This is a genomic window from Nitrospiraceae bacterium (assembly GCA_035623075.1).
Taxonomy (GTDB): Bacteria; Nitrospirota; Nitrospiria; order Nitrospirales; family Nitrospiraceae; genus DASPUC01.
Genome location: DASPUC010000034.1, coordinates 1 through 57671 on the forward strand (window position 1 = coordinate 1; position 57671 = coordinate 57671).

The following is a 57671-nucleotide window of genomic DNA, read 5'->3' on the forward strand; positions in this document are numbered from 1 at the left end:
CATCACCGAACAAACTACGGGATGAACTGTTGGATCGGGAACTGTTTGATACACTCTGGGAGGTGAAGGTGCTCGTGGAGCGCTGGCGGCAGACCTACAACCGGATTCGGCCCCACAGCGCCCTGGGCTATCGTCCGCCGGTACCGGAAGCCATCGCGCCACGGTGCGCGTGAGTCACATTGCAAGTGGTACAACTACAGGGGGCAGGTCAATCTACCCCAACATCTCCCTGTACTATTATTGGAACGATAAAGGCAGCGGGACGATGCGATGATGTTCGGTTGAGCGCTCTGTCAAATCCTTCTCTTGACCTCCTCCAGCGGTCGTTGCAGCAATAAGATGGGTCGATATATCACGGACTTGCGGGCCAGGACTAACGCCTGACGAGGCTCGCTTGTAACCTTCCCGAACCTCACCGCGACTAGCAAATAGAAGGAAAAGCAGCGGTCACAGTTTTGTCCTATATTAACCTGATGAAGGAGGACACCATGAGACGGAGTACGTTGTTGATTCTTGGCCTTGGGTTGGCGAGCGCACTCATTACTGCACCGATGGTGCGTGCCGATGATGGAGCCCGCTGTTCCGGCGGCAAAGCCCACATGATGTCGCATCATGGTGGACATAGACATGGCAGTATGACCACTCACCTGCTCCGGCACCTCTTGAAAAACAAGCAGGAACTTGGTCTTACCGATGAACAGGTCACGAAACTCCGTGCCGTCGCGCTCGATGCGGATCGAGCCCGTATCCGCGCAAAAGCCGAGGTGAAGGTCAGCGAACGGGAATTGCGCGCACTGTTGTGGGATGAAAAGACCCCCCTTCCCGCGATCGAAGCGAAGGTAAAGGAAAAGGAATCGTTCGACGCCACCGTCCGGATCATCGGCATCAGGGCCGGACGGGAGCTCATGGGCGTCCTGACACCGGAGCAAAAGGAGAAACAGAAGGCCTTGTGGCAGCAATACCGGCACCGGGATGGGGGTCATATGATGAAGGCTGAAACGGATGACTCCTCGAACGAAGCTAGTGAAATGGAAGCCGGCTTCAATGCTTCCGAGGTCGAGGTGAGCGAAGTGGAGGGTGGACCGTCGGCCGGGTAACCTTGCGATCCGACTCACGTTCGACAAGACATCGTACGATGGTATGATGAGCGACAGCTCTCTTGGGACGTGTATAGTAGGTGTGCCAGGAATGCACTTGCCGATGGCCGATGAGTCGTTAACGGATCTCTCACGGGCCTCAGAAGACAGCGCTCTCATCCGGCGGATCATCGGAGGGGAGACCGACCGATTTTCAGATGTTATCAGTCGATACCAACGTCACGTGATTCGCATCGTCAGTCGGCGGGTGCCCGCGGATCACGTCGAAGAGATCGTTCACGATGTGTTTGTCAAGGCGTATTTCGGGTTGGCGCAGTTTTCGGACTCGGTCTCCTTTGATCACTGGCTGGCCGGTATTGCCGTCCGAACGTGCTACGATTTCTGGAGGGCAAAAAAACGCGAAGAGCTGCCGGTCAGTACGCTCACCGAGGAGCACCATCGATGGATTGAGCACGCGCTGGCCGCTCGGTCAAATGATCAGTTTCGCGACCAAGCGCGAAAGCAAGAGGCGGCGGAGATCCTGGAATGGGCGCTCAGACAGTTGTCACCGGAGAATCGAGCTGTGCTGACCTTGGTCCATCTCGACGGTCATTCAGTGCGTGAGGCGGCACACCTGTTGGGATGGAGTGTGGTCAACGTGAAAGTACGAGCGCATCGTGCCCGGCGGGCACTTCGCAAAATCCTGAGCGCCACCTCACGAGGGAGCACATAAATGGGACATCGTGATGACGAGATCCAAAGGCTTGAGCGCACCCTGACCGAATCCTATCGGTCTCAGCCGGACCTCCCGATCGGCGCTGTCGATGTGACGCAGAACGTCATGCGAGCCATTCGCCAATCGACCAACAGCAACGCTCGGTGGATCCCGACCGTCTCGCTCGATCAGCTCGTCTGGCGGACAGCGACGATCACAGCCGCGGTAGTGCTGGTTGCGATGGTCCTCACCGTCCAGATGTTTGGGTCTCCTGCGGGAGAGAGCGCGGGGTTGTTGGCTGAGGAGTTCGACTCGAGCCCGTTATTCATGGATTACTGAAGCGGGAGGAGCTTACCATGTCACGACTCAGATTATGGGCGGGCCTGATCGTCCTGTTTGCCGCCGGTGTTTTGACCGGCATCCTCGGGACCCTTCTCTACGTTGACACCGAGCGGACGCAACGTGGAGATCGAGGCCCGGTCGCCCAACACGAACGGATCATGAAGCGGCTCACGCAGGAGCTGTCACTCACCGCGCAACAGCAAACGGAGATCGATCCGATCGTGACTTGGGCTCATCTGGCGATTCTCGAGTTGCGGTTTTCGCATCAGGTTGAAATAGAGGACATCCTGACCAAAGGAATGACGGACATGAAAGCGAAGCTGTCTTCGGCCCAGCAGTCGGACTTGGACAGGATGTATGCGGGGCTGCAACAACGCTGGCAGACTTCCCGCGACTATCTGGCGGCGAAGAAAAAGGAAATAGCGCCGTAGTAGGGTTGCCTGACCGGCGGCGAGCGTGCAGATAAGAAGGACCACATGCCAGAATCCCTTGGCTTTGCGACGACACTGAAACGATGGGTGATCGGGCTCTCTGCAGCCTGCCTCCTCGCCTTGGCCGGGTATGCCCTTCTGGCGAAGTCGGGCGAGGAACCGTCACGCGCCGGCCAGACCCCGAGCGGAGCACGTGCTCTGCCTGTGACGGTGGCTTCGGCTCGAACGGGTGACATCGGCATCTACCTCAACGGGCTCGGTTCGGTAGTGCCGCTGAACACCGTCAATGTGAAGAGCCGAGTCGATGGCCAACTCATGAATGTGCTGTTTCAAGAAGGGCAGATCGTCCGCAGCGGCGAGTTGTTGGCGCAGATCGACCCGCGACCGTTTGAAGTGCAATTGGAACAGGCCGAGGGACAGATGGCACGCGACCAGGCGCAGTTGAAGAACGCCCGGCTCGACCTGGAACGATACAAAGGGCTGTACAAACAGGACTTCATTCCCAAGCAACAACTGGACACCCAGGACGCGATGGTGCGCCAGCTGGAAGGCATCGTGAAGGCCGACCAAAGCCAGATCGACAATGCCAAATTGCAGCTGATCTACAGCCGCATCACGGCGCCGATCAGCGGACGGGTGGGATTGCGGCTCGTGGATCCCGGGAACATGGTTCGCGCCAACGACACGAATGGTCTCCTGGTCATCACACAACTCACGCCGATTACCGTCATCTTCACCATTCCGGAGGACAATTTGCCTGCGGTTCTTGAACGGCTCAAAGCGGGTCAACAGCCGACCGTCGACGCGTTCGACCGGGAGCAAAAGAAAAAACTGGCCTCCGGTACCCTGCTCACAGTCGATAATCAGATCGATCCCAACACCGGCACCGTTCGGCTCAAGGCAGTGTTTCCGAACGAGGACAGCGCCCTGTTCCCCAATCAATTCGTCAATGCGCGCCTGTTGTTGGAGGTAAAACATGGCGTCACCATCGTGCCCTCCGCTGCGATTCAACGGGGAACAAAGGGCACGTTCGTCTATGTGGTGAATGATGATCGGACGGTCGCTGTTCGAACCGTCGCTATTGGCACGACTCATGGCGAGGAGGCATCGATAAGTTCGGGGCTCGCCCCCAACGAATTGGTCGTCGTGGATGGCACCGAGAAACTGCGCGAAGGCAGCAAGGTCGATGTTCGGAACCAGAATGATCAGCCTGCGAAAGGATCCGACGTTCCGCCGGCTGACCTTGAAAGGCCGCCGCGAGGAAGACGATCGTGAATCCATCCCGCCTGTTCATCATGCGGCCGGTGGCGACCGCTTTATCGATGGTCGCCATTCTGCTGGCTGGTGTGTTGGCCTACCGTCAGTTGCCAGTCTCCGCCCTACCCCAGATCGATTATCCGACCATCCAAGTCCTGACGTTCTACCCCGGCGCCAGTCCCGACGTCATGGCCTCGTCCGTCACGGCGCCGCTCGAGCGACAGTTCGGGCAGATGCCCGGCCTGAATCAGATGACCTCGACCAGTTCCGGCGGCAGTTCGGTCATCACATTGCAATTCAGCCTCGACCTGAGCCTGGATGTCGCCGAACAACAGGTACAGGCCGCGATCAACGCATCTTCCACGTTCCTCCCGCGCGATCTTCCGAACCCGCCGGTCTATAACAAGGTTAATCCAGCCGATGCGCCGATCCTGACGCTGGCTCTGACGTCGAGCACGTTGCCCCTGCCACAAGTGGAAGATCTGGCGGAGACGCGATTTGCGCAAAAAATCTCCCAGCTTTCCGGCGTCGGGCTCGTCAGCATCAGCGGCGGCCAGCGACCGGCCGTCCGCATTCGGGCGAATCCCCGAGCATTATCGGCGTACGGGCTCACCTTGGAGGATGTGCGCGCGACCGTGGCTGCGGCCAACGTCAATCAAGCCAAAGGGGCCTTTGACGGGCCGCGAAGGGCCTCCATCATCAATGCAACCGACCAATTGCTGTCGAGCCGCGATTATCAGCCGTTGATCGTTGCCTATCGCAACGGCGCGCCCGTCCACTTGTCCGACGTCGCTGACGTTGTTGACGATGTGGAAAACTTCAGGCAGGCAGCCTGGATGAACGAGACACCGGCCGTTCTCATCAATATCCAACGGCAGCCGGGAGCGAACGTCATCGAAGTGGCAGACCGCATCAAAAACCTGCTGCCTCAACTCCAGAGCGCGCTGCCGTCCTCCGTGCAAGTCACGGTGCTGACCGACCGGACCACTTCCATTCGAGCCTCGGTGCGCGACGTGCAGTTTGAGCTGATGCTCGCCGTGGCACTCGTCATCATGGTCATTTTTCTCTTCCTGCGCACACTATCGGCGACCGTGATTCCCGCGGCGGCAGTGCCCTTGTCGATCGTGGGGACATTCGGCGCAATGTACCTGATGGGGTTCAGCCTCAACAACCTGACGTTGATGGCACTCACGATCTCGACGGGCTTTGTCGTGGACGACGCGATCGTCATGATCGAAAACATCTCGCGGTACATCGAGCGGGGCGACTCGCCGCTCCAGGCCGCACTCAAGGGATCACAACAAATTGCGTTCACCATTCTTTCGCTGTCGATCTCGCTCATCGCGGTGCTCATCCCGCTTCTCTTCATGGGTGACGTGGTGGGCCGGCTGTTCCGCGAGTTCGCGGTTACGCTGAGCTTTACGATCGTCATATCGGCGATCGTCTCACTCACATTGACGCCGATGATGTGCGCCAGACTGCTCCGCTACCGGCGTGAAGTGGACCAGGGAACGTTTTACCGTTGGTCTCAAGAGGTCTTCGATCGGGTGATCGCGGCCTACGGCAGGACACTGCGGTGGGTCTTACATCGTCAATCTGCGACCCTGGCGGTCGCGGTCGGGACGCTCCTGTTCACCATCCTGCTGTATATCGTCGTGCCCAAAGGCTTCTTTCCTGTGCAGGATACAGGCGTGATCCTGGGCATTTCCGAAGCGGCCCAATCGATCTCGTTTACCGCGATGGTTGAGCGTCAACAGGCGTTGTCCGCCGCCATCCTCACGGATCCAGCCGTCGCTAGCCTGTCGTCTTTTATCGGTGTGGACGGAACCAACATTACACTCAACAGCGGACGCATCCAGATCAATCTGAAGCCTTTGGCTGAACGCAGGATCAGCGCGCAGGAGGTGATCGGCCGCCTGCAGCCCCAGGTAGCCGGCGTTGACGGCATCACCTTGTTTCTCCAACCGATGCAGGATCTCACGGTCGAGGATCGGGTCAGCCGTACGCAGTACCAATATACGCTGGAAGACGCGGATCCGGAGGAGCTGAGTCGATGGGCTCCCACGCTCGTTGAAGCATTGCAGGCCCTGCCCGAATTGCGAGACGTGAGTAGCGATCAACAGGACCAGGGACTTGCCTCTTTGTTGGTCATCGATCGCAGCACAGCCTCTCGGCTCGGCATCACGCCCCAACTGATTGTCGATACGCTCTACGACGCGTTCGGACAGAGGCAGGTATCCACGATGTTCACGCAGTTGAACCAATATCGCGTCGTGCTCGAAGTGATGCCGGAGTTCCAGAGCGGGCCGCACGCGCTCCAGTTTCTCGATATCCGGTCGCTGACCGGCGGGCAGGTTCCGCTGAACGTGTTTACCCAGTTCTCCGAGACGACCACCCCCCTGGCCATCAGCCGGCAGGGACAGTTTCCCGCCGTCACGTTGTCGTTCAATCTCGCGCCGGGGAAATCCCTGGGTGACGCCGTGACGGCTATCGAACAGGCAGCACAAGCCATCGGCCTGCCGGCGAGCATCAGGGGGAGTTTTCAAGGGACCGCCCAGGCGTTTCAAAATTCCCTGGCGAACGAAACCTGGCTGATTCTCGCAGCCCTCGTCACCGTCTACATTGTGCTGGGCATCCTGTATGAGAGCTATATCCACCCGCTCACGATCTTGTCCACGCTCCCGTCTGCGGGCGTCGGTGCGCTGCTGGCCTTGATGCTGTTCCGCACCGACTTCAGTGTGATTGCGTTGATCGGCATCATTCTGTTGATCGGAATCGTAAAAAAGAACGCAATCATGATGATCGACTTCGCGCTCGACGCGGAACGCAAAGAAGGCAAACAGCCGGAAGAAGCGATCTACGAAGCCTGCCTCTTGCGCTTCCGGCCGATCATGATGACGACGATGGCCGCGCTGCTCGGGGCGCTGCCGCTGGCGATCGGCTCGGGGGTCGGCTCGGAACTGCGGCATCCGCTCGGGATCGCCATCATCGGCGGGCTGATTCTAAGCCAGGTGTTGACGCTGTACACCACGCCGGTCGTCTATTTGGCCTTCGATCGGCTCGCGCGTCGCGTCAGCTCCCGTCAGTCGTCGACTCTGGATACCGAGGCGTTGACCCCCGGTACGTTATGAACATTTCCGCGCCGTTCATCCACCGTCCGGTCGCCACGACCCTGCTGACCATTGGCGTTACGCTCGTCGGCATCGTGGCGTTTCGATTTCTCCCTGTCGCTGCGCTTCCTCAGGTGGAGTTTCCGACCATCAACGTGTCCGCCACGCTGCCGGGCGGAAGCCCGGAAACCATGGCCACCTCTGTGGCGGCCCCGCTCGAACACCAGTTCACGCGCATTGCCGGTGTGACGGAGATGACGTCCACCAGTATGCTCGGCTCTTCCAATATCACACTGCAATTCGAACTGAGTCGTGACATTGACGGCGCCGCTCGAGACGTCCAGGCCGCAATCGTGGCCGCGAGAGGCGATCTGCCGGCCAACCTGCCGAACAGACCCACGTATCGCAAGATCAACCCGGCCGATGCGCCGATTCTCATCCTGTCGCTGACCTCGGACATCGTCAGCCGGGGCCGGATGTACGATGTGGCATCGAGCATCCTCCAGCAGAAGCTGTCGCAGGTCGACGGCGTAGGCCAGGTGACCGTGGGAGGAGGCTCGCTGCCCGCCGTGCGTGTTGATCTGAATCCCACGGCACTGAACAAATACGGGATCGGACTGGGCGACGTCCGCCAGATGCTGAGCAACACGAATGTGAACCGTCCGAAGGGTCAACTTGCCAATGAAACACGCACGTGGGAGATCAGAACAAACGATCAGCTTCACGACGCAGAGGACTACCTGCCATTGATCGTGAGCTACCGGGAGGGACGGGCCGTACGGCTGTCGGATGTCGCGGCCGTAGAGCAGTCGGTCGAGGATCTCCGGACGACAGGGTTGTCGAACGGGATCCCGGCGGTCCTCATCATTATCAACCGGCAGCCGGGTGCGAATATCATCGAGACCGTTGACCGTGTGCGAGCATTGCTTCCGCAGCTGGAAGCATCCATCCCCGGCAGCATGACCCTCTCGGTCGTGGTCGACCGGACCCCAGTCATTCGCGCATCGCTCCACGACGTCGAACGGACGCTCGCGATCTCCGTGCTCCTCGTGATCCTGGTAGTCTTCCTGTTTCTTCGGGACGTTCGCGCCACGCTCATTCCCTGCGTAGCGGTACCGGTTTCTCTGATCAGCACGTTCGGGGTGATGTATCTCTTCGGGTATAGCTTGGACAATCTTTCCCTGATGGCGCTGACGATTGCGACTGGATTCGTGGTGGACGACGCGATCGTGGTTTTAGAAAACATCAGCCGCTACCGCGAAGAGGGCATGGCGCCGTTTCAGGCTGCGCTGCGCGGCGCGCGCGAGATCACGTTCACCGTTTTGTCGATGACCTTGTCGCTGGTCGCGGTGTTTGTTCCCATCCTCTTCATGGGCGGCATGATGGGCCGGTTGTTCAGGGAATTCGCGGTCACACTCTCCGTGGCGATTCTCGTCTCACTCGTCGTGTCACTGACCACGACCCCCATGATGTGCGCGCGGGTGCTGAAGTCCGAACAGGGCCGGACTCACGGACGGTGGTATCGGTTCAGCGAGCGGTTCTTCGAGGGCATGCGCGGTGGATATGCCCGGAGTCTCGCGTGGGTGCTACGCCATCCGCGGAGCATGTTGGCGCTCACGCTGGCGACCATGGCTGTGAGCGTCTATCTCTATACCGCTGTCCCCAAAGGATTTTTCCCCCAGCAGGACACCGGGCGCATGTTCGGGAATATTCAGGCCGCACAGGATATTTCGTTTCAAGCGATGCGCCAGAAGCTGACGGAAGTGGTGGACATTATCAAGAGCGATCCGGCGGTCGATACGGTCACAGGGTTCAGCGGCGGAGGCGTGAGCGGTCAAACAAATACCGGCCGGATGTTCATCGCGTTGAAACCGCTTCAAGAGCGACAGATGAGCGTGGACCAGGTGATGGCCCGGCTGCGCCCCAAGCTGGCCAAGGTGCCCGGCGCACCGACGGTGCTCCAGGCGATTCAGGACCTGCGTATCGGCGGCCGGGCAAGCAGCGCGCAGTACCAATACACGCTCCAAAGCGTGGACCTGGCCGAATTGAACACGTGGGCGCCCCGGGTGGAACGTCAATTGCGTACGCTGAGCGAAATTGTGGACGTGAACAGCGATCAACAAGACAAGGGGCTCCAGTCGCTGGTCGTCTTCGATCGCAGCACGGCCTCGCGACTCGGCCTCAGTCCGCAGCTCATCGATGACACCCTTTATGATGCCTTCGGTCAGCGCCAGGTCTCCATCCTCTATACGCCGTTCAATCAGTACCACGTCGTGATGGAAGTCGCCCCGCAATACTGGCAGAGCCCCTCCACACTCCAGGAAATCTATGTGCGGTCCCCCACAGGAGCGCAAGTGCCGCTGAGTGCGGTGGCGCGCTACGAACCCACGAACACGTTGCTGCTGGTCAACCATCAGGGGCAATTTCCCGGCGTGACGCTGTCGTTTAACATGGCGCCAGGCGTGTCGCTGGGCGATGCGGTGAAGGCCATTGAAAAATCCACGCGGGAGATCGGCTTACCAGCCGGCGTCCATGGCAGTTTTCAGGGCACGGCCAAAGCCTTTCAGGCGTCGGTGCAGAACCAGCCGTTGCTCATCCTTGCCGCGCTCATCACGGTCTATATTGTCTTGGGGATTCTCTACGAAAGTTACGTCCATCCGGTGACGATTCTGTCGACACTGCCGTCTGCCGGCGTGGGAGCGCTGCTCGCACTGCTCCTCTTTAAGACGGAGCTGAGCATGATCGCACTCATCGGGATCATCCTGCTGATCGGGATCGTGAAAAAGAACGCCATTATGATGATCGATTTCGCCCTGGACGCGGAACGAAAAGACGGCAAACGGCCGGAGCAAGCGATCTATGAAGCCTGCCTGTTACGCTTCAGACCAATCATGATGACGACGATGGCAGCGCTGTTCGGCGCCTTGCCGTTGGCGCTCGGAACGGGAGTGGGCTCGGAACTGCGTCGGCCGCTCGGCATCGCCATCGTCGGCGGGTTGCTCGTCAGTCAGTTGCTCACCCTCTATACGACGCCGGTCGTGTACCTTTATCTTGATCGAGTGCGCCTGCGTTTCTTACGAATGCATCCGAGGGCGGTGGAAGCCAGGCCGCTGCCCCAATAAGATCCAGCCCCAGACCGTGCGTAGCGGCGACGGAAGATATGATCCTGTGGTAGGCTTACTCAAGGTGGTGGTGAGGTATGATCGCAAGGACTAAGCGTATCGGGCTCGCTCTGAGCAGCCTTCTCATGATCGTCGGCTGCTCCACGACGCCGGCTCCCGGAACAAACCCTGATACCGTACGACAACATGCAGACAAAGCGTTTCAACAACTGAGAGTGGAAGAACACCCGCAGGAACAAGGCGCCTCTCCTTCCGCTCAGCCGATTTCAAAGGTCGAGGATACCACATCCCCACCGGCAGCGGTCGCCCCAAAAGACGTGCAGATTCCGCCCGCCGAGGTCGGCCCATCCGACGGCGAGTACGTCCGCGCGACAGGATACGGCAATCTCACAAAGGGGCTCTACCTCTGTCAGCATTCGGCCGACCTGGCTGCGCGTGTTGAGCTCTCAAAGCTCGTCCGTGTCCAGGTGAAGGAAAAATCGGTGGATCGAATCCGGGAAAAGACCGGAAAGGACGCCGAACAGGATATCGAAGTGGTCCGCGAAGGCCTGGTCGACCAAGTCCTCAGCGATGTACGGATCGTGGATCGCAAAGTGGACAAAGAAGCGGGCACCTGTTCAAGTACTGCGGTGATCCCCAGACGGAATCTTTTCCCGACGCCGCCGACTCCCGATGCCAAGATCGCTGCTCCCCAGTAAACGAGTACGCCCTTCCGGATCACGCAACTATCTAGAAACAGACTTTCACGCTGGATATCGCGCGCCCTCGTCAGTAAAATGAACGGCGCGAAGGGGACGGTGGTCCGAAGCGGGTCACAACTCAGCTGAAACGAGGGAGAGCATGCCTGGATTCGAGTTGATTGGCGAGGAAGAACGCCGCGAGGTTCAGCAAGTTCTCGAATCCGGCGTGTTGATGCGTTACGGATTCGATGCGGCGCGGAACGGGCAATGGAAGTCGCGCGACCTTGAACAGGCTCTGGCGACTCGTTTCGGCACGCGACACGCCCATGTCTGCTCCAGCGGGACGGCCGCCCTTAGCACAGCTTTGGCAGCGTGCGGTGTCGCGGCCGGTGACGAAGTCATCCTTCCTCCCTTCACCTTCGTCGCCGATCTTGAAACGGTGTTGCTCGCGGGCGCGGTGCCTGTCTTCGCCGAAATCGACCAGACTCTGTGCCTGGACCCGCATTCGGTCGCGGCCGCCATCACGCCGAAGACCAAGGCCGTGCTCGTAGTTCACATGTGTGGAGCTATGGCACGGATCGATGCGTTAGCTGAATTGTGCCGTACGCACCGCCTGATTCTTATCGAGGATGTCGCTCAGGCAGCCGGTGCAAGCTTTCGAGGCAAGTCGCTGGGCACCTTCGGGAAGATCGGGTGCTTCTCCTTTGACTATGTGAAAACCGTCACGTGCGGAGAGGGCGGCGCGATCATTACCGACGATGCTCAAGTCTATAACCTCGCGCAGGCCTTTACCGATCATGGCCATGATCATCTGGGTGCCGACCGAGGTGCTGACAATCACCCGCACATCGGCACGAACTACCGCCTCAGCGAACTCAATGCTGCGGTCGGCGTCGCTCAGCTGGCGAAACTTGACCGTATCCTAGAAACCCAGCGGGCCCATAAGGCCCAACTCAAGGAAGGCCTCGCGGGACTCCACCGCCTGCAGTTTCGTGAGCTTCCCGACGCTGCAGGAGACTCGGCCACCTTCTTGAGCTTCCTTTTACCGACTGAAGACGAGGCACGTCAGGCTGCCAAATCCCTGGGAGCTGCCGGCGTCGACGGCTGTTTCTACTGGTACGACAACAATTGGCACTACCACCGGAAATGGGACCATATTAAGACGTTCACATCTCCAGGCCGCTTGCCCATCGATCGCTTCGGATACGGCGCCGATCTGACGAAAATTTCCCTGCCCCAGTCCGATGCCATCATGGGCCGGACTATCTCAATGTTGATCAGACTGCGGTGGACGCAGGATCAGGTGCGTGATAGACTCGCGCGGATGAAATCGGTTTTAACCTAGCTCCTACACCGTCCTCTCAGGTTGGACATCCCCATGAACGTCGCGATCATTGTTCCGGCCCGCATCGGCTCGACGCGCTTTCCAAAAAAGTTGCTCCACCCGGTCAAGGGCAAACCCGTCATCGTCTGGACCGCCGACCGCATCAGGAACGAGGCGCCTGAGTTTCCCCTTTACTTTGCCGTGGATCACGAATCGCTGGCTGACGCGCTCCGCAAAGAGGGATACGAAGTCATCATGACCGATCCAGGCCACTCCTGTGGAACAGACCGGATTGCCGAAGCCAACCGCGGCCTCAAGGCCCGGTATGTAATCAACGTGCAGGCCGACGAGCCCTTGGTGACCGGAGAGCAAATTCGCCAACTTGTCGATCTCATTCAGCGCGACACGGAGATGGCCACATTAGGAACGCCGGTGCGGTACGACAAGGATTACCGGAATCCGAACCACGTCAAGCTGGTGTGCGATGAGAACGGCTATGCCGTGTATTTCTCCCGCGCGCCGATCCCCTATTTCCGAGACACACACGGGGCCTTCGAAGCGGAGGTGGCGGCCGGCGTTCCGGTGTTGATCCATCTCGGGCTGTATGCCTACACAGCCTCCTTCCTCGAGCTGTTCAGCAGGCTCCCTCCGGGCAAACTCGAGCAGGTCGAGAAGCTGGAGATGCTGCGCGCCATGGAACGAGGGCACCGAATTAAGGTGGGAATCACGAAAGATGCGTTGATCGAGATTGATACTCCTGATCAGGCCGTGGATTTTGAACAAGTCGTTACCGAGCGATTCTTGTCGCACTAAACATAGGAGGGTGAATAATCGTTTGGTCATTCGTCCGATGGAGATAGGCAGGCGGTGCAGAGGGGCTGAGAGTCTTCGTCAGGATGCTCAATTAGGTTGTCCTCGTCATATTGTATTCATCGTTCGTACTTCGTATCTCACAAGCGAATTACGCTTCCCGGGTCTACCGAGCGGCACGAGAACCACGCCTGGTGAAGGGCGTGTCTTGACACAGCGGAGCTGGGTCCGTGAGAACGGGGACCTTTTCAACATCCTGAAAGGACGTAACCATGTACCGAAACCTCCGCTTAGTCCCCCAGCTTATTTTCGGGCGAGGCAGCATCAATCAGCTCGGGGATATTCTGACTAAGCAACGCACCGAGAGTGGATGTCCCGTCGTGTTTCTCATCGACGCAGTCCACGAGAAACAACCGTTCGTCCAGCGATTGCCGCTCCGCGCGAATGATTTGATCATCTTCGTGGATGTCGGAACGGAACCCAAGACCCAGTATGTGGATGAGCTCACGGAGCGGGTGAAGGCCTTCTCGAACCGCCAGCCGGACGCGATCGTGGGGATTGGAGGCGGCAGCGCGATGGATCTCGCCAAATCCGTCTCGCTTATGTTGACCAACCCCGGATCAGCCTCCGATTACCAGGGGTGGGACCTGGTAAAATACCCGGCGATTTATCACGTCGGTGTACCGACGCTGGCGGGAAGCGGAGCAGAGGTCTCGCGCACCGCGGTCCTGACGGGACCGGTGAAGAAGCTGGGCATCAATTCCGATTTCACGCCCTTCGACCAGATCATCATGGACCCCGATCTGATCGCAACCGTCCCACCGAACCAGCGATTCTACACCGCAATGGATTGCTACATTCACTCCTGCGAATCACTGCAGGGCACGTTTATCAATGAGTTCAGCCGCGCCTTCGCGGAAAGCGCGCGCGACATCTGCCGCGACGTGTTTCTCAACGACTGCGACGCGAACGTGGCCGATGAACGGCTGATGGTGGCATCGTACTTCGGCGGCTTGAGCATCGCCTATTCCCAAGTCGGCGTCTGTCATGCCCTCTCGTACGGGCTCTCCTACGTGCTAGGGGTGCGTCACGGCGTGGGTAATTGCATCGTGTTCACTCAGCTCGACGAATATTACGGTAAGGACGTCCGTGAATTTCAGCGCATGATCGACAAGAACCATATCGACTTGCCCACGGGTGTCACCGGCGCGGTGGAGGAAGCAGGCATGAATAAGATGATCGACACCGCGCTGGGGCTCGAGCCCCTGTGGAAAAACGCGCTTGGTGAGAACTGGAAGCAGATCATCACCCGCGAGAAGATCCGCTCCTTGTATGCGAGAATGTGAAACCGCTGCGTCCTGCCGGCATGCATAGATGAGGTTATTGCCCCTTCACCCACTCCTCGAGGCTCCCTGATCCGACCCGTGAAAATCCTTATCGTGAAAACCAGCGCGATCGGGGATGTGATTCACACTCTCCCTGCGCTGTTGTCGCTTCGCCATCACTATCCGGACGCGCATATCGCCTGGCTGATCGAAGAAATGGCGGCCGATCTGATCACCGGCCATCCGGCGCTGAACCGCGTGCTCGTTTCCCGTCGCAAGGCGTGGCTGGCCGACCTGCAAGCCGGACGGGTGTTGCGGGCCCTGCGAGAGTTCGTCCGGTTCATCCGCACCCTGCGGGATACTCGGTACGATCTGATCATCGATTTTCAAGGGTTACTCAAGAGCGCCATCTGGGTTCTCCTGGCGAAAGGAGTCCGCAAAGTGGGATTCGGTCGGGGGATGCATCATGCCGAGCTCAGCTACGTGGTGTTGAACGAACCGGTGCCAGCTGTCGACATGAACCAACACGCCATCGAGCGGGAATTGCTTCTCCTCAAAGGAATCGGAGTGCCTACCACAGGTGTGCGTTACGAACTTCCTATTTCGCCCGAGCATGAGTCCGAGGCAGCTGCGCTGCTGCGCGCGTCGGGCATTGACGATCGGGATCGATTGGTTGTCATCAATCCCATGGCTCGCTGGCCGACCAAGTTGTGGGAGCCGGCCTCTTTCGCCGCAGTGGCGGATGGACTCGAAGGCCAGGGCATTCGTGTCATCTTCACTGGCGGGACGCAGGATCGATCGTCCATCGACGAGATTTGCCGATTGATGACGAGCAAGAGCCGCCGGGTCGATGGCCGAACCAGCCTTAAAACTCTTGCGGCGATTTACAGGCGCGCACAGGTGCTGCTCACCACGGATAGCGGCCCCATGCATCTGGCCGTGGCGATCGGGACGACGGTCGTCGCCTTGTTCGGGCCGACCGCTCCGTGGAGGACTGGTCCTTACGGCCCAGGCCATACGGTGTTGCGAGCAGGGATCAGCTGTAGCCCCTGTTTCAAGAAGGACTGTTGGACCACTGACTACGAGGAGCGGGCCTGTATGAAACGCTTGACCGTTGACGAAGTCGTTCGGGCCGTCATGGAGAAAATGGCGACGGCGCCGATCGCAGCCTCTTTGAACTGACGGGAGATCCCTTGCAGTTGCGATGGCATCAGCAGGTCGTCCTCGCCATCTTCCGCACGGGCTTCACTCTGGCCATCCTTCTGTTCGTGATCGTCTTGTTCCCGTTCTGGGTGCTCATCCCAAAACGACGGAAGACACTGTTCAAACGCCTCGGCTGGCAAGACTATCCCCGACGAGCACCGTCTTCCCCTGGACCGGTGTGGATCCATGCCCTGTCAGTGGGCGAGCTCTTATCAGCGGGAAGCCTCATCGAGAACCTGCGCCGTACGATCGGGGATCGGCCGCTATTCCTGTCGGTATCGACCTTATCGGCTTTTGTGATTGCCACAGAGCGATTCCGTCGATTCTGTGACGGCCTGTTCTATTTCCCCTACGACGTCACCTATTCCGTGAGGAACTGCCTCGACAAAGTTGACCCGGCGCTGTTCGTGCTGGTTGAAACCGACATCTGGCCCGGGTTCCTCGCGGAACTCCGCCGGAGGGGGATTCTCTGCCTTCTGGTCAACGGACGCCTGTCCCCGGAATCGTTTCGCGCCTATCACTTCCTGCGGATGCTGTTCGAACCGGCGTTCAATACATTTCGGTGGGTCTATCCTCAGTCCTCTGGCGAAGCCGAGCGGTTTCTCGCGTTGGGGCTCGAACCGGCTCGGCTGCGCAGTGCGGGCAATCTCAAATTCGATGTGGCTCTGTCACTACCCGCAGATGAAGCATGTACGGCGCTTCAACAGGAACTCAACATCCCGCCTGGATCTCGCGTCATGATTGCCGGAAGCACTCATCCGGGAGAAGAAGACGTGATTCGTTCGGTGTTCCTTCGACTAAGAAAGGAATTTCCGCCCCTTCAGCTGATCATCGTGCCTCGTCGGCCGGAGCGAGGCGACGAGGTTGCGAACGTGTTTCGGAACGATGGTGTGCAGGTGGCGCTGCTCTCTCAACCAAAGAGCTCACCACCCGTGGTTGTGGTTGTGGATCGGATGGGCTATCTCAGTCGCTTGTACGCTCTGGCCGACATCGCGGTGGTCGGTGGGAGCTTCGTTCCCAAGGGCGGGCAGAATCCGATAGAACCGGCTGCCTGCGGAAAACCCGTCCTCTTCGGACCTGACATGCATGATTTTCCTGACGTGTCCCGATGGTTGGTGGAGGCAGGAGGGGCTGTTCAAGTACGGAATGAGCAGGAACTATTCGCAGAGTGTCGGCGGTTGTTGGCAGACCCGCAACAGGCGAGGGTCATGGGAGACCGCGCCCGTGGCGTCGTGACGGCGAATCAAGGCACGACGGCAAGAATCGTCGCAGACATTACAGGTCTCGCGGCTGGCTCCTCCCCGCCATTGTCCTCATCTCTTTCAGGACTCTGAATATTCTGACGGGAAGGCGGTGATTGATTGGGTGGCCGCTCCCCCGGTTGCAGATTCGTATGGGGGAGCGGGTCGTGATGAGCGGGAGGAGACGATTAATGCGCCGGCATAACAATGCTGATGGCGCCGGCCAGATCTCCTTCATTCCAACCTTCTTTTCTCATCCCGGTGATGTCCCGTTCTCCCTTCGGGTTGCCGTGGCAGCTGAGACACGAGGCTCCGGCATATTCCGGCTTCATGACGCGAAGCGCCGGTTTCCCGTTCACCATGCTGGTGCGGCTGACGACCTGTCCCTTGGGACTCTTCGGGTCCGCAAACACTTGGAGCACCTCCTGCTCAAAATCATCCGGCTTGTTGCCGTCATACCGGTAGGCGACGCTGGTCAACTTCACCTGGATGCCCGTTTTCTTGTAGAAGGTTGCCCCGGTTCGGCGTGCGAAGACGGCGGGCAGGAACGCCTTGAAGCCGACCCCTTGCTTGTTGATCATCGGCTGGGCTCCGTCCATCACTTCTTTTTGCGATTCGAGCATGGTCTGTAGCAACTTGATCGAGGGATGAGCATTCGGGCCGAGCAGATCGACATTCGTTTGCTTCTTAAACCGATCGGCGATCTGACCGGTCACAAATTCGGCGGTGACACCCTTGTCGCCCTTTGCCGGATCGTTGATCAGGGTTTGCTGCTCCGAGATTACGCCACGGCCGATTTCGACCATCTTAATCAGCAGCTTGGCTGTCTCAAGATCCTGATCGGCCCGTGCCAGATTCGGGAGGACAAGAAACAGTCCGCTCAACAGACTTCCGAGTACAATGGTTGTGATTCGCATCGCCGCTGAATCCTCCTGTGTTCGCCCGGTGAGTGATAGGTGCGCCCTGACATTCACCGACGCAACCTCCTGAAAAAGTTTGATTGGATCGATCAAAAGCCCGCGCCCCTACGAGTATAGCAGGCGATAAAAAACTGTCTTGTCGGGGAGGCTGTGATCGAATGGGCAGGTCGATTGGGGCTAGAACAGCGAGGGGAGGAAACGTATTAACTTATTGTAAAATAATAGGTTCCGTCGCCTCACGAGCCGAGATGCTGGATCGCGACCGCTTCGACACAGACACGGAGGGGAATATTATCAGGGTTGCGCAGGACCTCAATTTGCGCGGTTATTTGCACACGATCGCCCTCTCGGAGCGGTTCAACCAGGCGATTGGCCCGACGGATGGCCACCTCGATAGAGCCCGTGTCATCGGCCAACACAAACGCGACGCTCCCACATTTCCCGCCCATCTGTTGCTGATGCCGCCGAGCAAGATGCACGACGCCTTGAAGTGTGACAACCTCCAGGTTCGACGACTCCACCGTCGAGCGCAGGCTCCCGATCGACATTTGACCGTGGGCCTCCGTCATCGCCAGCAAGAGCATCAATAGCACCCAGCGGATCGTCCACATGGAAGCATCCTCCTTCGATCCTAGTCTAGCAGACAGGCCGAGGAGTCTGAGAATGACATGTGTTCGTGGTGGCTTCCAATCTGTGCGTCGAAGGGCGACTTCCCTTTTGCTAAGGCACCTCCAGCTTACGGGTGAATCTCCTTGGTACGGTGTTGCCGGTCTCGCACCACGAGCGAGGGCTTCCCCTCTTCGTCCACACTCAAGACGAGCCGGGTTTTGCCATCCACATCGCGCACGGCGAGACCGGTCTCAGACGAGATGCCGATCCACACCCGGTCGGTGTCGAACTCATCCTTCAATTGAAAGTAGGGCTGCCCTTCATCTGTGACATCGAGTATGGCCCGAATGTGGCCCTTGGCATCGACGAGGCAGAATTCCTGAGCGCTGATTATTTGAGGAATGTCTGAGGGCGTGGGCTGGGCGATAACCGAATTCCCCACAAGAAGGAAGGTTCCGAAAACTCCTCCGACCAGACCGGACATCAGACTCAACACGACAAGCAACCGAGGATTCGCGTTCAGCATGAAAACTCCTTTCCGCGAGATATTCATTGGTGTGGCACGATGCCTCATCATTCTGATCTCCGCCACTCCTCTGGCAGCCATGACTTACTTCTTTTTTCGCTGTTCTCGCCCTAACCCATCGCGGCCCAGATTTTCTGCGCGTTCTCTCCGGTGTACGACACTTCGTCAACCGTGGTGCCCCGCTCGAAATAAAGACGCAGCACGCCTCCCCCGAAATGGGCCTGACGGACCAAATCGAGATTGATCGCCGCATCCCCCGGACGGTCTTCATCTTTCACTTTGACGAATCGCATCGGTGCTCGCCTCCTTGAATGAGTGTTGCGGATTGCATTGTTATGAAACCAGCCAACCTATTCCGAGAACAAGGTCTGATCAAACTATGCGGGGAGGAACCATGAGTCAAGAGGAGGGAAGGACTCTTTTTGAGGCGTGGATACCAGAGACACGCCACTCGTCCACCGAAGAGTCATCAACAGCGAAGGACTTTCGTTTCTCTGGTATCATCTCTCACGATGACGAGGAGACACTTTTCTGACGAACGACTCGAAGACTTCGGGTTAAACGAGACCGTCCACTCTCGATTCTGCGGATCGAAGATTACGCTGTTCAGGTCATATTCATCGAACGTCTTCCCTTTCTCCTTCTTCGCTGCATTCTTCGCCAGTCGCACGACCTCAGCCTGCAGCAAGATCGCCTGACCCACCCCGCTCGAAGACTGCGCTAGCAGCCGAGGGAGACGGTTGTGTCGCTCCATCTCACGTCCCGACAGCGCCATCAACGCCGTGCCTCCTTTTGTAAATTGTTGATTCCCGAAAGCACTCGCGTAAGCGCTGTATGGTAAGCCACAGCCAATTATGACGAACAGCACACAAATAATGATGGTGTGAGATACGCTCTTATCGGATTTCTTGTGATGTCCTGTCACGTTATCCCTATTATTTCTGAGAATGGAAGTGGGCGCAGCCCGATCTGTCCAATTTTCTGTATAATAGCCTTGTCCATAACTTAAGGAAACTCGCGTCATGATGCGTAATTAGGCCTGGTACGGGCGTTCGAACGAGAACAGATCCGTCACTCTCCAGTAGATCATCAGCGCAATCTCAAAATTGTGGAAGCCTTATTCGAAGAAGCGCATCTCCTAGGTGTATGGCCGCCATCAGACCCACTTGAAGGAATCGACGTGGATATTCGCCTCGCAAAGCCCTTGAATGCTCACAGAGCTCCTGATACGTGCGCATCGGCGAAGACGGATACCAATACACCGGCCGGCTGATTCGCTCATTGCTGGCTGAATGGCTCACGCCACCATCGAGCCATTCTGAGTTTGCCATCTCAAGCTGTGTTACACTGCGCTCAATGTCGAACCGGGCTGATTCTACCCCTACTCCTTCTCTAAAGTTGCTTCCTGCTTATCTTGGGACAAGCTCCATCGAGAACGCGCTGGCCACCGCCCGCGGCCGCCGGATTCTCTGGCTTGAAATTTTGGTTAATGATCAGCTTGATCCAACTCCGTGGCTCGAAAACCCGGCGTTTCGCCAGGCATATCAGATTGCATGCCGGTGGTATACCCAGTACCGAGGCTTGCTCACGTATTTATTCGACCGGGCTCCCCTCCCTCTAGACGCTGCTCCTATTGATTTTCGAGACTACCGGGCATTTGCAAAAGCCTTGTACTTTGTGGCTCATCGTGACCAGACAAGATGCTCTTAGTCGATGTTGGTTGTACCACCGACTCTGAATGCCGAAAGACTGAACGGCTAATTCACTCGTTATTGATTGACCGCTTACTCCATCATGACGCACCTCTCTCGACGTCGTTTCCTCACCGCCATCGGTGCTGCTACAACTTGGCTGGCTGTGCGACCATTTACCGCGGTTGGCGGCATTCTCGATAAATTGTTCGGGCACAGAGAAGTCAAGCCGACTCCGCCCATTACGCCTAACGAGGACTTCTATGTGACGTCGTACCGCAGCCCGCCCACGGTGCGGGTCGCCGAGTGGTCGATGCGTATCCTTGGTCTGGTCGAGCGACCGCTCACGTTGGACTACGCGCAGCTTCTCGCCAAGCCGACCGTTTCGCAGATCGTGACGCTCGAATGTGTCGGAAACACCGTGGCCGATGAATACATCAGCACAGCGGAATGGGAAGGCATCCCCTTGCGTGCGCTCTTGGATGAAGCAGGCGTGAGTCCCGATGCTTACGATGTGGTCTTTCGCGCCGCCGACGGGTATTCAGACAGCATCCGGTTGGACCGCGCCATGGCCGGCGACGTACTGCTTGCCCACAAGATGAACGGTGTGCCGTTGCCGCAGGGTCACGGCTTTCCCGCACGCATGATCGTGCCCGGTGTCTATGGGATGAAAAGCGTGCAGTGGCTCACGGAAATCGAGGTCGTCGATCAGGACTATCAAGGGTATTACCAGCAGAAGGGTTGGTCGGACGAGGCCACGATTAAAACGATGTCGCGCATCGATGTGCCGGGACATGGTGCGACTCTCCACGGTCTGACCCATCTGGTGCAAGGCCTCGCCTTCGCGGGGACGAGAGGGATTCGTCTCGTCGAACTGAGCATGGATGGGGGCGCGCAGTGGCACGCCGCCACACTCACTCCTCCGCTGTCTCCGTCGAGCTGGGTGTTGTGGAGTTTTGAATGGGCGGTACTGAATGCAGGACGTTATGAGTTGGTCGTGCGGGCGACGGATGGGTCAGGAAAACTTCAGACGTCGATTGAGCAGGACCCAGCCCCCGACGGCGCGACCGGCCTGCACAATATCACCGTGACGGTCGATCTCTAGGATTGCGTCATCGAACGACGAGGACTGAGCAGCTGCTATGCTGGACCAGCTTCGTCGAGACACTGCCTAACAGAAAGCGCGCGACCGCTCCCATCCCCTTAGCCCCGGTGACGATCAGATCGGCTTTCTTCTGAGTCGCGACTTTCAAGATTTCTTCGGCGGGCTTTCCGAGGCGGAAGGCTTCGTCCACCACAAATCCGCCTTTGATCAATTTGTTCGCCGTCTGTTCCACCAACTTCACTCCGGCCTGTTTAATCTCCGGATATTTGAGGAACGGCATGATGTGGACGACATCCACCTCGATCGCCGTCTGTCCGCCGTTCTGGCCCAGCACATTTGGCCGCAGCCTCTTCAGAAGAAAGTCGAGCGCCTTCTCCGAAGACTTTGAGCCATCGGTCGCGAACACGATGCGATTGAGCATGCGAGCGTCTTCCTTCACAACCAACACTGAACAAGGCGCATGGGTCGTCACATGGGTAGAGACGCTCCCGAGCATGAAGCGATCGAGTGCATCGAGGCCCCGGCTGCCGACGACGACCAGCCCGTCGCGCTTCGGCGCACGTTTGAGGATACTGACTGCCACGGCGCCCTGCTCTTTGACAACCTTGCCTTTTATGTTGAGTGAGGCCAGGACGGTTCGGGCCTCCGCGACGGTTTTCTTCGCTCGCTCCTCCAACCGCTGGATTTCCTCCCGGATGTAGCGCTCGTTACCAGCCATGACCGGCTGCACCATGAACGGAGCACGCAACGCTGCGACATCGACGACGTGCAGCGCGGTGATCTGAGGCGGAGCCGCAAACGGCATGTGCGCGATCCATTCAAGCCCCCAGCGCCCGAATTTTGATCCGTCAATAGCCACCAGGACTTTCATCGTCCCTATCCTTTCGTCAACTCACTCAGCCGCTCTTGTCCGACTCCCCGACCTATATAACAGAATTGAACCGCGTGCGAAATACCTCGGCCGATACCCCCACCACCGAGGCGCATCGTGTCATCGTCTCGCCATCGGCCAGGTCGTCCTGAGACAGGCGGATCATGTACCGGCGTGCGATCTGGTAGGACTCCGACTCGACATCCACCATTCGGACCTTCGCCCGGCCCGTTGACGGGTCCAACATCTCTTTGAAAGGGATCGGTGTGAATCGACCCTGTTGAATCGACACCATCGCCGCGGTGCCACCGTCGAGCAGATACTGTGCGGCACAGTACCCGAGATCGCGCGTGTATTCCATGTCGAACGGAATGGGATCGGCACAGCGCAATTCGTATCCGATGTTCTTGGACACGATGGTGGTCTTGAGATTGAAGCCCGCCAGCACTTTCGCGACTTCCCGTTTGAGAACCTCTCCGATATCGACTTCCGAGAGCCGAATGTGACCGTGCTGGTCCCGCTCTACGTGATCCAACCCGCCCAGACCCTGAGGATCGAGCACTTCGACCAGCCCTTCGGCCAAGATGGCAACTCCGTCGAGCCGCCCCTCGCTGGCCCGTTTGATCATGGCCGCCGCCAACGTATCGACCAATCGCGCCAGCTGCACGGGGCGCTGGCGAAATTCCTCGGGAATGAGCGTCAGTGTCGCACCGGCGGCTTTCCCGATCCCAAGTGCTAGGTGGCCGGCTTTCCGCCCCATGGTCACGACGAAGTACCAGCGGGAGGTCGTCTGGGCATCGACCATCAAATTTTTCACAATGCCCACGCCTATATGGCGGGCCGTCTGAAACCCGAACGTCGGAATACTGTAGGGAAGATCCAGATCGTTGTCGATCGTCTTCGGGACATGTACGACCTGGAGGCGGCCCGCCGCCTTTTCTTCCACTTTCAGCGCTGAAAATGCCGTATCGTCCCCGCCGATGGTGATCAGCCTGGTGACACCGAGGCCGGTCAAGGTCGACACAACCTTGTCGAGATGCTCGGGTTTCTTGGTTGGATTCGCGCGCGAGGTCCCGAGCAATGAGCCTCCACGGAAATGAAGGCGACTGACGTCCTCGATTGACAGAGGCCGCACGCGACTCGTGTTTCCTTGCATCAGCCACTCGAAACCGTCGAGGAAACCGAAGACCTCGCATCCGGCCAGAAGACTCCGAATGGTGGCAGCCCCGATGACGCTGTTGATGCCGGGGGCCGGCCCACCTCCCACGAGAATTCCAACGGTCGTTCGGGGCTGCTTCACGACTCCCTCCCTTGGTCGGCCCATGACACTCTCCATCTCTCAACTACGACCGCATAGACTAACGCACGAGGACCATTCCATTCAGAACTCTGCCTGGCGCCATCACAATGAAACTATTCACCAGATTGTCCACTAGAACCGCCGCGGCCGTCGTCACCTTCTTACGGTTCCTCCACGACGAGGGTCGGCTCCAAGAGATTTCTCCACGCTTGTCCTCAATAAGGAGGAGGCAGGTCAATTCGCTGACCTTCCCCGACGGCGCCGGCCTCCATATCTTACCCGGAACCCTTGCCTACACGCCATTCGGAAACTCGAGCACTCGTATCGGTCAGGGGCTGGCCCGATGCCGATCGCCGGCAGGGGCATGAGGTCGTACTTCGTAGGCAGAGGCCGGGGCGAAAGAGTAAGATACGGCGCAATGACGATTTCAGCACAATTTCCACAGGAACAGTCCAGCGAAGGTGAATTCATCCGACAGGAGGATGCCTTTCGTGAATGGGTCACGGCTGATGGGAGTTCCGATTTTCCTGCTGCCAAGGGGCGTTACCACCTCTATGTGTCATGGGCGTGCCCGTGGGCACACCGCACGATCATCGTGCGAACGTTGAAGGGACTTGAAGGTGTCATCGGCATGTCCGTCGTGGACCCGATCCGCGATGATCGAGGCTGGGCCTTCCGCGAAGGGTCCGGCCACACCCTCGACCCCATCAATGGATTTCGGTTTCTCAGCGAAGCGTACCGCGCCACCGATTCACAGTATCGGGGACGAGTGACCGTCCCGATCCTCTGGGATACGGTCCGCAAACGCATCGTGACGAACTCCGACGACGATCTCATGCGTATGTTCAACAGCGAATTCGAACGGTTCTCCGGGAGTACGATGGACCTCTATCCGGACCGGCTCAGGAAGGACATCGACGCACTCAACGCGTTCATTTACGAGAACGTGAACGACGGCGTCTATCGGGCCGGCTTCGCGACATCACAACGCGTGTATGAGAAGGCCGTGCGACGTCTCTTCGACGCGCTCGATCAGCTCGATGCTCGCCTCACAGACCGACGATACCTCTTCGGACCGCAATTCGTCGAAACCGATTGGCGATTATTCGTGACGCTCATCCGCTTCGACGCCGTGTACCACGGCCATTTCAAGTGCAACATCCGGCGGATTATCGATTACCCGAATCTTTTCGGCTACCTCAAGGATCTTTATCAAGTCGACGGTATCGCCGACACGGTCAATTTCGACCACATCAAGCGCCACTACTACATCACCCACGACGACATTAATCCCACCGGGATCGTGCCGGTCGGCCCTGAGCAAGATCTCTCGGCATCGCATGGCCGCGAGGGACTGCGATAACCTTCTACGATCGTTGTTAGGTAGGATTTGCGCTGGCCAGAGAATTAACTGCCTATTGCAGTGGCGAGAGTACCGTCTTTCTTGCGCTTCCCGCAGAGAAGTGGTCGTCAGCTACGAGACCAGCCCTGTCTGGTACCTAACGCTCAGACTCAGCTATTTCACTTTCGAAAAGTCGGTCTCGAACTCGCTCATCTTTCCGTCCGGGAAAAACACAATGACTTTCGTTTTGGCAGTCGGTTCAAAACTCTCATACGCAAACCGTGCGGTGAACCGCGAGCGGTAGGCAGGTCCGGCGCCCTCGTTCTTCCTGCCTCGTTCTGCCGGACTCACGTCCACCGGTTTGATGTTCTTGCTGCCTTGCTGGAAGGCCATTTGTACTCCCTCGGCGAAGTACTCGTCATCGCCGCAGAGTTGCACTTCGACCTCCATGTTCGGCATGTCGATCACTTTCTTGATAAATTCTTCTGGCATACGGACCTCGGACTTTTTCTTCTTGCTTTCAGCCGCTTCTTGACGGCCGAACGCCTCCAGCCGATACCGCTTGGTCCGCAAAATGGCGCTGGTTCCACAAGGATCTTTTTCGGGATCGGCCCCGACGCGCGTGACCATCGAGGCTTGCTGAAGCACCTTCTTCACATCCTCCGGCGAGTTGGCCTTCTCCATCGGTGCACGACCGGCTTCGAGCGCTTTCTGAGCATCCTCCATCGTGAGTTTCACGTCGATCGCGTAGACCGGTTGACTGAGGGCGAAGCCTACCACGATCGTTGCCGCACAGCTGATGATTCCAACCAATTGTATGCCCATGAGTCCCCCCGTAAGATCACGACGAATAAATGGCGGCATTTTACGAAAACCCCCACCCCAATGCAATCAGTCAAGCCGTCTGATCGACAACGGGAGCAAGGATAACTCGTAAAAGGCCTTCATGAAGGAGAGACGTTGGAGAAGCGGCCCCAGTTGGGGTAGGGCTTTGCCGTGTAGAGGGTTTCAATCTCGACCGGCGCCCTTAAGCCTGCTTGCGCGAGAAGCGTCGCCACGAGTCGAAGAGGTAATCCAACAACGGTGGGGAAATCTCCTTGAATAGCAGCAATGAGGTCGCCGCCTAGGCCTTGAATCGAATAGCCTCCGGCTTTCCCGAGACTTTCCCCGGTGGCGAGGTATCGTTCATGCGTCTGCTCCTCGTAGCCCTTCATCCACACGGTCGCGGTGGAAAGGGCCACCAATTCAAGCTTCCGCACCTTGCTTACGAGCCCAACCGCCGAATGCACGTGATGATGGCGACCGGCCAGGCGTCGCAACATCGCGCGGGCCTCAGCCACATCGCCCGGCTTCCCAAGCACATCGTGATCCACCTCGATGACAGTGTCGCTCCCTAGCACAATGGCCACCGGCTCTTGCTCTGCGACAGACCGGGCCTTGCCAATGGCAAAACTTTTGACCTGCTCGACGGCGGAGTGATCGGATTTCAATTGCTCATCGAACGACGGGCTCCTCACGTCGAAGGGGATATTCAGGAGAGCCAGCAACTCGCGGCGGCGGGGTGAAGTCGACGCCAGGATTAGTTGCATCGAGACAGAAGCGGTTCAGCAAAGACCACGTGATCGACAGGGCTTTCAGAAAACCCTTCGACCGTCGCAGATGCGGTGGCACGATGTTCGGTGAGTGCCTGTTCGACTTCCTCGACCGACGACGCCTGGAACATCCGCGCGCGGAGCGACGCCGCGTGAGGAAAGCCTTTGCAGTACCACCCGAGATGCTTGCGCATGCGTCGGAACTGATTCTGTCCGGCGAGCGCTTCGAATCGGCGCGCGTGATCAAGCAAAATCTCAAACCGGGACTCCAAGGTTGGTGCCCAGATCTGCGCACCATGACCATCCTCGGTTTGGTCAGCTCCATCTCTCATTGCTTTCTTCTGACGGAAGAACCACGGCGTGCCGAGCACAGCCCGTCCAACCAAGACACCATCGACCCCAGTCTCTCGAACCCGACGCATCCCGTCAGCCAGGCTTTGCACATCGCCGTTTCCGAGCAGCAGCGTGCCGCTGCCTTGTACGATGTCCGCCGCCCTCGCGATGGCACGCCAGTCCGCTTCGCCCCGATACATTTGCTGTAACGTTCGACCATGAAGAGAGATGATAGCCGGGTGCTCAGCTAATAAATGCTCGATCCATCGATCGACGATGACGGCATCATATCCGAGACGAGTTTTGACGGATAAGGGGATCGTCCGCTTGATGACCGGGCGAGCCTGCGATCGCCGTTGGTTCATCCGTTGAATAGCGGCGATGCGAGCAGGCTTAAGGCCGGCGCTTTCCAAGCTCTGGCCTTTGGCCCAATCGGTGATGCCCTGCCGGGCCGCTCGCATGATTTCGTGGGCGAGATCGGGGGTCCGAATGAGCCCGGCACCGGACCCGGATGATGCGACGTTCCGGGACGGGCAGCCCATGTTGATGTCGAGACCGTCAAACCCCAGCTCACAGACCGCGTGAGCAGCCTGGTAGAACAGCGCGGGATCCTTGCCATAAAGCTGCGCCACGACCGGCCGTTCGACTTCGCTGTAGAGCAAAGACTCCAGCAAAAACTCCGGTCCTCGACAGACGTCGTGCACATGGGTGAACTCACTATAGGTAACGTCCGGTTTCCCATGTACCGCCACCGTGTGGCGAAACGAGGCGTCCGTCACTCCGTCCATCGGCGCCAGGCCGATGATTGGCCTAGGGAGTGCTGTCCAAAAATTCATCTCGCTCTCCCTTGAGCCGGTATGGCCGGCTCGTTGACTTCAGCATAGGCCGCACGTAAGCCTGCCGCTTCCTGTTCCGCGCAAGTGGTTACCTCAGGCGCCCGCTCTCGCACAAATTCCACGAATCGTTCAATCTTGATGAGAAAAAAGTCGTAGCACTGCGTAATAGGCCTCGGCTCCCGAAACCAGAAGGCGACAAAGTCCCTGAGAGCAATTCCACGTTGGCGTAAGGCCTGGCAGCTCTCTGGAAACATGTCCGTGAGCGAGCCACCCCACTGGAGAATTTCATGAGGCAAATAGGACGTACGGTACAGCTCGAGTCCCTCGCATTCACATACAGCTCCGTTCCACTGATCCCCTGGTGGAGCGGTATGGTCTGACACGATCTTGGCGTATCGTTCATAGTCGTCGCACAACTGCTGTCGCTCGAACCGGCTGGTGATAGCGGGTTCATACGTGCCGTAGGGCGATTGCTCTGAGGCGAGGTTCGTCATTGTGCTTCCACCCATCACACCCTGAATGACCGGAGCGAACTGCCGTGACACCTGTTCAAATTCGTTGGCGATCAAGTCGATCACCTTGGTGTCGACTTCTAACGCCACCCCCCTCAGACTCGTCAGGTTTCTGTGGCCAAGCACTTGTCCCAGGATCTCGAACAGGACCGGTGGAATCGGAGCTGCGTGCGCATCGAGCCATTCGGGCGGCTCGGAGCTGATCTCACGCCTATGAAGTGCTTCATGTGTGGCCAAGCCCGCGATGTGGATTTCCACGACGCGGTCCATCGGGAATTCATCGAGGAATTCCTGGACGAATTGGACCAGGGACATTCGTCGCCACATTCCTGTGTAGCGATACACCGTCCAGAGATGACCGAGATCCAGCACGAGGCCGCAAGGAGCACGCTCGACGATCAATCGGAAAAATTGTGCGATCGGAATGGTACCGACGGCGAAGTAGGTCAGTGGCGGCATTTCCAACAAAAACACGGGAGTCGAACCATCAGGTCTGCGACATTGGCTATCGAGCGCAGCCTGCACAAGAACAATGTTCTGAGCAACGACTTCGGCGCTCGCTGGCGTAAAGAGCGGAGGCAAGTAGGTCCCGAACGAATAGCCTCCCATCTGTTTCGTCGCGCATTCATGGTTCAGCCACGGGCTCTGGAGGATATTGAGGTGTGTCGCGGCTTCGGCCACTGCCTCATCAAATGTCTGATGGCCTCGGCTTTCTGGTTGAGTCACCCACAATCCCTCTCCATGATACGAGAGGGCGACGCTCGGTAGATGCTGTCTTATGACCTCCAGCGCGCCCGTCGAGGCTTTAAAAATTTCGAGATAACCCGGAGAGAGCTTTCGACTTCCGAGGTGGTCTGTGAGTTCGATCAGGTCAGGAGAATAGACGTCTACTGAGACTCCGAGACCCTGAGGGGAAATCGCTTGGAGTCGATCCGTAAAGGCTCGCTTGACGTTTCCAGAGACGGTCAAGAATCCACCCTTGTGCTGTGCCAAAAATTGGCCTAGTCTAGTCGCCAAACCCGTTGTTTGACAAGGGAAGACCTCGATCCGGGTCAACAGTTCCTGTCTGCTATAATTGGCTTACGCCGACGGGGGCGAAACCCTCACGAACCTGGGAAAACCGCGACAGGAGCGGTTTCGAACCCATGTCAACAGCCGATGAGTATCCCCCTCGGACCACGAATCCAATACCGACTGTGGTTGCCCATATGATGACACCAGGGGTCGTACAGATTCCGGGCGATGTCTCCGTGAGTGAGGCGGCGCTCATGCTCGAACGCGAACAGACTCCCTGCCTGCTGGTGAAAGACACTGAGACGCTGTTCGGACTCATGACTCCAACCGACATCGTCAAGAAAGTGGTCGCGCAGGGACTGGAACCTCATAATATCGAGGCTCGCACGATCATGACTCAGCCAGTCCAGTTCATCGAATATGACCGTGCGTTGGAAGAGGCCACCGCCCTCATGACGTCGACGGGAGCCTCTCACTTGATCGTCACAAAAGACAACCAGCCGGTCGGTGTACTCAGCGCACGCGATCTCATGCTGACTCCACCGCCGCGACGCACGCGAATTCCCGCGATGCTCAGAATCTCACAGAGCGGAATCGCGGCTGGGACGACTCCTTACAGCGCCACCATTATCCAACTCGGTCACCTCGGGGCGCTGCTCGAGTTAAACACGGCTCTGGATGCGGGAACAAATATTCTTCTTGTCTTTTCGTTGCCCGGTCAGCACACACCGCTGACGCTTCAAGGAACGGTGCTTGTCTGTAAGGAAAACCGTTCGGGCAACGCCTCGAATGCCGTCGACATCCAATTTAAAAACGTAGCGACGACGGACCAGACACGTATCAAAGCCTGGGTATTGCAAACACTTCCGCTTCCCCAAGATCGCTCCTAACGGGTCTCTTCCATTGCTTTGACCAATCGTGAATCAGCTGATAGAATTTTGTCTCTAGCACGCATCCTACTGAGATGAATGATCCGGTGAAATCCACACCAGCTCGTCCTCGAAGCACACTGTCGAAGGAGGAAACCCTCGACCAGGTCCGTCTCCTGCTCGATCGTCCCGACGACGACCTTCCCGCCGCACTGTTGAAAGAACTGCTCGGGGGGGTCCTTCGCCTACACGAAGCCCATCTCGACGTTCTGGATCTGAAAATCCTGAATCGGGCGATGAAGGAACTGCGCCACGCATTTCGCGTGTTCCACAACTATCGGGGTCGCCGAAAAGTCAGTATCTTCGGGTCCGCACGTACCGCGTCGAACGATCCTAATTATCAATTGGCGTTCCTCTTCGCCGAACGTGTCGTGCAAGCCGGTTTCATGGTGATCACAGGTGGTGCGGACGGCATCATGCGGGCGGCACAGGAGGGAGCCGGCCGCGAGAACAGCTTCGGCGTCAATATCATGCTGCCCTTCGAACAGGGGCCCAATGCGACGATTGCTGACGATCCCAAGCTCGTCACGTTTAAATACTTCTTCACGCGCAAGCTCATGTTTCAAAAAGAGGCCAATGCCATCGCCTTATTCCCCGGTGGATTTGGTACCCACGACGAGGGATTTGAGATTTTGACATTGGCGCAAACGGGCAAGAGCGATCCCATGCCGATCGTATGCCTTGAGGCGCCGGGATGCGATTATTGGGACGAATGGGCAGGCTTCATCAATGCTCAGCTACTCGCTCGGAAACTGATCAACGAAGAGGATTTGAGCCTCTTTAAGATCGTCACATCCGCGGACGAGGCCGTCGCGGAAATCATGGCCTTCTATCGACGATTCCACTCGATTCGATACGTGGGACGGCAGCTGGCCATGCGCCTCACGCAAGCCCCCTCGTCCGAACAGGTGGCGAATATCCACGCACGGTTTGCGGACCTCCTGTCTGAAGGTACCTTCGATCTCCGCGGGCCGCTTCCTGAAGAGCTAGACGAGCCGGACCTCATCGACCTCCCTCGCTTAGTGTTCACTTCAAACCGACGCAGTGCTGGACGGCTACGCCAGCTGATTGACCACCTCAACACGCTGTAATCGAATTCACGAAGAGTCTTTAGTCCCGTTCGAGTGCCATGGTATGCTCGCAATATTATGGCCGGCTCGCATCAACCTCGTCGTTTCTCCAAACCTCCGACTGTCATTCTCTACCACGCCGAATGTGCGGATGGCTTTGGGGCAGCGTGGGCGATCTGGAAACAATTTCCCAGCGCGCGCTTTATCCCGGTGAAACATGGCAATCCGCCTCCTCCCGAGCTGACCACACAACGAGTCGTGATCGTGGACTTCAGTTATGACCGCCCAACCCTTGAACGCATGGCCTCCGAGACGCAGGCTCTGTTGGTTCTCGATCACCATATCACTGCAGAGAAAGCCCTGGCTGGTCGACCCTACGCCTACTTCGATTTGAAGAAGTCCGGCGCGGTGCTCGCGTGGGAATGGGCCCATGATCACCCTGTGCCCTGGTTGCTCGACTATATTCAGGATAAAGATTTATGGACGTGGGCGCTTCCCTTGAGTCGAGAAATCAACGCCGCCGTTGCGTCTCACCCGTTTGATTTTGAACTCTGGAACGGATTCCAACAGAAGGACCTGGAACAGGAGGGCCGCGCCATCCTGCGGTATGAGCATGAGCTGGTGAATAAACTCGCCGCCCAGGCTGTCTTGGTCGAGTTTCAGAAGGCCATTGTCCCTTCCGTGCAAAGTGCGGTCTTAACCAGTCAGATCGGCGAACGACTTTCCGCCGATTACCCGTTCTGCATCATCTGGCACGATCGCGACGGACGACGATACTACAGCATGCGTTCTCGTGAGGATGGAACTGATGTCGGCGCCATTGCGGCCTCGTTTGGCGGGGGCGGGCACACACACGCGGCCGGCTTTTCGATCTCTCTGGGCCAAGACGGATCCCTGCCGAACAATCCGACTCTTCCACGCTCGATCGTCAACCGTCGACGCCCTTCCTCCTCGTGAGGGCCCCATGATTCCGCTCCACGACGACAATCCGACGGAGCACACGCCCGTCGTCACGATCACGTTCATCGTTACCTGTGTCCTTGTGTTTCTGTATCAAGCGAGCTTGTCCGACAAGTTCGGAGAATTGTTCGTCTTTCAGTACGGCGCCATTCCCGCTGCTGTCTTTGGTCAAACCGATCTTCCCGAAGACACAAGCAGGATTCCGGCCTATTCCACACTCTTGACCAGCATGTTCCTGCACGGCAGTTGGATGCACCTGCTCGGCAACATGCTCTATCTCTGGGTATTTGGAAACAATATCGAAGATGTCATGGGTCACGCCAAGTTCGTCATCTTCTACGTCACATGCGGAATCCTCGCAGCGTTAAGCCATGCGATAACTGATCCCTCATCGACCATTCCGATGGTGGGGGCCAGTGGAGCGATCTCGGGCGTGCTGGGCGCATACCTGCTGTTGTTTCCCCGCGCCCACGTGCTCGTGCTGATGCCGGGGCTGGGGATGACGCAGGTTGCGGCCGGAATTGTGCTCGGGATGTGGTTCGTCCTGCAACTACTCAGCGGTGGAATGAGCTTGGGAAGTTCAGGTGGTGGAGTCGCCTTTTTCGCTCATATCGGAGGTTTTGTCGCCGGGATGGCCCTCATCGGATTCTTCAAGCGGCCGGATGTTCCGTTCTTTGCCCCGAGTCGAAGGAACCGATGGGATTTCTAGCATCGTCGGAGCACGGCACGATGCCATACCGGAGTTGATAACTCACCCAAGAAAATGCCGACCCGCGTCTGCGCAACGAGATAAGGCGTGCGCGAGACGGAAAACACCTCAGCTATAGTGATTGAAACGCGAGCGAGTGGCTATGGAGTAAAAATTGGGACCAGTCCGCATAGAGGTTTAAATCCGTCAGCTGTTCTGGTCGCTGGCTAACTTGCGACAGAGTTGTCGTGCGCGCTCCTCTGCGAGGCTCACCGAATCGACAACGAACGTCACATGGCCCATCTTTCGTCGAGATCGCATGATCCGCTTTCCGTACAGATGAAGAAATGTTCCGGGCGTGTTGAGCAGAGCTCCACAGCTCGGGTCATGTATCGTCGTTGCATCGGTTCCAAGGAGATTCACCATCGCGGCAGCTTTCAGGAGACGAGCTTCTCCAAGCGGGAGGCTGCAGAGCGCGCGTACTTGTTGCTCAAACTGAGACACGCTGCACGCATCGAGGGTATAATGCCCCGAGTTGTGGGGTCGAGGAGCAATTTCGTTGATCAGCAATTCTCCGGTGGATAGATAAAACAGTTCAAGACAGAAGACGCCGACACCCTGAAGCGCCTCCACAACCTCCCGCGCGAGCTTTGCAGCACGTGCGGCAATCTCCGCGGGGACGCGAGCGGGCACGAGCGTCGTCCGTAGAATACCGACCTCATGTTCGTTCTCGGCCAGGGGATAGATTCGGGTCTGTCCGTCCATCCCGCGGACGACGAGAATCGAGAGTTCTCGGTCAAACGTTACGAGCCGTTCAACAATCCACCTGATTCCGGGACGAACCGACTCGGACAAGACTCGTTCGAGTTGCTCAACGTCAGACTCACCGGTGATTCGCCACTGACCCTTTCCATCGTAGCCCGCCGTCGCCGTTTTCACGAGCGCAGGATGCCCGACCTTTCCCACGACAGCCGAAAGCTGGTCCGGCTTCAACAAGGGAAGAAACGGCACGACGGGAAATCCCCGGGCGGCTAAAAACCCTTTCTGTTCGAGACGATCTTGAATGGTGTGAAGAATGGCGCTCGACGGCCGAACCGGCTTGCTTACTTCCAGCGTCCTGCACAGACTGACCGGAACGTTTTCCCACTCATAGGTCACGGCGCTGACCAAGGCGAGGAACTCACCGAGCGTGGGTTGGTCGGAAAAGGGAACGGGGAAGGATCGCTGGGCAAGCCGGTGAGCTGGCGCATCTGGATCAGGATCCCAGACCGCCACCTGATAACCCATTCGCTGGGCAGCCGTCGTGAACATGGCGCCCAACTGTCCGCCGCCCAGGACGCCAAGCACGTTCCCGGGCTCAATAACCGCGAATGTCACGACCGGCGACTCGGATGACGGGACGTGGTGCCCCCGGCCACCATGCCTTTGGCTTCAGCAGAATGGAGAACCCCCTCGGTCTGCTTTTTTCGAAACGCTTTTACGCGTGTTTCAATTTCAGGATACCGACCGGCAAGAATCTGAGCCGCGAGCAGCCCTGCATTCTCTGCGCCCCCGATCGCCACCGTTGCCACTGGTATCCCGCGTGGCATCTGGACGATGGAAAGCAACGAATCGAGTCCACGGAGATTTTCTGTCGGAATCGGGATACCGATGACGGGAAGGTGTGTTTTTGCGGCGAGCATGCCGGGGAGATGGGCCGCACCGCCAGCTCCGGCGATTATCACTTCGATACCTCGTGCCGGGGCTTGTTCGGCATAGGCAAACAGGCGGTCCGGGGTCCGATGCGCCGAGACCACCATCAGTTCACTGGCAATCCCAAGTTCTGTGAGGACCGCAACTGCCTTTTCGAGGATTGGGAAATCGGACTTGCTTCCTCCAAGGATTCCGACCAGCGGGCGGGCTCCTTTTTGTCCTTGTTGCCGAGATCGGCTGCCACCACCGGCAAGGGCCATACGAGAAAATCCTCTGGTTCCTCCGAGATCTACAACTATCGCAGGGGCTTCACCATAACGATATTCCCATTGACGGTCAAGATCATGCTAGACCTCTCAAACAGCGCGTTCTTGCTCAAGAATTGACCCATTGAGCTGCTTTCCTCTATGATAAACGGGCGACTGACTCGCTCGTTCCTTCCTTCATCTGAAGAGGACGTGGTGGCACGCCTGACCGAAGGCCTCAGAAACAAAGTCCGGTCTCTCGTCAAACAGGACACCGGCCTCGACCAGATCGCCATCGACGACCTCGCGACTTCCAACAAACTCCAAGCCTGGGAAGCGGTTGATATCCCTGAACGCTTGCGCTTTTCCTCACGGCTCGCCATCAAGTTGGTCCTCCTTTTTATATTGATCATCGCCTTTGTTCCCTGGACCCAGACGATCACGGTGACAGGCCAACTGTCTGCTTACACCCCGTTCGAACGACCCCAGGACATCGAAGCGCAAATTACCGGACGGATAAAGAAGTGGCACATCTTCGAGGGCGTGCGGGTCAAGCAAGGCGATCTGATTCTGGAGATGGACGATTACGACCCCGACTTCATGTCCCCCGACTTGCTCTCGTTACTCGAGCAGCGGCGGAAGGCTCTGGCTGATACTCGGAAGGCCGCCTTAGGTCGCGCCGAGCAACTCGACAAACGCATCAGCGAGATGCAGAACCTCGTAAAGGCCGCAGTGCCTTCGGCACAGGCTCGCGTCGTCGAGGCAGAAAACAGGGTTCGCGAAGCCAACCAGAAGGTAGAAGCGGCGAAAATTGCGGTCACGACGGCAGAGTTGAACGTAGATCGCCACAAACAACTGGCTGAACAGGGGTTGGTTTCTCAGCGTGAACTCGAGTTGACGATCCAAGCGGCCATTGCGACTAAAGCAGACTTGACCGGAGCGCAGGCCAGTCTCAAAGCGGCGGAACAGAGCATGAAGGCGTTGAGTTTCGGTCGAGAGCAGGTCAGCGCCGAAGTGCTGCAACGTTTGCTCGATGCGGAAGCTGCCCGCGACGCGTCGGTGGCTGAGGCGGCCAAGGCCGCCGATCAGTTGGCGGATGTGTCGTTACGGCTCTCCAACGCAGAGCAACGCCGTCTGGCCAGCCGCGTCTTGGCTCCGATCGACGGCACCGTCGTCCGCATGGCGCAGGCAGGCGCTGGAGAAACAGTCCGACAAGGAGATAAGATCGTTCGTATTTCACCGGCCAGCACCGATAAGGCCATTGAAATGATGGCCGACGGGTTGGACGCGCCATTGCTCAACGTTGGCCGAAAAGTCCGCATTCTCTTCTACGGGATTCCCGCCATTCCCCTTCCTGCATGGCCTGAGATTATGGCCGGTACCTTCGGAGGCGTGATCAAAGTCATCGACCAAGTTGACGACGGGAAGGGCAACTTCCGATTCTGGGTGGTCCCTGATCCGGACGATCGCCCGTGGCCTCCACAGGAGCACATTCGCCAAGGCACGAAGGCCATGGGATGGGTCATTCTGAATCGTGTCCCTCTCTGGTATGAGCTGTGGCGACGGTTCAATCTCTTTCCGCCTGATTATCAAGAACGGCCGCCGAGCTTAATCGACACCCTCCTGCCGAAAGCAGGACGGGGTGCGAAGTAAGCACGACCCGGCATCCGTCCTTTCATTTCTCATTTCCATCGTCGCCCGACAGTCATCGTGCTTGTGCCGACCATAAGCTCGGACAGCATCGGCTTAGTCGCATCATGAAAGGAGCGCACACTATGAATCTCTTTCAATGGTTTTCAGTCGTCGTGCTTGCAGGGACTCTTGGCCTCTGCCCCGTGTTGACATCTGCCGGGGAGACTACGAAATCAAAAGATCTCCCACCGATCCCGCTTAGCCTGGATGAGGTCCAAGCCTGGATCGATCGGTCCCACCCTCTTCTGAAGGGAGCGGGGACCGAGAAGGTCATGGCGCGGGGGAAAATGCTCAAGGCGTTGGGCGCCTTTGAGCCAACCGTGGTCAACGACACGGAGGTCGAACGATTTATCTCGAGCTCGAACCCCAACGCAGGCACGCAGACGGTCGGCTTTAACGACACACTGGTCGAAGCCCGTCATCCGTGGGGATTTAAGTACAGTGCCGGCGTCCGCGAAGTGATCAATGGTCCGGCCAAGATTCCAGACTTGTCGTTCAACAATAGCAACAATCAGGTGCTGCTCGGTGGATCATTCCCCCTCTTGAAAGGCCTCTTGATGAACCCGGAGAACGCCGAACTACAGCGGTCCGAGTTGGCCGATCCACGCGCTGATGTGCGAGTCGCTCAGACCAGGCAGGATCTGTTTCTGGCGGCGGCGATACAATTCTGGGACTGGGTCGCGAGCGTAAAACTTGCGGAAGTCCAGCGTAAGGCGCTGGGCGTCGCGGAGGAGCGCTACAGGCAAGTCGAGGGCCGAGCCAAGGCCGGCGCCGTGGCTCCGCTCGACGTTGTGGAAGCCAACCAAGAAGTCCAGCGACGAAGAGAAATAGCGATCGCCGCCCAACGAGGTGTCGAACAAGAACAGCTCAAGCTGTCGATGTTTCTGTGGGAGCGCAATGCTCCAGTGACGCCCCCCATAGAGCGAGCCCCTGAATTTCCCTCGCAAATGTTGATTCCCTCTCCGGACACGATTCAGGCTCATAAACTCCAGGCAAAGGCCGATCGTCCAGAAATCAAAGAGATCGATATTGAAGCCAAGCTCAACAATATTGATTTGGCGCTGGCGAAAAACAACCTCCTTCCCAGCCTTGATGCCGAGGCGGCACCCGCACGCGCCCCCGAGAAATTTGTCCTAGGTCTTGGGTACCGGTTTGGAGTCGAACTCAGAATTCCCATTCTGCAACGAAAGAGCCGTGGCGAAGTATTAGAAGCGCAAGGGAAGGCCGACCGGTTCGTTCTGGTGCAAAAATTCCGTGAACAACAGGTCGTGATCGACGTCGACAACGCTCTATCGGCGATCGAACGGGCCAAAGAACGGGTGGCGGCTGCAACCGATTCATTACGATTGGCTAAGACACTGGAGGAAGGTGAGCGGTTCCGTTTCAGCCTGGGCGCCACCAGTGTCTTGTTCGTAAACCTGCGAGAACGCAATTCCGTTGACTCTGAAAATCAAGTCATCCGAGCGAAAGCCGACTATCAGAAAGCCCAAGCTCTGTATCAATGGGCCATTGGCGCGTGGGCGAGGAACCTGCCGTCGGCCATCCCGGTCAGCTACCGCGCGCGCGACTGAGATGGAAGAAGTGGCTTTTTCCGCTGTGTTTTGATAGCGTTAGAGCGATCCCGCTCCTGGGGAAGCGGTCCGGCTTCTCCGTTCTGAAGCCGAGGACAACCGCGCAGGCCCGCAGAAGGCCGGCGCAAACAAAAAGGCGAACTTCCGTGCAGCGTCACGCGGGCAACCAGCCGAATCTCTTTCAGTCGGTCCTCGGCTACCTCGGCGTCCTTCTGCGCTTGGAACGGCGAGTTCTCACCCTCGTGGTGTCTTATTCGCTTGCCATCGGTTTGTTCTCCCTCATCGTCCCGTTGACCGTCCAGGAACTTGTCAACACCTTCGCCTTTGCTATTCAGCCCATCACGATCGTGACCCTTGCCGGTGTCATGGTGGCCGCTCTTTTATTCGTCGGAGCCTTCCGTACGTTGCAGTACTACGCAGTCGAAGTGTTGGAGCGGCGATTCTTTGCCCGCGTCGCGATCGGCATGGCGAAACACTTACCGCACATGCAGTTTTTGGGGTTCAAGCCCCGCTATGCCAACTATTTCATGGAAACCGTGTTCATGCAGCGGGCTCTTTCGGTACTCCTGGTCGATCTCATCAACGTGATCGTCGGTGGCGCCGTCGGGATGACGATCTTGGTGTTCTATCATCCCTATTTCCTCCTCTATAACGCTCTACTCCTAGCCGGTTTCAACGTCGTTTTCTTGCTGTCGCGCGGAGGACTCAGAGCCACCATCGACATGTCGCACGCCAAGTACGACACGCTGCATTGGATGCAGGAAATCTCTTACAACCTGCTTCATTTTAAGGCGACCGACAGTCAAGCCCTGCTGATGCAAAAGACCGACGACTTGGTAAACAAGTACGTCGAAACCCGTCGCACGAGATTCGGAATCCTGGTTCGCCAATATTTGGGATCGGTCGGCTGGCAAGCGTTCGCCCATAGCGGACTCATTGCGACCGCCGGATGGCTCTTGTCGATCGGTCAATTGACCTTGGGACAATTGGTCGCGGCCGAGGTTGTTGTCAGCGGACTCCTGGCAAGCTTCGACGAGGTCGTCAAGCGGATGGGGCACATCTACTACTTTCTCACCGGATTAACCGAACTCGATTTTCTCTTGTCGCTCCCGAAGGATCAAGAGTCGGCTAGGCTCTCTGTGCCACTTCCGGACCCGACGATTCACGGTATTCGCGTGACTTGCAAAGATCTGACAGTGGAACATCCCGACATGCCGCCGATCTTCCAGAACTTCGATCTCGAAGTAACCCCAGGAGAAAAAATCGGGATCTATGCGAGCACCACGGCGGCGAAGACAGGGCTCGCACGGGTTCTGGCAGGCTTGGAAAACCCAACCAGTGGTGTCATCCGGTACAACGGCGTTGATCTCCGCCATCTTGATCTCAATTCGATCAATCGGTGCCGGGGGTTCATGATCGACTCCCAACTCTCCTTGTTCGAGGGCACGATTGAGGATAATATCGTGTTGGGACGCTCCTATGTCCCCTACAATGATGTGCGGTGGGCCTTACACATCACCGAGCTTGAGGAGGACGTCGACGCGCTTCCCCAGGGGTTGAAGACTCATATTCGGGCTCCTGGTAGGATCCTCGCTCCGACGCATATCATGCGCATCCTCTTGTCACGGGCCATCCTGGCGCGGCCACAGATTCTCATTTTCGACGGAATCCTGCACAACCTGCATCCTGCCATGCGCGAAACGATTCTGCGTCGGCTCTGTTCCAAGGACGAACCCTGGTCCGTTATCTTCGTGTCGAACGATCCGAATTTGACGCCTCACGTTGATCGCCGATTGATCCTCGAGTGAGCGGAGGTTGCACGTGGGCCTGTCTTCATACATTCGATCGTATCGGCCAAGCGGTGCACGGATCGTCATCAGCCTGCTAATCGCCGCTCTGGGCTGGCTCAGCGGTCAAGCCCTCAGTCAAGTCGATCAAGATATGCGGATCATGTATACGGAGTATACGCTGGGTGCGGCAGACTTGGCCCACATTTCGGCTGACGTGATCCGCTATCGCAACACCATCATCCGCGCCTTAGAGGCGGATAACAAGAAGGACTTCGAGCGGATTACGGAATCCCTGCCTGTCCAGCGTGCGAAAATTCAGCATGCCGTCGACCGCTATGCAGCAGCAGGATTGCGCGTGTCCCGAAGCGGACGAAGCGAGCCCGAAGATATTGAAGCGGTACGCAGGAGTTTGGATCAGTACTTCTCCGTTGCCAGCAGGACCATTGATCTTCTGACGCAAGTATGGAATGCCCCGTTGCAACCGGATCGCGAGGCACTGCGGCGTAAAGCCGAAGAACACGCCTCTGACAATGGCGGTCCAAAAATGATTCAAGTCAGCTTGGCATTGGACCGACTGCTTGATACCGTAGCCGATGTCGCCAAAGATATGCGGGACGAAGGGACCAAGACGATTCAAAAGACGAGCGTTCTGGTCATCGGAGGAAGCTTCTTCATCGCCATGTTGAATCTCTTCCTTGCTGTGCCGCGGAGGCGGGATCGTGATCGAGATGATACGGAGGTCCACCCCATGATCGAACCTCGGGATGTTCAGGTATCACTCCCTATTGGCAACGACCGGCCCAATCCCGTCTTGCGAACGGAATGAGTGATATCCCGACATATGACGGTTTGGCGTTACGTCGCGACTGCATCACGTCCGACCTCCTCTAAGAGCTTCGTTCGTTCCTCATCGGTCAGGTTTCTCCAGCTGTTGGGAGCCAATCCCGTAATTTTTATATGCATGATCCGGATACGGTGGAGTGTCAGCACGCGATAGCCGAGAGCGCGGCACATGCGTCGGATCTGTCGATTCCGACCCTCTGTGAGAATGATACGAAACCGAGCGGGACCCAGACGTTCAACCTGACAAGGCTTCGTTGGACGACCTAAGATCACGACGCCCCGGACCATCCGATCAAGGAATGCCTGATCGAATGGACGGTCCACTGACACCAGGTATTCGCGCTCATGACCAAACTCCGTTCGCAGTATCTTGTTGACGATATCGCCATCGTTCGTCAGGAGAATGAGCCCAGACGAGTCCTTGTCAAGACGGCCAATCGGAAAAATTCTCTCCTGATGGCCAATCACAGCGATGATGTTGCGGGGGACGTGAGATTCGCTCGTCGTCGTTACCCCGACCGGTTTGTGGTACTTGATGTAGATCGCCTTGTTCCCCCACGGAATGACCTGCCCATCGCGAGCAATGACATCGCCAACGGCAATTTGGTCGCCCAGTTTCGCAGGACGGCCATTAATAGTGACGCGTCCGCACTCGATGAGCCGGTCGGCTTCGCGACGAGAACAGATCCCGTGTTCAGTAAAGAATTTATTAATGCGGAGTGTTTCAGCCACAGGGAGGACAAGCCTGTTCAGTGGACTCGGCGGCCCGCTCGAATTCTCCCTAAGATCCGATAGATCAGCCTGGCGATAGAAAACTGCGGCGCAACGAACCCTTCAATCGGGGCGATTTCACTGACGTCCATGCCGAGAATACCAGGGCCATTTGCCAAGGCAGTCATGAAGTTCAGCGTATCGTACCAGCCTAGGCCACCAGGTTCCGGAGTTCCCAGCGCCGGCACGAGCGAGGCGTCAAGTCCATCGCAATCAAACGTGAGATATACCGGTCCCCGACAAGCTTTGACGACGTCAGGAATCCATTTGGTCGCTCGTCCTTCGTACGGTCCCGATGGATCGAGCAGGTTCGCGGCAAAGAATGTCGAGATGCGATCGGTGCTCCTGATGCGTTCGATTTCTTCCGGGCAGATCGAACGAATGCCGACCTGCACCAGTGGTAAACCTTCGTCGACGACACGAGCCATCACACTGGCATGACTATAGGGGTTGCCTTGATACGCCTTCCTCAAGTCTCCGTGGGCGTCGATTTGCACCACACAGAGGTTGGGATACCGACGAGCATGTGCGCGGATAGCACCGAGCGCGCCGGTATGTTCTCCGGTGAGAGTGACGAGAAACCGCCCGGCGCCGACATGCGGACGTACGAAGGCTTCAATGGCATCGACCGCAGGGCCGTCAATCTTTCCGTCAAGCTCCAACGTCGCCGCCGTCGCGATCCCGCCCCATTCACGATAGGGTTCACATTGAAGCTGTTCATCGTAAAACTCAACTTGGTGAGACGCTTCGATGATGGCTGATGGCCCTTGATCGGACCCGAGGATATAACTCGAGGTATGTTCGTACGGCGCCGGGAGCACATAGACACCGGCCCGATCGGGATGGCACCAGGGCTCTTCAAGACCTAAAAAATTGTGACGTGCACCGAGCCAGCCGGCAGGAAGGGTCATGGTCTGCTCTGTTGTGACCGCGACAGGACGCTAAGGGTGCAACGATCTCGATTGTATAACCAGTCGTTGAACCCCGTGCGACTAGCGACGACGAACCTTTTTGGGAAGATTTTCAAGAGGAATAAAGACCGCCAAGGCAACCACGGTGGTCCAACGATTAGGCTTCCCGATCGCGGATTGGGTAATGTTCAACGTACGGACGATTTTGCCGCCCATCTTGAAGACCTGTTCTCGCTCTTTCCAGGCGATGTTGGAATCGAATTCGATCCCCAACGTGGTCGCGAGCATTTGTGCAGCCAAATCCTCCGTATACTCCCCCGACTCTTCGTCGGTCTCTCCATAAGCGTGGTGCTCCGACAGATAGCCGTATGTGTGACGGTCTGTGGGAATCGCGAGGCCGATAGAAGCCGAAATCAATCGATTACGCTCGTTCGTCTCCGAGCGAGCCATGACACAATGTGTGATCTCGCCGGGGTTCAAGAGTTTTTCGCCTCGTTTGCGGGGGATGATCTTGCAGTTCGGAGGGAGGATCGAGGACACGCTGACGAGGTTACAGTAGGCCACTCCGGCGCTACGCAACGCTTGCTCGAACGAGGCGAGCTTTTCGCGATGCACGCCCACGCCTCTACTCAGAAACATATGCGTCGGTACCATAGTCCTCTTCTCCCTCTATACAGATTCACAGCGTGGGCGCTCGTTCCTCACCCAGAGCTTAAGCACAGGGTCGCTGTTGTACCAAGAATGGCGCCGCTTCGCAATATCCCCGCTCGTTTTTTTCGATTAGGCTGTACCAGGCGACTTCAGATTCAGCACGAGTAGGCGAGGCTCGGTCATTTCCTCGATCGCTGCCCTGACCCCCTCTCGTCCACTCCCGGAATCCTTCACGCCACCGTAGGGCATATGATCTGCGCGGAAGGTCGGAATTTCATTGGCCAGCACCGCTCCGACCTCCAGATGCCGAAAGGCATGAAACACTTTATTGATATCCTGCGTGAAAACACCGGCCTGCAGCCCGTAGTCGGAATCATTCAACGCCGCGATCGCTTCGTCAAACTGTCGGTAAGACGTGAGCGTCACGACGGGACCGAAGACTTCCTGACAAGACACATTCATCGTCGGCGTGACATTAGAGAGCACCGTCGCTTCGACGACCGAGCCCATCCGCTTGCCGCCCAAAAGAACGCGAGCACCTTGCGAGACCGCCTCTCCGATCCAGCCTTCCACTCGAGCGGCTGTGGATGGGTTGATCAGGGGGCCGACGACTGTGCCCTCATCGTTGGGATCACCGGCCTTCAGACGCGCAACCTGGAGCAGCAGCTTTGTCGTAAAGAGGTCCGCGACAGAATGGTGTACGAAGATTCGCTGGACGGAAATGCAGGTTTGGCCGGCATAGCCGAACCCCCCGGTTGCACAACGTTGTGCGGCAAGGTCCAAATCTGCATCCGCTTCGACGATGACGCCGGCATTTCCTCCCAGCTCCAAGACGACCTTCTTCTTTCCGCATTTTGCCTTCAACATCCACCCCACAGCAGCGCTGCCGGTAAAGCTTAACAGCCTGAAGCGAGGATCGATTACCAAGAGTTCAGCGATGGCGTTGTCGCACGGCACGACATTCAATCCGCCACGGGGTACACCTGCTTCCAAGGCAACTTCACCGAGCAGAAGCGCGGTCAAGGGTGTTTGCGGTGCAGGTTTGATCAGAATCGGATTTCCAGCCGCGAGTGCCGGTGCCACTTTATGCGCCACGAGATTGAGGGGGAAGTTGAACGGAGTAATTCCGAGCACCGGTCCGATCGGAAATCGTCGGAGGATGCCAAGATGGCCATCGGTGCCGGGGGTCCAATCGAGCGGAATCACGTCGCCGGGAATACGCTTCGCCTCTTCCGCCGCAACGGTGAATGTTTGAATGGCACGGTTGACTTCCCGTCTGGCGTCCGTAACCGGTTTCCCCGCCTCGGCGATCATCAGACGGGCAAATTCTTCCCGCCGATCGTACAGTGCCCCGGCGATCTTTTGGAGGAGATGATAGCGAGCGTGAGAAGGAAGCGACGCCATGACCGACGTCGCATCGACGGTTGACTGAATCGCAGCCTCGGCATCCGCCCGGGTTGCTTGCGATACCTCGGCAATCACCTGACCCGTGAACGGATTATTCACACGGACGACACTGTCGCCTTGTCGCCAGTGGCCGCCGATTAAGATTGGACGTGGTCCCTGCAACGGAGACGCTCCGCCAAGCACCAAGAGTTAGTCCGCGGACTCAAGTGAAGACGCGGGAGTCGGTTCGGGAGTGGGAACCGCTGCTCGCTGCTCCTCGGAAGCAGCTCTCGCGATCAACTCTTCTGTTCCCCAATCACGAATCGCCTCGAGCGAAAAAGCCTCGTACGTCGAAACTCCGTGACATGTGGGACAATCCGGCATGGGGACCTTGCGATAGAAAACTTCGCCCAGGCAGGACATGCAGACCCAAAATGCAGCCTCCCCCTCTCCTTGGGGAACGGACCAGAACAATTGTGATGCTGACATAATAAAGGTTCCTACGTGATTGGGATCGTGTAATGTCTCGCCGTCGAATGGTCAGACGATCCGCTGACTGCCAGGCGGCGCTTCCTAGGAACGCGGTGCACTGCGCAACAAACGCTCGATCTCCTCCGCAAAGTCGTCAAACGGGAATGCCCCGGGGATAGCCACTGCCGGTTCCTGTTCCGTGGCTCCTCCGACCGTATGCATCAAAATAAACCCGGGAGTCCCATGAAACCCCCAGCGGTTGGCCTCCTGACGGTCTTGGAATATGGACTCCAGGTACCGCCGTTCATCAACACACTGAGCAAAAACTACTTGATCGAGGCCGATGGACTTCGCGTAGCCCCGAAAGGCCGCTGAGTCCAAGCGCCCCCCTTCGCCAAACAATCGGTCATGCATGGCCCAATAGCGACCCTGTGCCCCGGCACACCGGGCCGCCACAGCCGCTTCGACTCCCACCCCTCGATCTGCTCGAGGGTAATCGCGGTATACGAACCGCAGCTTGCCGGTTTCGACGTACTTGGCCTGCAGTTTCGGCCAGGTGTCGCGGAAAAATTTCAGGCAATAGCCGCAGGTAAAGTCTGAATACTCGATCAAAGTGACTGGGGCATCGACGCGGCCCCGAATACGTCCATCGTCCGTGATCTCACCGATTCCAGCGGTGGCGAGTGGAATAACCACCACACTTATCAGAAACAACGTCAGGCCGATGATTCGTGTAAAACCAGCCAACATCATGTACGCTTGGGCTGTTTGGCCTTCTTCCTCTCCAGCAACCCGACCATCAATAACGGCCACACGACAGTCGCGTCGCTCAACACTTCAGCAAAACGGCCGCCTTCCTCAGGAGGGACAAATTTCCCCCACGAAATGCCTTCTTGATACGTACACCCACTCAACCCACCCCAATAGTCCGGCTCCGGACAGATTCGCACGCCATATTGAAACCGAGGCGGTTTCACATTCAGCCCCAGCCGCATGTTGGCGATTTCGATGTAGGGGCCGACTTGTTGTGCCCAATTGCGTGGGACGCCTCCACCAATCGTAAAAATGCCCAGTCGTTTGGTGGATGTCACGACATTGGTATAGCTATTGAGATCGAGGTAGGGGTTGAAAGAAGGACAAGACCGGTTGATGAAACGGAGCACCTCAAGATCATTGGTGCCTTTCCCCTGCGATCGCGCCCGATCGATTTCACGACTCATCGCCCACGTGCCGACATCCAGGCCCATTTCTGAATCAGTGAATGCGGGGATATACACCGGAATCTTCTTAAGGTACGCGCTCTTGAGGATCCCATCACCTTCAAAATCCTCGGCCAGCGTCTTCCCCAGTTCGCGTGTCAGGATTTCGGAGGACAGCGGCTGCTCGTGGTTGATCCGCTTCAGTGTCTGCGCAACAATGTGCTCGACGTAGTTCAGATTAGCTTCCATCTCCAGTGTGTCGTAGACACGATTGTAACCCTTCCTGAACAGTTCTTCGTCACTCATCGACGGGCGATGGCGATAGTGTGTTTTCCCGATGGATTCGCTGAGCCCATGTGCGATCAACGCGCCCGTCGAAACAATACCCTGGACCATGCCGTGGTCGATCATGGTGCTGACGATTTTGCCCATTTTGGCGATCGTCATCGCACCGGACAGCGTCAGGATCACCGAACAATCTGGATCATCGATCATCGACCACAGCACTTCGAAGGCTTCGCCCAATCGGCGGCCGCCAAAAGCTGTTTTGCGCATGGCGGTTAGGAGATCTTCGAAGGATCGGATCTTTTCCGGATCAAGCGGCTCAAGCGGTTCAAGCCCGTCTTTCGCACCGTCGTGGAACTCACGTGCAGCCATTGAAGACTCTACCTAGATCAGCACTGAACAAATTAATGGGAGCGCCTTCGTTATACACAACCAACGATAGAGGCGTCAACGAAGTTTGGGCGTGGAAGAAGCCAGCAGCATGCATGACCACGGTCCAAATAAATAGGACACTCCGGGGGCGTTTGTCCGCCGAAACAATCGCAGTAGAGCGAGAGCAAGTTGGCGGTGCATACGAAAGGCGATATTGATGTAGGGGGACGCCAGAGAGTCTATCTGCCCGGGGTATGTTGCACGATTAGCCAACAAAGAGCAGGCAGCACACCCAAGGAGGGTTCGAACAGAAGACAGTCACATTGTGGCATTTTGCGGATCGCCCAATGGAGCAGAGAGGCTTCCGTTCGGCTAGCTCGGTGTGGTGGTCCCAACGGGATTCGAACCCGTGTTTGGGCCTTGAGAGGGCGAAAATAGCGATTTCCACAAGGGCTTGATCTAAAACCTGGTTTCCCCATTTCGCTTGTTGACCAAGTAGTTACCTCGTTTACAGCGATTCTATTGGTCCCTGTTTATTCTATCCGTTGCTCCCATTTCTATCACAAATCCATCACAACAACTGGCCGATGGTTCACATCAAATTCGATTCCGCTGGCCGCATTAAGAGAAGAGCTTTCATGGTTGCATTTAAATTGGGATAGCAATTCCAAGTCGAAGGATCAAAAACCTCCCCCACACCAGAACCATAGACGTCGAATTATCTTGAGCTTTGCCGTATCATTTAGCCCGTTCAAAAAACAAATGATAATGGGCCGCATTTGAGCCAGGAGAAGCCATGCAGTTTGATGCGAGTGTTCTGGCACCAACTCGAAGTAATTTCCTGAAGCACGATGGACCAGCAGGCCTCGTCGTCTTCCTGGTCGCACTACCTCTGTGTCTGGGTGTGGCCCACGCCTCCGGTGCGCCGCTGTTCGCTGGCATCATCGCCGGAATTGTCGGCGGCTGCCTGATTTCGATCCTGTCTGGTTCACAGATCAGTGTGAGTGGCCCGGCCGCTGGACTCGTCGTGATTGTCATCACAGCGATTCAGACACTTGGTTCGTATCAAGCGTTCCTGGTCGCGGTGGTCCTTTGCGGGGTCATTCAGATCGTGATGGGAATACTGGGTGCCGGGGCGATTGGCGATTATGTGCCGAATTCCGTCATCAAGGGGATGCTTGCTGGGATCGGGTTAGTGATCGTGCTCAAGCAGATTCCACACGCACTCGGCCATGATCTCGACTGGATTGGTGACTTGAGCTTTCTGGAAGCCGGCAACATGAACACATTGTCGGCCATTTTCGCCGACGCCGCTCCAATTCTCGGCGGGCCGCTCCTCATTTCGGTCCTGAGTTTGATCATCCTTGTCGTCTGGGAGAAGCTTGCCTCAGGAGGTGCGCGCTTTTTCGGAGTTGTGCCCGGCTCACTCGCGGTTGTCGCGCTGGGTATTATCGTGAATCACGTCTTCCAAATTGTGGCTCCGGCGCTGTACATCAGCGATCCGCAGCACCTCGTGGAGCTGCCGGTCGCCCAATCATTCCAGGATCTGACCCATCAATTCACCATCCCCGATTTTTCTGCAATTGCAGACTCGAATGTTTGGTCAATCAGCCTGACGCTGGCCATTGTCGCAAGCATCGAAAGCCTTTTGTCGCTCGAGGCTGCAGATCGCATTGATCCGTACAGGCGGATCTCGCCTCCCAGTCGGGAACTCTGGGCGCAAGGGGCAGGCAACGTGGTCTCGGGGTTCCTCGGGGGCTTACCTGTTACCAGCGTTGTCCTTCGTACCTCCGCCAACGTGTATGCCGGCGGTCGTACCTGGATGGCTGCATTTGTTCACGGGTTCCTCTTGCTGGCAAGTGCACTCCTGATACCGCAATTGTTGAATCAGATCCCCCTTGCCTGCCTGGCGGCTATCCTCATCATGGTTGGATACAAACTGACGAAACCGGATATGTACCAGTCCGTCTACCGGCTGGGCATGACCCAATTCATCCCCTTCCTCGTGACCGTGATGGCCATTGTGTTTACAGACCTCCTAAAGGGAGTACTACTTGGCCTGGCATGCGGGCTCTTTTTCGTACTCCGCAGTAACCACCGCGATGCAGTCACCGTTGTCAGCAGGGGCAATGCCTGCCTCATTCGTCTGAATAAGGATACGACATTCATCAACAAGAGTGAGCTTAGAACGAAACTGCGAGCCATCGAACGGGGTACCGATGTGTTGATCGACGGAACGAAGGCATCCTACATCGATCGCGACATTCTTGAAGTGGTGGAAGACTTTCGGAAGATGGCCGACCACCAAGACATCACGGTAGAACTGAAACATATTGCAGGCAAAATACTCGGACCGGAGACCTAGCACGATGGACCCGTACGTCAAGCTCTTGCTGTCGAACGAAGCGTGGGTGATGGAGAAGCTCGCTCTGCGCCGCGATTTCTTTCAACGAGCGGTCCACGGACAAAAGCCGAGGTTTCTCTGGATCGGCTGTTCGGATTCGCGTGTGCCGCCCGGAGAGATTACCGGATCGGAGCCCGGCGAGCTGTTCGTCCACCGAAACATCGCAAATCAGGTATCCGAAAGCGACTTGAGCGTGGTGAGCGTGCTGCAGTACGCGGTAGAAGTGCTACAGGTAGAGCATGTCATCGTGTGCGGACATTATCATTGCGGCGGGGTCTTCCATGCAATCCACGATGAGGAGGACAAGGGCGTGATCGGACAATGGCTTGACCAAGTGAGGGCGATTTACCGTAGCCACGCGGGCGAACTCGACTGCATATCCGACTCCGCACTGCGCTTCGACCGCATGGTCGAGCTCAATGTCACCACGCAACTGAGGAATGTCGCCCGGACGGCCATCGTGCGGAAGGCTTGGGAGAAGAAGCAGGGGCTTCACCTGCACGGGTGGGTCTATGACTTGCGAACCGGGAAATTGAAGGAGCTTGAGACTCTCGACACACCCGACAAATCCAGTCCAGCATGAATATTACACTGCTTGACCGGGAGCGGACTGCATCGTACAGCTTGGGTATCAAAAACAGTTGTTTGTGACCCCAATAACAGCCAGTCTTGATCATCAATGAAATCCTGAGAATGGCGGCTCTGAATCTTGAAGGGTTTTTGACCTCATCAGGGATTCCTTTGCAAACACAGCAGACCGCGTTTAAACCACCGTTTCTTTTGACGAACGCTATCCTAGCAAGTACGCTTCAGGCATAAGCGTTCCATTCCACTCTGAATTTGAATTGGAGACTACATGATGTCGAAATCCGTCCTGCAGGTGATGTTTGTGCTGCTCGTGCTGGGCATGATTCCGCGGGTCGTACAGGCCCAGCAACCAACGCTTCCAGCTTTTGAAGATCGAACCCATGATGATCACTTTACCTTCAAGTACGGAAAGCCGTATACCCTCGATCCGTACACGTGGGTTTACACTAAGGAATTTGCACAGATGTTTCGGATGCCGGATAAGTGGATTGATGCCAATCTCAAAGGCGCATTGGCCATTGCGTTCCGCATGACCACCATTGGAATTACCACCTGCGGACTTGGGGGTCGAGAAGACAGTTGTTGGCCTCCAGTCCAATGCCAATTGGATGTCTATTATGATAACCGCATCAAGCTGCCCTGGATGCACGACGAGATCATGAGGGATTTCTTGCTTCGAGGGGTTTCATCCCATGAGTTTCTACAGGACCTGAACCACTCCAAAGGATTTCATCGCTATCGGCCAAAAGATGGAAAAGGCGTTCCAAGAGTCCTAGCCACTGAGGCTTCTCTCAGGGTTGGCAAGTACTCGTCTGGATTTGCTCCAATTGCGTACTTTGATCGTGAGTACGAACCGGGAGTTGGCCTCATCGGATGGGTCGGGATAGGGGTTTGCCCGACCCCTATAGGCATGGGGCAGATTGCGTTCTTCGATGTGGAGACCCAAGACAAGATTAATCACATGCAAGTCAAGCGCGAAGACGCGAAGCCAATACACGTAATTGAATTACCCGAATCTTTTATGCGCCGTGCCAACATCGTCTACGAACGCGATAACAAACCGAACGTGGCCGTGACCGAAAGGCTGAAACAACAACTCCTTCAGTCTCGTTAGCCTTAGATCCTTTACATGGTAGATTCTCGTATTTAGAGACCCTCTCTAAGCTTGAAGACTTCCAAGGGGAACCGATTGTGCTCATGTTGTGCTCAAGCCCACCTCATTCCAGCCCACTCAGGCCTACTCCAGCCAAAGTTCGTACTTTCTGCAAACCTTGGCCCCAGTGGGCCTGAGTGAGTTCCAGTAGGCCTGAGTAGGGTCGTGATCGCGCTTTCCTAAACCGCGCTTCGTCTACAGTGCTGCACTCTGTGGTTTTATCAGCCTCACTGTGATTCAGGAATGTCACATCGAGGCGTGATGCTTCCGCGGGTAGCCGGTGAAGTGGGTAGGAGTTACCAGATGCCTACCTGCCTTCATCCTTGACATCTAGGTACCGCCAGCCTAGCCTACTCCTCACTGTAAGTTTTCTGCATAGCTGCAGAACGGGGCGAGGGCACCGCACTCACACAATAAGCACACCTATTCGCTCGCAAGCCACTGCCGGTACAGAACAACTCTCATCAAGTCGATGAGGAGGATGACGCCATGTCGGAGAACTCGGATGAACTAAATGGATTGACCCGCCGGGAACTCACTAAGATCCTGGGAGCCTCCGTCGGACTGGCCTGCCTTGCGCCCCTGGCCGGCTGTGGCGAGCTTTGGGAACGCCAACCGGTCATCCCCGTTGACATCTGGCACAAGGGCGTCTGCCGGTTCTGCGGAACGGGCTGCGGCGTTATGATCGGCCTTAAGGATAATAAAATTGCCGACGTGAAAGGGGACGACGAGGGCCACAACCGCGGTCGCCTCTGTATCAAGGGCTTGGCCACCCGTGACATTCTCTACACCGAAGGCCGCGCCCTGTACCCGATGATCCGGAAGAATGGTGAGTTCCAGCGGGCGAGCTGGGACGAAGCCATGGCGCTGGTGGCGCAAAAGTTCAAGGAATCGATCGAGACACATGGGCCGGACAGTGTGGCCTTCTATGGGAGTGGGCAGCTCTTCACGCAGGAGAGTTACACCGCGAATAAATTGTTCAAGGCCGGGATCGGCACCAACAATGTCGATGGGAACCCGCGCTTGTGCATGGCGTCGGCCGTCACCGGTTACACGACGACCTTTGGCAAGGATGAGCCAGCGGGCTGTTTCGAAGACATGGACGATGCCGAGTGTTTTTTTATCACGGGATCAAACACTCTGGAGTGCCATCCGATACTCTGGGAACGCGTGCGGGACCGTAAGCGGAGTCACCCGGATACCAAGATCATCGTCGTGGACCCGCGCAAAACCTTTACGGCACGGCACGCGGACCTATATCTACCCATCTATCCGGGGACGGACGTCTCCCTCTACAACGCGATGATTCACGTGTTTCTCGAACAGAAATTCGTCGACGCGGACATGGTCGAACACTATCTCTCATTTCAGGAAGGCGAAGCGAACCGGACGTTCGACGACTTCAAGCGGCACATTGCGAACTTTACGCCGGAGGCGGCGGCCAAAACCTGCGGCATCACTCCGCGGGATATTCGCGAAGCGGCCTTTCTCTTCGCCTCGTCGAAGGCCACGATGTCGTTGTGGACCATGGGGCTGAACCAGCAAGCGCAGGGGACTGCGTCCAACCGGCTGGTCTGCGCGATGCATCTCCTGACGGGACACTTTGGCCGTCCCGGCGCCACACCGTTTTCGTTGACTGGTCAGCCGAACGCCTGCGGCGGGGTGCGCGACACCGGCTCGCTCGCGCATGCGCTGCCGAACGGACGTCTGGTGGCCAACCCCAAGCACCGGGAGGAAATGGAGGATTTGTGGAATGTCCCGCGCGGGCGGATCAGTCCGAAGCCAGGCTTCCATGCCGTCGCTTTGTTTGACGCAATGAACCGCGGGGCAGTGAAATGCTGTCTAGTGATGTGCACCAATCCTGGACAGACGCTCCCCAACGTCACGGCCTACCGGGAAGGGATGGAGAAGGCCTTCTTGGTCGTGGTGGACGCGTTTCATCCGACGGAAACGACACAATTCGCCGACGTGGTGCTGCCTGCCGCCCTATGGGTCGAGGAGGAAGGCGTCACGGGTAACGCGGAGCGACGCTATCACCTCACTCCAAAACTCGTGGACCCACCTGGGGAAGCTAAAAGTGACCTCGAAATTCTGGTGGACCTGGCGGACCGCCTCGGCCACGGTGATCTGATCTCAGCCAGAACTCCGAAAGACGTGTGGGATGAATGGCGTAGGGTCTCAGCCCAGTCGAAATACAACTTTGAAGGCATTACCTACGAGCGGTTGCAGAAAGAGCGCGGGCTTCTCTGGCCCTGCCCGACGGAGACGCATCCGGGTACGAAACGGCGGTACGTCCCGGGTGAAGATCCCATGGCGACGGGCACGGGCCGGTTCGATTTCTACGGAAAACCGGATGGACGAGCCACCGTCTGGCTGGATCATCAGGAAGAACCGCTTGATCCCTACACCGCCGAGTTTCCGCTGATCTTCAACACGGGCCGGATTCTAGAGCACTGGCATACGATGACCATCACTGGTAAGGCACCTACACTTCAGGGTATCCACCCCGACTACCTGGAGATCCACCCCTACGATGCCTATCAGTTACAAATCAAGGACGGTGATCCGGTTGTGGTGAAGAGCCGGCGCGGAGAAGTCGAGCTGCGGGCTCGTCTGACGGAGGTTGTGCGGCCAGGGATGGTGTTCGCAACCATGCACTCCGCCAAGCATCTGGTGAACCAATCCACTCAGGACGTCTACGATCCTTATTCGAAGCAACCAGCCTACAAACGTTGTGCGGTCGCAGTTCGGCGGAAGATGGCCTAGCGGAGGACTCTGACCATGACAGAACAACTCGGGTCTCGCCGGAATCAGTTGATTGTCCTCATGGCGTTCCTTGCGGAAGCGTGGCTAGCGGCCTCTCCTGCATGGGCGGTCGAGACGCACGGCAGATGGTCAGACGTTGATGTCTTGCGCGGGATAGGCATAGCGGCCGCAGTGGGGGGCATCCTTCTGCTCATTCTGGTTCAGCACGTGTACCGAAACAAACTTCAGCATAGTACCTATCGGCGCCTGCTCCTCATCGGGTTGTTTGTGCTGCCGATTATCGTGACCTGGAGTACCACGAGGACGGTCATGGAGGGGACCAAGTCGGTGCAGGCCTGCATGTCCTGCCACGTGATGCAGCCCTTCGTCAACGACATGGAAAATCCAAGCAGCCCGACGTTGGCCGCGCGGCACTACCGGAACAACTGGATTGCGAAAGACCAGTGCTACTCCTGTCACGTGACCTACGGCGCGACCGGTACCGTGGAAGGTAAACGAGACGGATTCCGACACTGGCTGTATTACATCACCAATACCTACGCGGATCCCATTCAGTACGCGGGCAGTTACGACAATTCCAATTGTATGAACTGCCATCGAGGAACCGGCAAGTGGGAGCGTGTGAAGAGCCATCAAGCGCTCGTGGCAGAGCTTGCAGCAGACCGCATCGCATGTATCTCCTGTCACGGACCGCCCCATCCCCTACCGAGCGAGCGAAAAAAGATGGCGAGCCGAATAACAACGACCGCGGAGCTGGGAGGTCATTATGGAAACGACCAACGTCCCTGATCGCGCCGCGGCATGGGTCGAGAGGCAATTGACACTGGCCGTGTATACCGCCATTGTGGGCCTCGTCTGCGTGTTGCTGTTTCTTTGGTACGGGTTCGGCGCGTGGACGATGGGGTTGGGGACCTTCATCGGCATCCCTCTGCTTGGGCTCGCGGGCCTGCTGTACCTCAGCGCCGTCGCCGCCGACCTGAAACGGCGGCGTGCCTTCTAATGACGTATCTGTCTTCGCTAGATCTTGAGCGCATGGGGCGAGCGCAGAAGCAATCAATCGATGAAAGAAACGGTGCCATCATGAAGTGCTGAGCAAGATATTGGGCACAATGAAGGAGGCATGTAGCTACGCTTCCGGGAGGGAACAATCAATGAGATATGACACGCTCATCATCTTACTTCTTTCTCTAATAGTAGGTCTCTCGCTTCAACCGTCGATGGCATGGGCAGGAAAGTCGGCTGAGGCGGCCGAGATCGACCGTGAGGCGGATGCGGCCCTCAAGAAATTGCTGGCGGATACGCCGGAAGCGGAGACGTTTCGAGAGGATGCCAAGGGCATCCTCATCTTTCCGAGTATCACGAAGGGTGGCTTTATTGTTGGGGCTCACTATGGGAAAGGTGCCCTCAAAAAAAATGGGGCAACGGTCGGGTATTACAGTACCACGGCTGCATCCTACGGTCTGCAGGCCGGCGTGCAATCGTTCGGCTACGTCCTGTTCTTCATGAACGACAAGGCGTTGGAGTATCTAGACAATAGCTCGGGGTGGGAGGTCGGGGTCGGTCCCAGTATCGTGGTCGTGGATAAAGGCGCGGGGAAGAGCGTGACGACAACGACAGGACGGAGCGATGTCTATGCCTTCATCTTCAGCCAGCAGGGGCTGATGGCGGGCTTGGGGTTGCAGGGCTCAAAGATCACCAAAATTGAGCCGTAGATCGCGGCGACCCACCAAGGGTACTGGCAGACGTGTAGGGCAACAGTCGTGAATGAACTGAGAAAGGAGAAGGGATAATGAGGGTGCTGCAGATTAGCGTGCTGATGTTTTCGGTTCTGCTTCTCGGTCCCGTTCAGGCCCAAGAAGCGAATCAAATGAACATGGAGATTCTGAAAGAGAAAATCAAAGCCGACAAAAAGCTGATCATCGCCAACAATATGACGCTCACCGATGCGGAAGCGAAGAACTTCTGGCCGCTCTACGATGCGTATCAGAAGGAATTGGAGCAGATCAATCAGCGGATGATCACCACGATCAAGAGCTATGCCGATGCCTACAATGCCGGGAAGGGTGAGATTTCCAATGACACCGCCAAAAAGTTGCTGGCTGACGCCTTGGCGGTCGATGAATCCGAAGTGAAGCTGCGGCAATCGTATGCGGCGAAAATGGGGAAGGTCCTTCCTGCGACGAAAGTCGCCCGCTATATCCAGCTTGAAAACAAGATCCGGGCGGTCGTGAAGTTCGAGCTGGCCGCGCTGATTCCCTTGGCGAGTTGAGGCATGCGACTATGTCAGCGTGCTGGTAAAAGCCTGTGATCGACAAAAACGATCAGCCAGCCGGCGCATCAAAAGGTTGTCAGCATGCGACTGCTATTCTCTGGATTCCATTGGGGATCAGAAACAGCACGCGTAAGGGTCAAAAACAACTATTTTTGACCTGAACCCTTGTGTAGCGAAAGAACCTGTTCTTCAGTCAGTGCTTGGCCCTTTATTCTCGGTGTCCTCAGTTATTTTCAATTCAAGGAGTATGTTGCAGCCTTCTAAGGTGAACTATAGGTTGCCGCAACCGGCCAAGCTCAACAGCGTGCTCATCATTGGAAAGCGGTGAAGAATCGAGGATCGCAAAACACCCAAGCGATCCTTATATCGGCACACCTAGTTAGATGTTTTGAAGGGGGCCCACCCCCAGCCATCGTGCTTATAGCCCTTCTTCTCCATGCACGCCACGTAGGCATCTGTGTCAGTTACAGGAACCTCGTAGGAAGTTCCTGCAACCATTCCTGGGACGACCCCCTCATGCTGGGCGATGCTTAAACACTCGCGCTGATCGACGGACCAGTCTGCTTCACTTGTCCCTTGGGGAACGATGAATGAGTGGGAAGTGATGCTACACCCTGCGAGTACAGGAAGTGCGAGCGCAAGAACAGTGCTACGCATCAGAGCCTCCTTCAGCTTTTGTTGATCTCGCACGACAACCACTTAGCCCCCCTCTTTTGGGAGCCCTTTGAAGAGGCGCTCGGGAATCAACGGCGTGCGGAACACCCAGCGTATGCCGGCCTGCACCGTCCAGTCGAGACCCAGTGGCGTATTATCCCCCGTGATTCCCACACCGGGCCCAGCAAACACGTTCCAATGATTATCAAACCGGTAGCCGATTTGGCCCACCACGTTCGACGCGGTCGGTCGGTGGGTATTCCAATCGTTGTTCCAGGTTCCCTGGACCGAAGTCCACCAATGATCGGACCAGATGGTGTTGATGGTCCCCTGGACCTGCAAAAAGTGGAGGTCGGTGCGGGAGGGATCGCCGCCGACGGAGCTGTAGTCCTGGACCAGGAGATAGAACATGGAGCGCACTCGGGCCAGCGGGGCGGCCAGCACCCCGCCCGGTCCGAGAGTATACTTGCCCGTGCCGAGTCGGTCCGGCGAGGCCGTTGGAAACAACACGTCTGTCCCGAGGAACACTGCCACGTACTCACTGGCATACACCCGCCCACCCACGCGAACCACCGTATCGCTAAGGCCGTTCGTCGGGAATCCCTGCCGCTGCTGATCGGCCCATACATAGGGCACCGTGGCCTGGACGCCAAAGTTGGGTGTGACCGGAAGGCGGATGACAGCCGTCGCGGTGTCCAGACGCTGCCCGAGGGTGAACTGACTGTGCCCGTAGGTGAGTTGATAGTAGCCGATGATGGCGGTCGGGTCTGTGCCGAAGGCCGAGGCAGCCTCCGAGAGGCGCTTTCGTTCTGCCGTAAGGCGGGCGCGCTCCTCTGGCGTAGCGCCCTGCAGGCCCGAGAACAGCCGTCGGTCCTCCGGCGGTGGCGGCTCCTCCGGTGGTTCGACGGCTGCCTCGTCAATATGTCCACCAGATGTCTCGGCCGCGATTGAAACTGAGCCTATTCCGGAATCAAAGATTCCAAAGAGACCGAGGACGATAAGGAGTATCAGACTCGTTGAC

Annotated in this window: 54 protein-coding genes (1 of these 54 running past the window's edge); 32 read left to right on the forward strand and 22 right to left on the reverse strand. The window is 57.3% G+C overall.

The window, feature by feature from the left end; genetic code table 11:
- From VEI50_11460 to VEI50_11525, 14 genes are all read left to right on the forward strand, one after another.
- Positions 1–173, forward strand: a 173-nt coding sequence (locus tag VEI50_11460) for an integrase core domain-containing protein (protein HXX75739.1), incomplete at its 5' end; no start/stop codon positions are given.
- A 315-nt stretch (positions 174–488) separates the two neighbouring features.
- Positions 489–1097 (forward strand): hypothetical protein, encoded by a 609-nt coding sequence (locus VEI50_11465; protein ID HXX75740.1) that lies wholly within the window; start codon positions 489–491, stop codon positions 1095–1097.
- Positions 1078–1809: an RNA polymerase sigma factor gene (locus VEI50_11470; protein HXX75741.1), complete on the forward strand. Its 732-nt coding sequence runs from the start codon at positions 1078–1080 to the stop codon at positions 1807–1809. Before VEI50_11465 ends, VEI50_11470 begins: the two co-directional genes overlap by 20 nt.
- Entirely contained in the window at positions 1810–2130 is a 321-nt protein-coding gene (locus VEI50_11475; GenBank protein ID HXX75742.1) for a hypothetical protein, read from the forward strand.
- Positions 2131–2147: 17 nt separating this feature from the next.
- Entirely contained in the window at positions 2148–2564 is a 417-nt protein-coding gene (locus tag VEI50_11480) for a hypothetical protein (GenBank protein ID HXX75743.1), read from the forward strand.
- Between the two features lie 45 nt (positions 2565–2609).
- Positions 2610–3839 (forward strand): MdtA/MuxA family multidrug efflux RND transporter periplasmic adaptor subunit, encoded by a 1230-nt coding sequence (locus tag VEI50_11485; GenBank protein ID HXX75744.1) that lies wholly within the window; start codon positions 2610–2612, stop codon positions 3837–3839.
- Positions 3836–6952: an MdtB/MuxB family multidrug efflux RND transporter permease subunit gene (locus VEI50_11490; protein ID HXX75745.1), complete on the forward strand. Its 3117-nt coding sequence runs from the start codon at positions 3836–3838 to the stop codon at positions 6950–6952. Before VEI50_11485 ends, VEI50_11490 begins: the two co-directional genes overlap by 4 nt.
- Positions 6949–10053 (forward strand): multidrug efflux RND transporter permease subunit, encoded by a 3105-nt coding sequence (locus VEI50_11495; protein HXX75746.1) that lies wholly within the window; start codon positions 6949–6951, stop codon positions 10051–10053. Before VEI50_11490 ends, VEI50_11495 begins: the two co-directional genes overlap by 4 nt.
- A 77-nt stretch (positions 10054–10130) precedes the next feature.
- Entirely contained in the window at positions 10131–10751 is a 621-nt protein-coding gene (locus VEI50_11500; protein ID HXX75747.1) for a hypothetical protein, read from the forward strand.
- A gap of 142 nt (positions 10752–10893) precedes the next feature.
- Positions 10894–12078: a DegT/DnrJ/EryC1/StrS family aminotransferase gene (locus VEI50_11505; protein ID HXX75748.1), complete on the forward strand. Its 1185-nt coding sequence runs from the start codon at positions 10894–10896 to the stop codon at positions 12076–12078.
- A gap of 33 nt (positions 12079–12111) precedes the next feature.
- Complete coding sequence (kdsB, locus tag VEI50_11510; GenBank protein ID HXX75749.1) at positions 12112–12870, forward strand: 3-deoxy-manno-octulosonate cytidylyltransferase; 759 nt, start codon at positions 12112–12114, stop codon at positions 12868–12870.
- A 269-nt stretch (positions 12871–13139) separates the two neighbouring features.
- A complete protein-coding gene (locus tag VEI50_11515; protein HXX75750.1) occupies positions 13140–14213 on the forward strand; it encodes an iron-containing alcohol dehydrogenase family protein in 1074 nt (357 codons plus the stop codon).
- A gap of 78 nt (positions 14214–14291) precedes the next feature.
- Positions 14292–15374 (forward strand): glycosyltransferase family 9 protein, encoded by a 1083-nt coding sequence (locus tag VEI50_11520; protein ID HXX75751.1) that lies wholly within the window; start codon positions 14292–14294, stop codon positions 15372–15374.
- An 11-nt stretch (positions 15375–15385) separates the two neighbouring features.
- Entirely contained in the window at positions 15386–16729 is a 1344-nt protein-coding gene (locus VEI50_11525; protein ID HXX75752.1) for a 3-deoxy-D-manno-octulosonic acid transferase, read from the forward strand.
- Positions 16730–16824: 95 nt separating this feature from the next.
- Here the strand turns inward: VEI50_11525 and VEI50_11530 are convergent, their stop codons facing one another.
- From VEI50_11530 to VEI50_11550, 5 genes are all read right to left on the reverse strand, one after another.
- Positions 16825–17553: a DUF3365 domain-containing protein gene (locus VEI50_11530; GenBank protein HXX75753.1), complete on the reverse strand. Its 729-nt coding sequence runs from the start codon at positions 17551–17553 to the stop codon at positions 16825–16827.
- 239 nt (positions 17554–17792) lie between these two features.
- Positions 17793–18167: an OB-fold nucleic acid binding domain-containing protein gene (locus VEI50_11535; GenBank protein HXX75754.1), complete on the reverse strand. Its 375-nt coding sequence runs from the start codon at positions 18165–18167 to the stop codon at positions 17793–17795.
- Positions 18168–18292: 125 nt separating this feature from the next.
- Entirely contained in the window at positions 18293–18691 is a 399-nt protein-coding gene (locus VEI50_11540; protein HXX75755.1) for a hypothetical protein, read from the reverse strand.
- 110 nt (positions 18692–18801) lie between these two features.
- Positions 18802–18984 (reverse strand): hypothetical protein, encoded by a 183-nt coding sequence (locus tag VEI50_11545; GenBank protein HXX75756.1) that lies wholly within the window; start codon positions 18982–18984, stop codon positions 18802–18804.
- 176 nt (positions 18985–19160) lie between these two features.
- A complete protein-coding gene (locus tag VEI50_11550) occupies positions 19161–19466 on the reverse strand; it encodes a hypothetical protein (protein ID HXX75757.1) in 306 nt (101 codons plus the stop codon).
- A 1019-nt stretch (positions 19467–20485) separates the two neighbouring features.
- On the opposite strand from VEI50_11550, the gene VEI50_11555 reads away from it, so the two are divergent.
- Positions 20486–21487, forward strand: coding sequence for a molybdopterin-dependent oxidoreductase (locus VEI50_11555; GenBank protein HXX75758.1), 1002 nt, complete (start codon positions 20486–20488; stop codon positions 21485–21487).
- Positions 21488–21494: 7 nt separating this feature from the next.
- Here the strand turns inward: VEI50_11555 and VEI50_11560 are convergent, their stop codons facing one another.
- Together VEI50_11560 and pfp are read right to left on the reverse strand one after the other, a co-directional pair.
- Positions 21495–22358, reverse strand: coding sequence for a universal stress protein (locus VEI50_11560; GenBank protein HXX75759.1), 864 nt, complete (start codon positions 22356–22358; stop codon positions 21495–21497).
- Positions 22359–22410: 52 nt separating this feature from the next.
- Positions 22411–23658, reverse strand: coding sequence for a diphosphate--fructose-6-phosphate 1-phosphotransferase (gene pfp, locus VEI50_11565; protein HXX75760.1), 1248 nt, complete (start codon positions 23656–23658; stop codon positions 22411–22413).
- A 418-nt stretch (positions 23659–24076) separates the two neighbouring features.
- Between pfp and VEI50_11570 the strand changes: the two genes are divergently transcribed.
- A complete protein-coding gene (locus VEI50_11570) occupies positions 24077–25021 on the forward strand; it encodes a glutathione S-transferase family protein (protein ID HXX75761.1) in 945 nt (314 codons plus the stop codon).
- Between the two features lie 153 nt (positions 25022–25174).
- Here the strand turns inward: VEI50_11570 and VEI50_11575 are convergent, their stop codons facing one another.
- From VEI50_11575 to VEI50_11590, 4 genes are all read right to left on the reverse strand, one after another.
- Positions 25175–25825: a hypothetical protein gene (locus VEI50_11575; GenBank protein ID HXX75762.1), complete on the reverse strand. Its 651-nt coding sequence runs from the start codon at positions 25823–25825 to the stop codon at positions 25175–25177.
- Positions 25826–25944: 119 nt separating this feature from the next.
- Positions 25945–26589: a Maf family protein gene (locus VEI50_11580; protein ID HXX75763.1), complete on the reverse strand. Its 645-nt coding sequence runs from the start codon at positions 26587–26589 to the stop codon at positions 25945–25947.
- Entirely contained in the window at positions 26580–27761 is a 1182-nt protein-coding gene (locus VEI50_11585) for a tRNA-dihydrouridine synthase (protein HXX75764.1), read from the reverse strand. Before VEI50_11585 ends, VEI50_11580 begins: the two co-directional genes overlap by 10 nt.
- On the reverse strand, positions 27758–29266 hold the full coding sequence (locus VEI50_11590; GenBank protein ID HXX75765.1) for a DUF692 family protein: 1509 nt from the start codon (positions 29264–29266) through the stop codon (positions 27758–27760). The genes VEI50_11585 and VEI50_11590 overlap by 4 nt, the downstream gene beginning before the upstream one ends.
- A gap of 152 nt (positions 29267–29418) precedes the next feature.
- Here VEI50_11590 and VEI50_11595 point away from each other — a divergent pair, with 152 nt between their 5' ends.
- The 4 genes from VEI50_11595 (at position 29419) to VEI50_11610 (ending at position 32955) form a co-directional block, all read left to right on the forward strand.
- Entirely contained in the window at positions 29419–30177 is a 759-nt protein-coding gene (locus VEI50_11595) for a CBS domain-containing protein (protein ID HXX75766.1), read from the forward strand.
- 74 nt (positions 30178–30251) lie between these two features.
- Positions 30252–31307 (forward strand): LOG family protein, encoded by a 1056-nt coding sequence (locus tag VEI50_11600; protein ID HXX75767.1) that lies wholly within the window; start codon positions 30252–30254, stop codon positions 31305–31307.
- Positions 31308–31340: 33 nt separating this feature from the next.
- Complete coding sequence (locus VEI50_11605; GenBank protein HXX75768.1) at positions 31341–32243, forward strand: phosphohydrolase; 903 nt, start codon at positions 31341–31343, stop codon at positions 32241–32243.
- Between the two features lie 7 nt (positions 32244–32250).
- Positions 32251–32955: a rhomboid family intramembrane serine protease gene (locus tag VEI50_11610; GenBank protein ID HXX75769.1), complete on the forward strand. Its 705-nt coding sequence runs from the start codon at positions 32251–32253 to the stop codon at positions 32953–32955.
- Positions 32956–33141: 186 nt separating this feature from the next.
- On the opposite strand, the gene VEI50_11615 is transcribed toward VEI50_11610, so the two are convergent.
- Together VEI50_11615 and purE are read right to left on the reverse strand one after the other, a co-directional pair.
- Entirely contained in the window at positions 33142–34311 is a 1170-nt protein-coding gene (locus VEI50_11615) for a 5-(carboxyamino)imidazole ribonucleotide synthase (protein HXX75770.1), read from the reverse strand.
- On the reverse strand, positions 34308–34886 hold the full coding sequence (gene purE, locus VEI50_11620; GenBank protein ID HXX75771.1) for a 5-(carboxyamino)imidazole ribonucleotide mutase: 579 nt from the start codon (positions 34884–34886) through the stop codon (positions 34308–34310). The genes VEI50_11615 and purE overlap by 4 nt, the downstream gene beginning before the upstream one ends.
- A 201-nt stretch (positions 34887–35087) precedes the next feature.
- On the opposite strand from purE, the gene VEI50_11625 reads away from it, so the two are divergent.
- From VEI50_11625 to VEI50_11640, 4 genes are all read left to right on the forward strand, one after another.
- Positions 35088–36524 (forward strand): HlyD family efflux transporter periplasmic adaptor subunit, encoded by a 1437-nt coding sequence (locus VEI50_11625; protein ID HXX75772.1) that lies wholly within the window; start codon positions 35088–35090, stop codon positions 36522–36524.
- A gap of 122 nt (positions 36525–36646) precedes the next feature.
- Positions 36647–38134, forward strand: a complete 1488-nt coding sequence (locus VEI50_11630) for a TolC family protein (protein ID HXX75773.1) — start codon at positions 36647–36649, stop codon at positions 38132–38134.
- A 146-nt stretch (positions 38135–38280) separates the two neighbouring features.
- Positions 38281–39942, forward strand: a complete 1662-nt coding sequence (locus tag VEI50_11635) for an ATP-binding cassette domain-containing protein (GenBank protein HXX75774.1) — start codon at positions 38281–38283, stop codon at positions 39940–39942.
- Positions 39943–39955: 13 nt separating this feature from the next.
- Positions 39956–40750, forward strand: a complete 795-nt coding sequence (locus VEI50_11640) for an MCP four helix bundle domain-containing protein (GenBank protein ID HXX75775.1) — start codon at positions 39956–39958, stop codon at positions 40748–40750.
- Between the two features lie 29 nt (positions 40751–40779).
- Here VEI50_11640 and VEI50_11645 read toward each other — a convergent pair whose 3' ends face one another.
- The 7 genes from VEI50_11645 to VEI50_11675 form a co-directional block, all read right to left on the reverse strand.
- The gene (locus tag VEI50_11645; GenBank protein ID HXX75776.1) at positions 40780–41499 is read right to left on the reverse strand and encodes a pseudouridine synthase; all 720 of its coding nucleotides are present in this window, start codon (positions 41497–41499) and stop codon (positions 40780–40782) included.
- Between the two features lie 17 nt (positions 41500–41516).
- A complete protein-coding gene (gene speB / locus VEI50_11650; GenBank protein ID HXX75777.1) occupies positions 41517–42449 on the reverse strand; it encodes an agmatinase in 933 nt (310 codons plus the stop codon).
- An 81-nt stretch (positions 42450–42530) separates the two neighbouring features.
- Positions 42531–43103 carry an arginine decarboxylase, pyruvoyl-dependent gene (locus tag VEI50_11655; GenBank protein HXX75778.1) on the reverse strand — a complete coding sequence of 191 codons (573 nt, stop codon included), beginning with the start codon at positions 43101–43103 and terminating at the stop codon, positions 42531–42533.
- Positions 43104–43229: 126 nt separating this feature from the next.
- Positions 43230–44669 (reverse strand): aldehyde dehydrogenase family protein, encoded by a 1440-nt coding sequence (locus VEI50_11660; GenBank protein ID HXX75779.1) that lies wholly within the window; start codon positions 44667–44669, stop codon positions 43230–43232.
- Between the two features lie 27 nt (positions 44670–44696).
- Entirely contained in the window at positions 44697–44975 is a 279-nt protein-coding gene (locus tag VEI50_11665; GenBank protein ID HXX75780.1) for a hypothetical protein, read from the reverse strand.
- 84 nt (positions 44976–45059) lie between these two features.
- A complete protein-coding gene (locus tag VEI50_11670; GenBank protein HXX75781.1) occupies positions 45060–45710 on the reverse strand; it encodes a thioredoxin domain-containing protein in 651 nt (216 codons plus the stop codon).
- A complete protein-coding gene (locus tag VEI50_11675) occupies positions 45707–46813 on the reverse strand; it encodes a deoxyhypusine synthase family protein (GenBank protein HXX75782.1) in 1107 nt (368 codons plus the stop codon). Before VEI50_11675 ends, VEI50_11670 begins: the two co-directional genes overlap by 4 nt.
- A gap of 796 nt (positions 46814–47609) precedes the next feature.
- On the opposite strand from VEI50_11675, the gene VEI50_11680 reads away from it, so the two are divergent.
- From VEI50_11680 to VEI50_11715, 8 genes are all read left to right on the forward strand, one after another.
- Positions 47610–49178: a SulP family inorganic anion transporter gene (locus tag VEI50_11680; protein ID HXX75783.1), complete on the forward strand. Its 1569-nt coding sequence runs from the start codon at positions 47610–47612 to the stop codon at positions 49176–49178.
- Between the two features lie 4 nt (positions 49179–49182).
- Entirely contained in the window at positions 49183–49800 is a 618-nt protein-coding gene (locus VEI50_11685; GenBank protein HXX75784.1) for a carbonic anhydrase, read from the forward strand.
- A 273-nt stretch (positions 49801–50073) separates the two neighbouring features.
- Positions 50074–50919 (forward strand): hypothetical protein, encoded by an 846-nt coding sequence (locus VEI50_11690; GenBank protein HXX75785.1) that lies wholly within the window; start codon positions 50074–50076, stop codon positions 50917–50919.
- Between the two features lie 528 nt (positions 50920–51447).
- Entirely contained in the window at positions 51448–53724 is a 2277-nt protein-coding gene (locus tag VEI50_11695; GenBank protein HXX75786.1) for a nitrate reductase, read from the forward strand.
- Between the two features lie 15 nt (positions 53725–53739).
- Entirely contained in the window at positions 53740–54513 is a 774-nt protein-coding gene (locus VEI50_11700; GenBank protein ID HXX75787.1) for a NapC/NirT family cytochrome c, read from the forward strand.
- Positions 54491–54724 (forward strand): hypothetical protein, encoded by a 234-nt coding sequence (locus VEI50_11705; GenBank protein HXX75788.1) that lies wholly within the window; start codon positions 54491–54493, stop codon positions 54722–54724. Before VEI50_11700 ends, VEI50_11705 begins: the two co-directional genes overlap by 23 nt.
- Before the next feature lie 151 nt (positions 54725–54875).
- The gene (locus tag VEI50_11710) at positions 54876–55436 is read left to right on the forward strand and encodes a lipid-binding SYLF domain-containing protein (GenBank protein HXX75789.1); all 561 of its coding nucleotides are present in this window, start codon (positions 54876–54878) and stop codon (positions 55434–55436) included.
- Between the two features lie 77 nt (positions 55437–55513).
- Positions 55514–55993: a hypothetical protein gene (locus VEI50_11715; GenBank protein ID HXX75790.1), complete on the forward strand. Its 480-nt coding sequence runs from the start codon at positions 55514–55516 to the stop codon at positions 55991–55993.
- 378 nt (positions 55994–56371) lie between these two features.
- Here the strand turns inward: VEI50_11715 and VEI50_11720 are convergent, their stop codons facing one another.
- Together VEI50_11720 and VEI50_11725 are read right to left on the reverse strand one after the other, a co-directional pair.
- A complete protein-coding gene (locus VEI50_11720) occupies positions 56372–56653 on the reverse strand; it encodes a hypothetical protein (GenBank protein ID HXX75791.1) in 282 nt (93 codons plus the stop codon).
- A gap of 42 nt (positions 56654–56695) precedes the next feature.
- A protein-coding gene (locus VEI50_11725) for a hypothetical protein (protein HXX75792.1) crosses the window boundary here: on the reverse strand, positions 56696–57671 show its 3' portion. It continues 17 nt past the right edge of the window; only the last 976 of its 993 coding nucleotides appear in the window; its start codon lies off the right edge, out of view; it ends in the stop codon at positions 56696–56698.

Bases quoted from the DNA above. Each gene is read 5' to 3' on its own strand.
- VEI50_11465 (HXX75740.1), top strand. From the start codon at position 489: ATGAGACGGAGTACGTTGTTGATTCTTGGCCTTGGGTTGGCGAGCGCA.
- VEI50_11475 (HXX75742.1), top strand. From the start codon at position 1,810: ATGGGACATCGTGATGACGAGATCCAAAGGCTTGAGCGCACCCTGACC.
- VEI50_11480 (HXX75743.1), top strand. From the start codon at position 2,148: ATGTCACGACTCAGATTATGGGCGGGCCTGATCGTCCTGTTTGCCGCC.
- VEI50_11485 (HXX75744.1), top strand. From the start codon at position 2,610: ATGCCAGAATCCCTTGGCTTTGCGACGACACTGAAACGATGGGTGATC.
- VEI50_11495 (HXX75746.1), top strand. From the start codon at position 6,949: ATGAACATTTCCGCGCCGTTCATCCACCGTCCGGTCGCCACGACCCTG.
- VEI50_11500 (HXX75747.1), top strand. From the start codon at position 10,131: ATGATCGCAAGGACTAAGCGTATCGGGCTCGCTCTGAGCAGCCTTCTC.
- VEI50_11505 (HXX75748.1), top strand. From the start codon at position 10,894: ATGCCTGGATTCGAGTTGATTGGCGAGGAAGAACGCCGCGAGGTTCAG.
- kdsB (HXX75749.1), top strand. From the start codon at position 12,112: ATGAACGTCGCGATCATTGTTCCGGCCCGCATCGGCTCGACGCGCTTT.
- VEI50_11515 (HXX75750.1), top strand. From the start codon at position 13,140: ATGTACCGAAACCTCCGCTTAGTCCCCCAGCTTATTTTCGGGCGAGGC.
- VEI50_11530 (HXX75753.1), bottom strand. From the start codon at position 17,553: ATGCGAATCACAACCATTGTACTCGGAAGTCTGTTGAGCGGACTGTTT.
- VEI50_11535 (HXX75754.1), bottom strand. From the start codon at position 18,167: ATGTGGACGATCCGCTGGGTGCTATTGATGCTCTTGCTGGCGATGACG.
- VEI50_11540 (HXX75755.1), bottom strand. From the start codon at position 18,691: ATGCTGAACGCGAATCCTCGGTTGCTTGTCGTGTTGAGTCTGATGTCC.
- VEI50_11545 (HXX75756.1), bottom strand. From the start codon at position 18,984: ATGCGATTCGTCAAAGTGAAAGATGAAGACCGTCCGGGGGATGCGGCG.
- VEI50_11550 (HXX75757.1), bottom strand. From the start codon at position 19,466: ATGGCGCTGTCGGGACGTGAGATGGAGCGACACAACCGTCTCCCTCGG.
- VEI50_11555 (HXX75758.1), top strand. From the start codon at position 20,486: ATGACGCACCTCTCTCGACGTCGTTTCCTCACCGCCATCGGTGCTGCT.
- VEI50_11560 (HXX75759.1), bottom strand. From the start codon at position 22,358: ATGAAAGTCCTGGTGGCTATTGACGGATCAAAATTCGGGCGCTGGGGG.
- VEI50_11570 (HXX75761.1), top strand. From the start codon at position 24,077: ATGACGATTTCAGCACAATTTCCACAGGAACAGTCCAGCGAAGGTGAA.
- VEI50_11575 (HXX75762.1), bottom strand. From the start codon at position 25,825: ATGGGCATACAATTGGTTGGAATCATCAGCTGTGCGGCAACGATCGTG.
- VEI50_11580 (HXX75763.1), bottom strand. From the start codon at position 26,589: ATGCAACTAATCCTGGCGTCGACTTCACCCCGCCGCCGCGAGTTGCTG.
- VEI50_11585 (HXX75764.1), bottom strand. From the start codon at position 27,761: ATGAATTTTTGGACAGCACTCCCTAGGCCAATCATCGGCCTGGCGCCG.
- VEI50_11595 (HXX75766.1), top strand. From the start codon at position 29,419: ATGTCAACAGCCGATGAGTATCCCCCTCGGACCACGAATCCAATACCG.
- VEI50_11600 (HXX75767.1), top strand. From the start codon at position 30,252: ATGAATGATCCGGTGAAATCCACACCAGCTCGTCCTCGAAGCACACTG.
- VEI50_11610 (HXX75769.1), top strand. From the start codon at position 32,251: ATGATTCCGCTCCACGACGACAATCCGACGGAGCACACGCCCGTCGTC.
- purE (HXX75771.1), bottom strand. From the start codon at position 34,886: ATGGCCCTTGCCGGTGGTGGCAGCCGATCTCGGCAACAAGGACAAAAA.
- VEI50_11630 (HXX75773.1), top strand. From the start codon at position 36,647: ATGAATCTCTTTCAATGGTTTTCAGTCGTCGTGCTTGCAGGGACTCTT.
- speB (HXX75777.1), bottom strand. From the start codon at position 42,449: ATGACCCTTCCTGCCGGCTGGCTCGGTGCACGTCACAATTTTTTAGGT.
- VEI50_11655 (HXX75778.1), bottom strand. From the start codon at position 43,103: ATGGTACCGACGCATATGTTTCTGAGTAGAGGCGTGGGCGTGCATCGC.
- VEI50_11665 (HXX75780.1), bottom strand. From the start codon at position 44,975: ATGTCAGCATCACAATTGTTCTGGTCCGTTCCCCAAGGAGAGGGGGAG.
- VEI50_11670 (HXX75781.1), bottom strand. From the start codon at position 45,710: ATGATGTTGGCTGGTTTTACACGAATCATCGGCCTGACGTTGTTTCTG.
- VEI50_11675 (HXX75782.1), bottom strand. From the start codon at position 46,813: ATGGCTGCACGTGAGTTCCACGACGGTGCGAAAGACGGGCTTGAACCG.
- VEI50_11680 (HXX75783.1), top strand. From the start codon at position 47,610: ATGCAGTTTGATGCGAGTGTTCTGGCACCAACTCGAAGTAATTTCCTG.
- VEI50_11685 (HXX75784.1), top strand. From the start codon at position 49,183: ATGGACCCGTACGTCAAGCTCTTGCTGTCGAACGAAGCGTGGGTGATG.
- VEI50_11690 (HXX75785.1), top strand. From the start codon at position 50,074: ATGATGTCGAAATCCGTCCTGCAGGTGATGTTTGTGCTGCTCGTGCTG.
- VEI50_11695 (HXX75786.1), top strand. From the start codon at position 51,448: ATGTCGGAGAACTCGGATGAACTAAATGGATTGACCCGCCGGGAACTC.
- VEI50_11700 (HXX75787.1), top strand. From the start codon at position 53,740: ATGACAGAACAACTCGGGTCTCGCCGGAATCAGTTGATTGTCCTCATG.
- VEI50_11705 (HXX75788.1), top strand. From the start codon at position 54,491: ATGGAAACGACCAACGTCCCTGATCGCGCCGCGGCATGGGTCGAGAGG.
- VEI50_11710 (HXX75789.1), top strand. From the start codon at position 54,876: ATGAGATATGACACGCTCATCATCTTACTTCTTTCTCTAATAGTAGGT.
- VEI50_11715 (HXX75790.1), top strand. From the start codon at position 55,514: ATGAGGGTGCTGCAGATTAGCGTGCTGATGTTTTCGGTTCTGCTTCTC.
- VEI50_11720 (HXX75791.1), bottom strand. From the start codon at position 56,653: ATGCGTAGCACTGTTCTTGCGCTCGCACTTCCTGTACTCGCAGGGTGT.